Genomic DNA, 45,721 nt, shown 5'->3' with positions numbered 1-45,721 from the left:
CCAGATATAGTGGCGGTTGAGCCGGAAACGGCTGCTCCCGCCGCCGAGCCTGCGGCTGAATCCGCGGCTGCGTCGAAGCCCGCTGCCGGCAAGGTGACGGTGGCGAAGAAGGTCGAGGAAAAGGCCGTAGCGGCGCCGGAGCCGGTAGAGGCGCCGAAGAAAACATGGTTCCAGCGCATGAAGGAGGGGCTTTCCCGCTCTTCGCGCGAACTTTCGGGCAATATTTCCGGCGTCTTCACCAAGCGCAAGCTGGATGAGGAAACGCTTCAGGATCTGGAGGATGTGCTGATCCGCGCCGATCTCGGCGTCGAGACGGCGCTGCGCGTTACCGACGCGCTGGCGGCCAGCCGCTATGGCAAGGATGTGTCCGACGCCGATGTGCGCGCCGTCATGGCGACGGAGGTCGAAAAAGTGCTCGGTCCGGTGGCGAAGCCGCTGGAACTCGACCTTTCGCACAAGCCGCATGTCATTCTGGTCGTCGGCGTCAACGGCACCGGCAAGACCACCACCATCGGCAAGCTTGCCGCCAAGCTCACCGAGGGCGGGCTCTCGGTCATGCTGGCGGCGGGCGACACCTTCCGGGCGGCCGCCATCGAGCAGCTCAAAATATGGGGCGAGCGCACCTGCTCGCCGGTGATCGCGACGAAGCTCGGCGCCGACGCCGCCGGTCTCGCCTATGACGCCTTCGAACAGGCGAAGGCCGCCGGTTCCGACGTGCTGATCATCGATACGGCCGGTCGCCTGCAGAACAAGGCCGAGCTGATGGCCGAACTTGAGAAGATCGTGCGCGTGCTCGGCAAGCTCGACCCGGAAGCGCCGCATACGGTTTTGCAGACGGTCGACGCCACGACCGGCCAGAATGCGCTCAACCAGGTCGAGATTTTCCGCAATGTAGCCGGCGTCAACGGTCTGGTCATGACCAAGCTGGACGGCACGGCGCGCGGCGGTATTCTTGTCGCCATCGCGGCGAAGCACAAGCTGCCGGTCTATTTCATCGGCGTGGGCGAGGGGGTGGACGATCTCGAACCCTTCTCGGCCGGTGATTTCGCCAAAGCCATTGCCGGAACCGGTTAAGGCGCAACATCGCGCATGAAACGTGCAAGCGAACGAAGTGACAGGTAGCGAGCCTCCATGAACCAGCCCCTATTCGAGCGTGACCCTTCCGAAACCCGGAATTCGGGCAAGGACGGCGTCAATCCGCTGCTCAAGCTGGCGCTGGAACTGGGGCCGCTTCTGGTCTTCTTCTTCGCCAATGCCCGTGGCGAGTGGCTGGCCGGGAAATTCCCGGTTCTGGCCGAATTCGGCGGGCCGATCTTCATCGCCACAGGCCTGTTCATGGCGGCGACCGCGCTGGCCCTTGCCATCTCGTGGGTGCTCACCCGCACCCTGCCGGTCATGCCGCTGGTGTCGGGCGTCGTGGTTCTGGTGTTCGGGGCGCTGACGCTCTATTTGCAGGACGAGTTGTTCATCAAGATGAAGCCAACCATCGTCAACACGCTGTTCGGCGTTACCCTGCTTGGCGGTCTGGCCTTCGGCAAATCGCTGCTCGGCTATGTGTTCGATTCCGCCTTTCGCCTCGATGCCGAGGGCTGGCGCAAGCTGACCCTGCGCTGGGGCGTCTTTTTCCTGTTCCTTGCCGTGGTCAACGAGATCGTGTGGCGCATGTTCTCGACCGATTTCTGGGTGGCGTTCAAGGTCTGGGGCATCATGCCCATCACCATCGCCTTCACCATGAGCCAGATGCCGCTGATCATGCGCCATTCGCTGGAAGAGCCTTCCGACAAGAAGTAAGCGCCCGCCGCATCCGGGGGCGCCGGATACCGTCCGGCCATGCATTCAACGCATTGCTGCGTTGCAGCATATTCTTTTGCGCTGCAGCGCGATCGTGGCATGATGTAAAGGTAAGGGAGGAACAACCCGCCTCGGTTCATGAGGCGGAAAGGGATGTTCCATGAGCCTCTCCAGCCTGATCACCCGCGCCCGCGCCAGCTACGCCAGGCACCGGCGCTATCGCCAGATGGTCGATGAGATCAACGGTCTCGACGAGCGTGACCTCGCCGATCTGCGCACCAGCCGCGCCGACATGCTCTACCAGATCCGTCAGCAAATTTACGGCTGAGCGATCAGCGCCTTCTCGATCTCGGGCATCAGCCTTTGCGCCAGTGAAGCCGGCGTGATCGGCCCGACATGTTTGTAGGCGATGCGGCCGTCCTTGCCGACAAGGAAGGTTTCCGGCACGCCATAAACGCCCCAGTTGATGCCGGCGCGCCCGTTCTCGTCGATGCCGATGGCCGTGTAGGGATTGCCGAGTTCGGTGAGGAACTTCAGCGCGTTGGCTGGCTTGTCCTTGTAGTTCAGGCCGGTAACGGCGAAGCGCCCGTCGCGTTTCAGTTCCATCACCATCGGGTGCTCGTCGCGGCACGGCACGCACCACGAGGCGAAGACGTTGACCAACGTGACCTTGCCGGCAAAGGTTTCGGAATCAAGGCCGGGCAGGTCGGTTCCGGGCAAGGGCGGCAGCCCGGTGCGGGGGGCAGGCTCCCCGATCAGGGCCGAAGGGATTTCGGAAATGTCGCGGCCCGACATGAGCTGCGCCAGAAAGACGCCGCACAGCGCCAGGAAAAGTGCCAGCGGCAGCAGAACGAACAGCCGGCGTGACGTGGGCCTCGGCGTCTCTGAACTCATGGCTTTGCCGTCTTTTTACGGTCCGAGCGGCGGCGTATGCCGGCTGCCTCCAGTTCGGCCAGTTCCCGGCGGCGGGCATGCTGGTCGAGCAAAATCCAGCCGATCAGGGCACCCAGAACCAGAACGGCGATGCCATAGGCCGCCGCGACATAGAGGTCGTGCGTGGTCACTGCCGCACCTCTTGTGTCCGGTTTCCGATCAAGGATGGCTGGTCGTTTCGAATTGCCATTGCTTTCCTTGAAGCAAATCCTGTCTTCGGGGCCGCTTCATGGCGGCCCCTCCGTCCCGGACAAGCTTTAACGCTCAGCTTTGCGCCATGCAATCAGTCAGCACTGCGGCGTAACGCCAGAGCCGCGGCCAGCGGCCCGATGACGGCCAGAAAAAGCGTCAGCGCCACGAGAATGAGGAAGGGTTGCAGGAAAGGGGCAGGGTTTTGCGTGGCCCCATAGCTCGCCGACACGCCGAAGATCAGTGCCGGAATGGTCAGCGGCAGCACGAGGATGGAGATCAGCAGGCCGCCGCGCGGCAGGGCGACGGTGACAGCAGCCCCGGCTGCGCCGATGAAGGTGATGGCCGGCGTGCCGGCAAGCAGGGTAAGCGCCGTGGCTGCGATCGCCAGCGGCTCCATGTTCATGAACAGGCCGAGCAGGGGGGCTGCGATCACCAGTGGCAGCACCGAGCCGGTCCAGTGGGCGAGGCATTTGACCAGCACGGTCAGCGCCAGCATGTGGCGGTCCGCCTCCAGTACCAGAAGATCGAGCGAACCGTCCTCGCGGTCGGCCTGGAACAGGCGGTCGAGGCCAAGCAGCGAGGCCAGCAGCGCGCCGATCCACAGGATCGCGGGGCCGATGCGGGAAAGCAGGTTCAGATCGGGACCGACGCCGAAGGGGATGGTGGCGATCACGGCGAGGAAGAAGATGATGCCGGTCAGCGCGCCGCCGCCGACGCGCATGGAAAGGCGCAGGTCGCGCAGGAACAGAGCTAGCATGCGCTATCGTTTCCTGCCGCGCCCCTGCGCAGCGCGGCGGCAGTCATCTCCGCTGCAGTGTCACTGCGTTCACCCATGAGATTTAGTTCCCATGTCCAGAGATTTTACCCCCTCGATGCCGAGCGGCAGGTGGGTGGCGGCAACGATGATGCCGCCTTCGTCCAGATGCCATTCCATCATTTCGGCCAGCCGTTTCTCGGATGCCTTGTCGAGGCCGGCGGTCGGTTCGTCAAGCAGCCAGACCGGCCGGCGGCTCACCAGCAGGCGCGCAAGGGCGGCGCGCCGCTTTTGGCCTGTGGACAGATAGCCGAAGGGCAGGTGGCCGATATGGCCGAGGCCCACTTCCTCCAGCGCCTCGGTGATGCCGAGCGCCGGTTCGCCGGCAAAACGTTGCCAGAAATCGAGGTTCTCGTTGACGGTCAGCGCCGTCTTCATGGCGTTGAGGTGGCCGAGATAGTGGCAGGCTGCCGAGGGGGTGGGCCATTTCTTGCCGCCGCCCTCGAAGCGCACGCTGCCTTCGAGGGCGGGCAGAAGGTCTGCGACCACCCGCAACAGCGTGGACTTGCCCGAGCCGTTGGGGCCGGTGACGATCAGCGCTTCGCCATCTTCAAGAGCGAACTCCACATTGGCGAAGATGGTCTCTCCGCCGCGTTCGCCCGCAAGGTTCTCGGCGATCAGCCGCATCGGACCTCCTTTTGTCATTTCCATGCCGCGCAACCCTGAGCTGCGTCAAAATTGCCCAAACACCGTCTAGAACTATTCCAGGATATTCACTATATCCAGCTTACCAACCCCAGCGGTCGGGGAAGGCAAACCATATTGCGCCGAACTGGTGCGCGAGCCGCCTTGAACGGCCCGAGCGCTGGGAGCGGACAGCGGAAATGGCCGTACCCGCACCTTTGCGCGTGATGAGCATGCCATCGGAGTCCGTTCCCAATCAGGCTGAACGACTTTAGGATGGGATCGCACGTGTCCAAATCTCTCGATAGCTTCAATTGTCGCCGCACGCTGACCGCTGCCGGCACCGAATATGTCTACTACGATTTGCTCGAGGCCGAGAAGAACGGCCTTGATGGTGTTTCCCGGCTTCCTTATTCGATGAAGGTGCTTCTGGAAAACCTTCTGCGCAACGAGGACGGCCGCTCCGTTACAAAGGAATCGATCCAGGCCGTGGCCAGCTGGCTCGATGACAAAGGCGCTGCCGGCGTCGAGATCGCCTATCGTCCCGCCCGCGTGCTGATGCAGGACTTCACCGGCGTGCCCGGCGTGGTCGACCTTGCCGCCATGCGCGACGGTATCGTCTCGCTCGGTGGCGATCCGCAGAAGATCAATCCTCTGGTGCCGGTGGACCTGGTCATCGACCACTCCGTCATCGTCGACGAGTTCGGCACGCCGCTGGCCTTCGCCCGCAACGTGGAACTCGAATATGAGCGCAACGAAGAGCGCTACAAGTTCCTGAAATGGGGCCAGCAGGCGTTCGACAATTTCCGCGTGGTTCCGCCCGGCACCGGCATCTGCCATCAGGTGAACCTCGAATATCTCGGTCAGGTCGTGTGGACGAAGGATGGGGATGGCGCGACCACCGCCTATCCGGACACCTGCGTCGGCACCGACTCGCACACCACCATGATCAACGGACTTGGCGTGCTTGGCTGGGGCGTGGGCGGCATCGAGGCCGAGGCGGCCATGCTCGGCCAGCCGGTTTCCATGCTCCTGCCGGAAGTCATCGGCTTCCGCCTCACCGGCAGGCTGAGGGAAGGCGTCACCGCCACCGACCTCGTGCTCACCGTCACCCAGATGCTGCGCAAGAAGGGCGTCGTCGGCAAGTTCGTCGAGTTCTTCGGCCCCGGCCTCTCCAACATGACGCTGGCCGATCGCGCCACCATCGCCAATATGGGTCCTGAATATGGCGCGACCTGCGGCTTCTTCCCCGTGGACAGCGAAACGGTGCGTTACCTGACCACGTCCGGCCGCAAGGATGATCGCATTGCGCTGGTCGAGGCCTATTCGAAGGCGCAGGGCATGTGGCGCGACGACAGCTCGCAGGACCCCGTCTTCACCGACACGCTTGAACTCGACATGGGCGACGTCGTGCCTTCTATGGCCGGCCCCAAGCGTCCTGAAGGCCGCGTGCCGCTGGAAGGCATTGCTGATGGCTTCGCACAGGCGATGGAGACCGAGTACAAGAAGGCCGCCGACATGCACAGGCGCTATGCGGTTGAAGGCACGGACTATGATCTCGGTCATGGCGACGTGGTGATCGCGGCGATCACCTCCTGCACCAACACCTCCAACCCCTCGGTGCTGATCGGCGCCGGCCTGCTCGCCCGCAACGCCAATCGCCTCGGCCTCAAGCAGAAGCCATGGGTGAAGACGTCGCTGGCGCCGGGCTCGCAGGTCGTGGCCGAGTATCTGGAAAAGGCGGGCCTGCAGAAGGAGCTCGACCAGATCGGCTTCAATCTGGTCGGCTTCGGCTGCACCACCTGCATCGGCAACTCCGGCCCGCTGCCGGGGCCGATTTCCAAGACCATCAACGACAAGGGCCTGATCGCGGCCGCCGTTCTGTCCGGCAACCGCAACTTCGAAGGCCGTGTCTCGCCGGACGTGCAGGCAAACTACCTCGCCTCGCCGCCGCTGGTGGTGGCGCATGCGCTGGCCGGAACCGTCACGAAGGACCTGACAAAAGAGCCGCTCGGCGAAGACCGCGACGGCAATCCGGTCTATCTGCGCGACATCTGGCCGACATCGGCGGAGATCAACGAGTTCATCGAGAAGAACGTCACGCGCGAGCTGTTCGCCCGCAAATATGCCGACGTCTTCAAGGGCGACGAGAACTGGCAGAAGGTGAAGGCGCCGGAAGGCCAGACCTATTCGTGGGACGACAAGTCGACCTATGTTCAGAACCCGCCCTATTTCGTGGGCATTGGCAAGGGCGCTGGCAAGGTTTCCGACATTAAGGGCGCCCGCATTCTCGGCCTGTTCGGCGACAAGATCACCACCGACCACATCTCGCCGGCAGGCTCGATCAAGGCGGCTTCGCCGGCGGGCAAATATCTGCTCGACCATGGCGTGAACGTTGCCGACTTCAACCAGTACGGCACGCGCCGCGGCAACCATGAAGTCATGATGCGCGGCACTTTCGCCAACATCCGCATCCGCAACCACATGCTGGGCGAGAACGGCAAGGAAGGCGGCTACACGATCCACTATCCGTCCAAGGAAGAGATGTCGATCTACGACGCCGCCATGGAGTACAAGAAGGAAGGCGTGCCGCTGGTCATCTTCGCCGGCGTCGAGTACGGCAACGGCTCGTCGCGCGACTGGGCGGCCAAGGGCACCAACCTGCTCGGCGTGCGCGCCGTGATCGCCCAGTCCTTCGAGCGCATCCACCGCTCCAACCTCGTCGGCATGGGCATCATCCCCTTCGTGTTCGAGGAAGGCACCTCGTGGGCCTCGCTCAACCTCAAGGGCGACGAGCTGGTTGAGATCGACGGCGTGGAGACCATCAAGCCACGCCAGAAGATGGTGGCGAAGATCACCTATGCCGATGGTTCGGTGAAGGAAGTTCCCATCCTGTGCCGCATCGATACGCTGGATGAGCTGGACTACTACAAGAACGGCGGCATCCTGCAGTACGTGCTGCGCGATCTCGCTGCCTGACCGGTCAGCAGTGCAGAAATAAAGGGTCGCCGGGATAACCGGCGACCCTTTGCTTTTACGCAGAATTGGCTCACCGCAACGTGACTTTGCGGTGAACGCCACATCTGCCAAACAGGTCGGTGCATAAAACAAAGCCGGATAAGCCGGCAGGTTCGGAAATTGCCATGCCAGTCAGAACATTTGTGCGGCTTTGTCTGTTTGCAGTCGCCTTGTCGGCAGTTTCCGGACAGGTGACGGCGCAGGAGAGCGAAACATCCGGTTTCGCAAAGCCCGTCGGGGTGGTGGAGCTGTTCACGAGCCAGGGGTGCAATTCATGCCCGCCGGCCGACAAGTTCTTTGCCGAGCTGGCCGGCAGGGACGATGTCATCGCGCTCGCCTATCATGTCGACTACTGGGACTATCTCGGCTGGCATGACACGCTGAGCTCGAAGGACAATACCGAGCGCCAGTATGCCTATATGCGCGCCTTCGGGGCGCGCTCCATTTATACGCCACAGGCGGTGATCAATGGCCGAACCCATGTCAATGGGGCGAACCGCAACGCGGTTCAGGGAGCCATGGGCATGCTGAAGTCTTCCGGCAACGGCATGGTGGTGCCGATCCGCGTGACGCGCGAGGGCGATGGCGTGGTCATCGAAACCGGGGAGGCGGAGGCCGGCTCCGACCTGCCGGATACGGCGCATCTGGTGCTTGCCTATTTCGAGCCGCCGCAGACGGTGGAGATCGGCCGGGGACGCAACCGCGGCCGCGAGATGACATATTGGAACGCGGTTTCTTCCATGCAGACCGCTGGCATGTGGCATGGCAAGGCGCTTCGCTACGAGTTGCCGGCCAGTGAAGTGATGAAGAAAGGCGGATGCGCCGTGCTGCTGCAATCGGTGGCGAAGGATGGGCTGCCGGGACCCATCATCGGGGCGGCGGTCATCAACAGCCCAAAGCGCTGAACCGCAGGGATTTCGGAGAAACAGGATTTCAGGGGGGAGTAGCCGGCTCGGCGGGCATGCCGAGGTTGGTTCGATCCGACTCAGGCCCGTGGGCGGGGGGCTTGGGGGTTACAGGCAAGTGCCGGACCGAACCGTCTCAGGCAACGAGCACAGAGTCGTTTCACAATGGGGCGGAAGCGCGGATAAAAAGTGGCGAGAATGTGGCGAAAGATCACCAATTTCTACAGGCTTTCACAAATGTAAGTGCCGGTTTACGCTGAACGAACAGTCCGCAGGCATCGTTTCGATTGCCAAATCAGCTTCCCATTTTTCATAAGGCGTCGCGACAATCCAGAAGCACCCGCCTGTTTCTGGTCCGGAGCCACGATAGCCGGCGTACTTGCAATTGGGGCCGGAAAGGGCGAACCTGTCCGGATTGCAGTTGCATTTGCAAGGAATCTGGCATGAGCGAAGGCAGTGCGGGCGCGGGAGAAGGAGACGCTTCCGCAATACTCATCCCGCTTCAGGAGGCGCGCCGCGAGCGCCTCGGCATGCCGGTCTCCTTCGATCGTCGCGAACTCGACCTGATCCTGCGGCTCTATGGGCGCATGGTCGCGGCCAATGAGTGGAAGGACTACGCCATCGATCATCTGGAGGACCGGGCGATCTTTTCGGTCTACCGGCGCGCCAGCGAAGTGCCCCTTTTCCAGATCGTCAAGGACCCGAAGCTGGCGAAGCGTCAGGGCGCTTTTTCGGTGATCGCCGCGGGCGGGCGCATCCTCAAGCGGGGTCACGAGCTGGCGCGGGTGCTGGGGGTCTTCGACAACAGGCTGAAGCTGGTGAAGGCGTAAGGCTCAGCCGTCCTTCAGAGCCTTTTCCGGCCATGAGCCGGGATCCGGCGGCTGGTTTGCGCCGCCGTTCATCTCAAGCTGCATGAAGGTGGTATCCAGCCAGCGGCCGTGCTTGTAACCCGATCCTTCGAGCTTGCCGGTGTGGCGAAAGCCGAGCTTCTTGTGCAGGCGCACCGACGGGCTGTCCGGTGTGCCATCGCCGATCACGGCGACGAACTGGCGAAAGCCCAGCTCACGCACCTCTTCGATGAGTGCACGCATGAGTGCCGTGCCGAGGCCGCGCCCCTTGGCCTCAGGGGAGATGTAGATCGAATCCTCGACGATGAAGCGATAGGCGGGGCGTGCCCGGAAGGGACCGGCATAGGCGTAGCCGAGCACGGTTCCATCGTCGTACGTTGCGACCAGAAACGGATAGCCCCTGGCGCGCAGCGCCTCGAAACGGCCCTGCATTTCTTCCAGCGAGGGCGGTTCAAGCTCGTAGGTGGCGGTGCCGTTGAGAACGGCGTCACGATAGATTTCCGTGATCGGGGCAAGATCGTCCGGGGTCGCCGTGCGTATCATCTGATGTGTCCGGGATGGTGGAGCCGAAAAACCTATGCGCCGTCATGAGACAAAAGAAAAGGGCGGCTGGTGGGCCGCCCCTTCATTTCGTTCGTTGCCTCCGCTCAGCGGCGGTCGCCCATGAACTGGAGCAGGAACATGAACAGGTTGATGAAGTCGAGGTAGAGCGTCAGGGCGCCCATGATCGACTTGCGGCCGGCCACGTCGGCGTCGTCGGACTCGTAGTACATCTCCTTGATCTTCTGCGTGTCATAGGCAGTAAGGCCGGCGAAGATCAGCACGCCGATGGCCGAAACCGCGAAGGACAGGGCCGAAGACTGCAGGAAGATGTTGATGACCATGGCGATGATCAGGCCGAACAGGCCCATGATCAGGAACGAGCCCATGGCCGTCAGGTCACGCTTGGTGGTGTAGCCGTAGAGCGACAGCGCGCCGAAGGCGGCCGCGGTGGCGAAGAAGGTCTGCGTGATCGAGGCGCTGGTGTAGATCAGGAACACCGACGACAGCGACAGGCCAACCAGTCCCGCATAGACCCAGAAGGTGAGCTGAGCCGCGCCCACGCTCATCGACTGGACGCGGAACGACAGGAAGAACACGGCGGCCAGCGGAGCGAGAATCACAACCCACTTCAGCGGCGATGCGAAGATGGCATAGCCGAAAGAGGTCAGCATCTGGCCGCTCGGCAGCGTGGCGACCGCTGCGGCCGGGTTGTTGGTCGTGGCCAGCATGATCGTGGCGACGGCCGCGAGACCGGTGATCAGCAGGCCCATGCCCATCAGGTTGTAGACGCGCAGCATGTAAGCGCGCAGGCCCTCGTCGATAGCCATGTCGGCGCGGCCGTAGGGGGCCGTACGCGTCTGGTAATTGTGAAGGGGGTCAGCCATTGTAGTCCTCTGTTGCTTCTTGCCCCGTCCGGTGTCGGGCGCATGCCCAGGCGCCGCTGGCGGGGCCTCCAGCATGCCTGCCCGGAATATGAGGGTTCTTTTTGTCCGGAACAAGACCCGTAACCGGAGGAAATCGTTCGTGAGGCCCCAAATCGCGAATTTTTGATCTGCGCCGGCTGATATGGTTAATCACGGGCCGGCCGGCAGCTCTGCTGTGCTCTTTCCGCGCCGGAGCGGCTCTTTTTCGCGCGGCCGGTGATTCACAGGTCACGCAAAACGGGTGCCGCCTTGTGTCCCAGCACCCTCCATGTGCCGACAAGGCCGATGCCGACGGTCAGCACCAGCGCCAGAACGATGGTGCCGAGCGCGACCTCAACCGAGAACTGCGAGGGCAGCGTCATGATCTGCGTGACGACATACCATGCCGCCACGCCGCCGGCCGCGAGGGCGAAAACGGCGGTGGCGAGGCCGAGCAGCATATATTCCAGCGCAAAGGCGGAAATCAGCGTGCGCCGCGTGGCGCCCAGCGTCTTCAGCACCACCGCGTCGTGGATGCGGGCGCGGTTGCCGGCGGCGAGCGCGCCGGCCAGCACCAGCACCGACGAGATCAGCGCCACGCCGGCGGCGGCGCGGATCGCTGTGCCCAACTCGCCGACGAGCTGGTTGACGATGTCGAGCGCATCCTTGACGCGCACCGTCGTCACCGCTGGAAAGGCGCGGGTCACAGCGTTGAGGATGCGTGCATCGTCCGCCACCGTTGCGGTGTCGTCGGAAAGTGTGGCCAGCCAGCTATGCGGAGCACCTGCAAATGTATTCGGCGAAAACACCATGACGAAGTTGATGCCGAGCGTTTCCCACTGCACCTGCCGGAAATTGGCGATGCGCGCCGTGACGTTGCGGCCGAGCACGTTGACTGTCACCGTGTCGCCGACCGCGAGGCCGAGTTCCTCGCCTTCCTTGGCGGAGAATGAAACCAATGGCTCGCCCGTGTAATCGGCCTGCCACCAGCTTCCCGACGTCAGGGAGGCGTTGCGCGGCTGCTCGGCCTCATAGGTGAGGCCGCGATCGCCGCGCAGCACCCATGCGCCGGCCGGCGGAATGTCCAGCTCGCGCACATCGGTGCCGTTTAGCGCGGTGACGCGACCGCGCAGCATCGGCACTTTCACCAGTGTGCCCTGAGGCGCTTCCCTTGCAATGAGCGTGGAGAAGGTATCGACATCGGCGGCCTGTATGTCGACGAAGAAGAAGTTGGGCGCCTTTTCCGGCAGGCTGTCGGAAATCTGGCGGCGCAGATTGCCGTCGATGAGCGCCAGCGTGACGAGCAGCGTCAGCCCGAGCCCCAGCGCCAGCACCACCGAGGGGGTGAGCGCGCCCGGGCGGTGGATGTTGCCGACCGCCAGCCGCAACGAAGTGGAGCGCACGCGCGGCGCCCTTCTGGCCAGCCATTGCACCAGCCACGCCACGAGACGCAGGACGAGGAAGGACAGCACCGCCGCGCCGACGAAGGTGACGGCGATGCGCCGGTCGTGGGCCGTGAAGATGGCAAGTGCTGCCAGAGACAGGGCGATGACTGCGGTGGCCGCGAGATAGACGAATCGCGGCCGCCCCCGCGCCTCGAAGCCGAGTTCGCGGAACAGGGCGGTGGCAGGCACATCGCGGGCACGGCCGAGCGGCATGAGCGCAAAGGCCAGCGTGACGAGCAGCCCGAAGGCGGTGGCGAGCCCGAGTGCGGCCGGATAGATTCCCGCTTCCGCCGGCACGGGAATGACTGCCTGCAGCGCGCCGGAGGCGGCAAAGGGCATCAATACGGCCAGCACGAGGCCGGCGGCGATGCCGATCGCCGCGATCAGAAGCGTCTGCACGAGATAGACGGTGAAGACGAAGCGGCCGGAGGCTCCAAGGCTCTTGAAGGAGGCGATGACGCCGCGCTTGCCGTCGAGATAGGCGCGCACCGCATTGGCGACGCCGACACCGCCGACCACAAGCGAGGTGAGGCCGACCAGCGTGAGAAACTGCGAAAAGCGCTCGATATTTGCGGAAAGCGCCGGGGCGGCGTTGGAGCGGTTGCGGATCGACCAGCCGGCTTCGGGGAAGGCTGTGCGCGCCTGCGCCTCCACCTGCGCCAGCCGGGCATCGCTGGCGCCGGGCTCCAGTTTCAGCTTGTAGGAATGCTCGACAAGGCTGCCCGTCACGACAAGACCGGAAGCGTGCAGTCCCTCCAGCGAGACGAGCAGGCGCGGGGCGAAGCCGAAACCTTCCGAAACGGCATCCGGCTCGCTCACCAGAACGGCGCGCAGCTCGAAGGTCGCGTTGCCGAGCATGATGCGGTCGCCGACCTTCAGGCCGAGGCGCTCGAACAGAAGGTCGGGCGCGGCAGCACCGAATGCGCCGGCGCTCTCGCTGAAAAGCTCTTCATGCGCCAAAGCCGGCTGTGTCTCCAGCGTGCCGTAAAGCGGATAGGCGTCGTCAACGGCCTTGACCTCGACCAGCGCCTGATCGGAACTGTCGGTCAGGCGGGCCATGGAACGCATGCTGGCGCTGCGGGAAACGTCGCCGGCCGCCTGCAGGAAGCCGAGTTCGGTGTCGTTTGCCTCGCGCTGGTTGAGGCGGAAGCGCAGGTCGCCCCCGAGCAGCGGCTGGCCCTGCGCTGCCACGCCGTCGCTGATCGAGCGGGCGACGGAGTTGACGCCGCCGATGGCCGCCACACCGAGCGCGATACAGGCAAGGAAAATGGCGAAGCCGGAAAGGCCGCCGCGCATTTCGCGCAGGGCAAAGCGGAAGGCAAGCGCAAGCTGGCGGGACATCGTCATCATGCGATCGCCGTCGCAGCCAGCGCGGGCCCGCTATCCTCCGTCTCCCCGGTCTCGATGCGGCCGGAGCGCATGGCGATGCGGCGCGAGCAGCGCGCGGCAAGTGCCGGATCGTGAGTGACGAGCACCAGCGTCATGCCGCGCTCGGCTGCCTTGGAAAACAGCAGATCGGCGATCTGCCGGCCCGTCGCCTGATCGAGATTGCCGGTGGGCTCGTCGGCAATGAGAATTGGCGGGGAAGGGGCGAGCGCGCGGGCGATGGCCACGCGCTGCTGCTCGCCGCCGGAAAGCTCGCCCGGATAGTGGGTCAGGCGTTCGCCAAGGCCCACCGCCACCAGCTCCTGCTCTGCCACCCTGAAGGGTTCCGGATGACCGGCCAGCTCCAGCGGCACGGCGACGTTTTCCAGCGCCGTCATGTTGGGGATGAGGTGGAAGGACTGGAACACGATGCCGATGTTGCGGCCGCGGAAGGCGGCGATCTCGTCCTCGCTCTTGCCGTTCAGCGTCATGCCGGCCATCGTCACGCGGCCGTCGTCGACCCGTTCAAGCCCGGCCAGGACCATCAGCAGCGTCGACTTGCCGGAACCGGAAGGGCCGACGATGCCGGCGATCTCGCCCTGCCGGACGGTCAGATCGATGCCCTTCAGCACATGCACCGAGGATGCGCCTTCGCCCAGCGTCAGCGATACGTTTTCCAGTTCGATGACGGCTTTTGTCAAAACGGATTGATCCTATATGGAGGGAAGGGCAAACGCCCTTAAGCGAGAATGCATCGGACATATGGGGGCAAAAGCATGGCTTTCAAATACACGTTTTTGTTTCCTGCCTCGGTGTGGTGCGCGCTGGTTGTCGGGGCGATGTTTTCATTTGCCGTCCCGGCGCGGGCGGATGCGGTGCAGATCGTCGGTTTCGGCGACAGCCTGATGGCCGGTTTCGGGCTGGGACCGGGCGAGGGTTTCACCGAGCAGCTGCAGGATGCTCTCAGGGCCAGTGGCCATGACGTGATTGTCGCCAATGCCGGCGTTTCCGGCGACACCTCCAGCGGCGGCCTCGCCCGTCTCGACTGGTCGGTGCCGGACGGGACCGATCTGGTCATTCTCGAACTCGGTGCCAACGACATGCTGCGCGGCATCGATCCGGCGATCGTGGAAAAGAACCTCGACGAGATGATCGCGCGGCTGAAGGCGCGCGGCATCGATGTGCTGCTGGCGGGCATGGTTGCCGCCCCCAATCTCGGCCATGCCTATGGCGAGGCCTTCGGCTCGCTCTATCCGCGCCTGGCGCAGAAGCACGGCGTCATCCTCTATCCGTTCTTCCTCGACGGCGTCGCCGCCGAGCAGGATCTGCTGAGCGAAGACGGCATGCACCCGAGCGCGGCGGGCATCCGCACCATCGTCGGGCGGATCCTGTCCACCGTCGAGAAGGCGATCGCGGCGCTGCCGAAAGACTGATCGCGGCTTCGTCTTTCCCCAGCGGAAACGGCGGGGGCCGAATAATTAGCTTGCCGAACCGTTCTATCGGTGGTCCGCTGACATTCAGGGTTTCGATTCGAGGACAGGAGGCTATGCCATGCCGCGTCTTTTCACCGCTCTCGAAATTCCGCGCGATGCCGCGCTATCGCTCTCCCTGCTTCGGGGCGGCCTTCCCGGCGCCCGCTGGATCGACGTCGAAAACTATCACATCACGCTGCGCTTCATCGGCGATGTCGAAGGCCATGTGGCCGACGACATAGCCGACGCGCTCGACCGGGTGCGCCGGCCTTCCTTCACGCTGGCGCTCACCGGGGTTGGAGCCTTCGGGCAGAAGAAGCCGCACTCGATCTGGGCGGGGGTTACGGCCTCGCCGGATCTTTCCGCCCTGCAGGCGGAGATCGACCGCATCTGCCAGCGCCTCGGCATAGGTGCCGATCCGCGCAAGTTCACCCCGCATGTGACGCTGGCGAGGCTGCGAAACTCGAATCCCGCAGAGGTGGCGCGCTACCTGTCGGCACGCGGCAATTTCTCCGCCACGCCCTTCAAGGTCGGCCGTTTCGTGCTGATGTCGTCGCGCGATTCGGTGGGGGGAGGCCCCTATATCGTCGAGGAAGCCTGGCCGCTGACCGGCAGTGTCCCGGTAAGCCGCGTCGACAGCGCTTCCGACGCCTCGCGGATCATGCGGTAGACTTTCTCGAAGCCGTCCGCCCCGCCATAATAGGGGTCTGGAACGTCGCGCACGGTTCCCAGCGTGTAGTCGAGATAGAGATGGATGCGCGCCTGTGCGTCCTGTGGTGCCACGCGGCGCAGGTCCTGCACGTTGGAGCGGTCCATGCCAAGGATGAGGTCGAAGCGGGAAAAATCCCCGGCGTCGACCTTCCGCGCGGACTGGCCCGAAATGTCGACGCCATAGCGCGCGGCCACGGCGATGGAGCGCGGATCGGGTGGCGACCCGGCATGCCAGCCCCCGGTTCCGGCCGAATCCGGCACAAACAGGTTCGCAAGCCCCCGTTCTGCGGCCACGGTGCGAAAAACGCCCTCCGCCAGCGGCGAGCGGCAGATGTTGCCGAGGCACACGAACAGGATCGAGCTTTTCGGTTTGGCGTCCATAACGGCAGGCCCTATGTTCAGTTGTTCCACGCGGATAACACGGAAACAGGCCATGGCACGAGAGAAACTGGCACCGGACGCCATCACCGCGTCGCTTGAGGAACGTCCCGGCTGGGCGCTGAGCGGGGACCGGCTGGCCATCGAAAGGCGTTTCAGCTTCGGCAATTTTTCCGAAGCCTTCGCCTTCATGACGCGGGTGGCTTTGGCGGCGGAGAAGATGGACCATCACCCGGAATGGTCGAACGTCTACAAGACCGTCGATATCCGGCTCAGCACCCATGATGCGGGCGGGCTCACTGAACTCGACTTCGGCCTCGCGCGCCGCATCGACCGGATTTTCGGCAACTGAGGCCTGTTTGAAACGCGAAAATCTTGCACCGCGCCCTTCGCCCCACCACATTACCGGCAAGGGCCGGCAGAAGGCGGGCCGTTTGAAGGAGATGCTGGCACATGGCTGAAAGGACCGTTTTCGATCTCTTCGGCTTCGCGGACAAGGTTGGCGGCGAACAGGAGGTGCGCGAAAAATTCTGGCGCACCGCCAAGAAAGCCGCGCGCCATGTTCCGTTCATGGAAGATGTCGTCGCTGCCTACTATTGCGTTCTGGACGCCAATACGCCGCTGAGAGCCAAGGGCATTCTTGTTGCTGCGCTCGGCTACTTCGTGCTGCCGGTGGATGCCATCCCCGATGTGATCTTCGGCCTTGGCTTCACCGATGACATTGCGGTGCTGAGCGCTGCAATCGCTGCTGTCAGGACGCACATCACCCCCGCCCACAAGGCGGCTGCGAAAGACGCACTGGCCGAAGACGCCTGATTTCAATCTCTTAAGCATGTCGTTTTCCTGAAACCGCGACACATTTTCGGGCGAGATGCTTTATTGCGATGGTTTGGCAGGCCCCCGAACTCCGGTTCCGGGGCCGCTTCGCGTTCAATTTGGGCGAAAGTCAAATTCTTGCCTTTTTCCTCCAGTCCAAGTCGCCGGCAGGGACGTCGCGCCGGACCCCGCAAAACGACAAATTGCGGGGAAAGCGCGGAGATGGCGGCGGTTTCTATGGCGGAAGTCCATTTTCTTTTGCGGTCTTCACGCTTTGGTAACCCAGATTAAATCAAATTGAAGAGATCGGGCAGGGCGAGACGCCGGCCTGCTCCCCACTGTTTGGAATATGGGAATCACAATGCGCCGATTGATTGCTACAGTTTCTGGTCTGATCATGCTCGCCACGGCTTCGCCCGTTCTGGCCCAGCAAGCGACCAAGATTGGCCAGCACAATGCGTGGGGCACCTACAGTTATCAGGCTTCCGGCGGCAAGGTTTGCTACGTGCTGACCGTTCCAACCGACAAGCAGCCTCCGACGCTCAATCATGGCGACATGTTCTTCTTCGTGTCGCAGCGTCCGGGACAGCAGGTCAGCTACGAGCCGCAATTCATTGCGGGCTATGATTTCCAGGCCAACTCGAAGGTTACCGTCACCGTGGGCGACAGGTCCTTCACAATGTTCACGCGCGGCAAGTCCGCATGGGTCGAGAATGCCGCCGACGAGCCGCAGCTCATCGCCGCCATGCGCGCCGGCGCGGACATGAAGGTGCAGGCGAAGTCGGGACGCGGCAACACCACCAGCTACGTGTTCTCGCTCAAGGGCATTTCCGCGGCCCTCGGCTCCATCGCCAGCTGCAAGTAAGCCTGTTCCGGCAATCGGAATGCAAGCCGGGTCCTTCGGGCCCGGCTTTTTTTGTTTGCGGCACATGTGCCGACAATGTGCCATGCGTGCGGGCCATGAATGCGGGCCCTGACCTGGGAGCTGACTTTGGGGGGGCCATGACTCCGGGTCAAACTTGTGCTATCGGGCGCGCTTCATTCCGGATCTGCTGCTGCAATCGGCCGCAAAGCACCTATATTGGGCATCATGAGCCTTTCATTCGATCTCATTCCAGCCGGCGCCCGCGATGCGCTGCGCATTCGTCCAGCGCCGGAGAAGCCGTCGCTGATCGGCCTGTCGCGCGAGGAAATGGCTGATGCGCTGGTCGAGGCTGGCATCGTGCCGCAAAAGCAGGCGAAGATGCGCGTGCAGCAGCTCTGGCACTGGCTTTATGTGCGCGGCGTTTCCGATTTTTCCCAGATGTTCAACATCTCCAAGGATCTGCGTGCGGCGCTGGATCGCGCTTTCACCGTTGCGCGGCCGGAAGTCGTCGAGGAGCAGATCTCCAACGACGGCACGCGCAAGTGGCTGTTCCGCTTTCCGCCGCGCGGCGCGGGTCGTCCGGTCGAGATCGAGACCGTCTACATACCGGAAGAGGGACGCGGCACGCTGTGCATTTCCAGTCAGGTCGGCTGTACGCTGACCTGCTCCTTCTGCCATACCGGCACCCAGAAGCTGGTGCGCAATCTGACGGCGGAAGAAATTCTGGCGCAACTGCTCACCGCGCGAGACCGGCTGGGCGACTTTCCCGACACCGATACCCCGGCAGGCGCCATCGTGCCGGCGGAAGGACGCAAGGTGTCCAACATCGTCATGATGGGCATGGGCGAGCCGCTCTACAATTTCGAGGCGGTGAAGAAGGCCCTGCTGATCGCCTCCGACGGCGACGGGCTGTCGCTGTCGAAGCGGCGCATCACGCTCTCCACTTCCGGCGTCGTGCCGGAGATTTACCGCACCGGCGAGGAGATCGGCGTCATGCTGGCGATCTCGCTGCATGCGGTAAACGACGATCTGCGCGATCTTCTGGTGCCGATCAACAGGAAGTATCCGCTCGAACAGCTGATGAAGGCCTGCCGCGAATATCCGGGCCTGTCCAATGCGCGCCGCATCACCTTCGAATATGTGATGCTCAAGGACGTCAATGACAGCCTCGAAGACGCAAAGCAGATGGTGAAGCTGCTGAGGGGCATTCCGGCCAAGATCAACCTGATCCCGTTCAACCCGTGGCCGGGCACCAACTACCAGTGCTCGGACTGGGAGACGATCGAGCGCTTCGCCGACTACATCAACGCCGCCGGCTACGCCTCGCCGATCCGCACGCCGCGCGGGCGCGACATTCTCGCCGCCTGCGGCCAGCTCAAGTCGGAATCGGAACGCATGCGCAAGGTGGACAGGCTGGCGCTGGAGGCGATGATGATCGCCGGGCACGGCGAGGCTTGAGCGATCTGCTGAGGGTCCTGCTTCGCTTTGCGACGGTGGTCGCCGGTTATGCCGCTGCCTGCCTCGCCGCCAGTTTATTCCTCTACGTCCTGTTTCTCGGCTGGTCCGGGCTGGCACAGGAACAGGAGCTTTCCACCTTCAATGCCGGCATGGTCGTGGCCGTGCCGATCTTTGCCCTGTTCATAGCTCATCTGAACTTCTGGCCGGCGGCTGTCGCCATCGTCGTGGGCGAGTTTCTCGGCCGGCGCGACTGGCTGTTCTATGCGATTGCCGGCGGGGTCGTTGCGGCGGCATTCGCCGGGCTGTTTTACGGCGGCGCGGGGCAGGCGGATGGTTCCGAAGACACCGCCATTCTTCTGGCGATGATCGGCAGCGGACTTGTCGGCGGGCTGGCCTACTGGCTGGTGGCCGGCATGTGGACGCCGGACTGGCGTGGCCGCAACCGCGACCGGCTTCCGCCTACTTCGCCTGAGTCGTCAGGATCTTGATCGCGAAGGCCGAGAACACGCCGGCGAACAGATAATCGGTGAGCCGCGTGATGCGCGGGCTCTTCTTCAGCAGGTTTGCCAGACGGTCCGCCGCGATCACCATGGTCGCAGTGAACGGCAGCGCAATGAGGATGAACATCAGGCCAAGGAAGAACAGCTTGCCGGGCGCATGGGGATCGTGCGCCGATACGAATTGCGGCAGGAAGGTCATGAAGAACAGGATGATCTTGGGGTTCAGCAGGTTGATGCCCAGCCCCGTCGCCCAGTTGCGGGCGAGCGAGCGCGGCGCCTTGCCGGTCACCTCCGGCGAGAAGGCTGATCCATGGCGTATCGCCTGAAAGGCGAGCCAGATCAGGTAGAGCGCGCCGACGATCTTGAGCACGAAGAAGGCCTGCGGCGAGGCCACGATCAGGGCCGACAGGCCGAGCGCTACCAGCGCGGTGTGGAAGACGATGCCCGTCATGGCTCCGAAGGCGCAGGCAAAGCCGGCGGCTTTTCCCTGCGACAGGGCCCGTCCGACGAACAGGGTCATGTCCGGACCCGGGGTGATCGTCAGGACAACTGTGGCGATGGCGAACTGCACCATCACGGTTGCGTCGGGAATGAAATTCATGGACGGCCTGCCTGAGAGAAGCGCAAAAGAAAAGGGCGCCGCATTGCGTGACGCCCTCTTATATCCGATCTGCGAATGCAGTTCGAGATGGGGTCAGCTGTCGAAATAGCTCTGCGTGCCGTGGGCCTCGATCGCTTCAGCCAGCCGGTTCAGCGCGTGGACATAGGCGGCCGTGCGCGGCGTGGTGCCGCGGTCGACCGACAGTTGCCAGATGGCCCGGCCTTCGCGCTCCATGATGGTACGCAGCTTGGTGTGGATTTCCTCCAGCTCCCAGTAATAGCCCTGCTTGTTCTGCACCCACTCGAAATAGGAGACGGTGACGCCGCCAGCATTGGCCAGAATATCGGGCAGCACCACGACGTTGCGTTCGGCGAGGATCTCGTCGGCTTCGGGCGTTACCGGACCGTTGGCGAGTTCCAGCACGAGACGCGCCTTCACGGTGTGGGCATTGTGCTTGTGGATCATGTTTTCCAGCGCCGCTGGCACAAGGATATCGCAGTCGACGCCGACCAGATCGTCGGCGGCAATGGCCTCATGGCCATCCTTTCCGGCAGTATAGACGACCGAACGGTTGTCGTTCTTGGCCGCCATCAGGGTGTCGAGGCTCAGCCCTTCGGCCGAGTGCACGGCGCCTCCGGAATCCGAGACGGCCACGATGGTGTGGCCGTCGCCGGCGAGCAGCGAGGCGATATACTGGCCGGCATTGCCGAAGCCCTGAATGGCGATGCGAAGCTTACCGTTCAGGCCCAGTTCCTGCGCCAGATGCCGCACCAGATAGTAGCCGCCGCGCGCGGTGGCGTCGCCGCGGCCGACGGAGCCGCCGAGCGCCAGCGGCTTGCCGGTGATGACGGCAGGCGAGCTCTTGCCGACGATCTGGCTGTACTCGTCAGCCATCCAGCCCATGATCATGGAGTTGGTGTAGACATCGGGTGCGGGAATATCGCGGTCCGGCCCGATAATGCCGGCGAAAGCCTGAATATAAGCGCGCGACAGACGCTCCAGCTCGGCCTTGGAGAGCTGGCGCGGGTCGACCTGAACGGCGCCTTTGCCGCCGCCATAGGGCAGGTTCATCACGGCGCATTTGAACGTCATCCAGAAGGCCAGCATCTCGACTTCTTCGGCCGTAGCGTCGGGATGGAAGCGGATGCCGCCCTTGGTCGGGCCGCGGGTGTCGTCATAGCGGCATCGCCATGCCAGGAAGGATTTTCGCGAACCGTCGTCCATGCGGATCATGAGGCGGGCTTTGGTCGTCTCTCGCGGATATTTCAGCTTCTCGATGACATCGGCGTCGACGTTGAGGTGCCTTGCGGCATCGTCCAGACGTACCAGTGCGCTATCAAGAAGACTTTCTTCCGCCATCATATGATCCTGTCAGTTCGGGTGGTAATGATGCGCCCTGGCGGGCGCGGGCCATGAAATGCACGAAAAAGTGCAGATTCACAAGAAAAGGTTTTATATTGAGCACATTTCGTCATTTTGTTGCGCACTCTGCCGAAGCAGCAGGCACCTGCTGAGATTGCGTCCGGACGCTTTGCCGGCGCGGCTTTGCTGCCTCCCGTTCCTGCTTCCTGGGCGCTTGTCCGGCGCGGCTTTCCTGCTATGACTGCCCACGCAGTTTTTGCGCCTCGCCGCAGTCCCGGAACGAACATCGGAAACGCCCATGACCAAGCTGAAAGACGTCAAGAAGGTCGTGCTCGCCTATTCGGGCGGCCTCGACACCTCCATCATCCTGAAATGGCTGCAGACCGAACTGGGCGCGGAGGTCGTCACCTTCACCGCCGATCTCGGACAGGGCGAGGAACTGGAGCCGGCGCGCCGCAAGGCCGAGATGATGGGCATCAAGGACATCCGCATCGTCGACCTGCGCGAGGAGTTCGTGAAGGATTTCGTGTTCCCGATGTTCCGCGCCAACGCGCTCTACGAGGGCACCTATCTGCTCGGCACATCCATCGCCCGGCCGCTGATCTCCAAGCATCTGGTCCAGATCGCCGAGGAAACCGGGGCTGACGCCGTCGCCCATGGCGCGACCGGCAAGGGCAACGATCAGGTGCGGTTCGAGCTTTCGGCCTATGCGCTCAATCCCGACATCAAGGTCATCGCGCCGTGGCGCGACTGGTCGTTCAAGTCGCGCACCGATCTGATCGAGTTCGCCGAAAAGCACCAGATCCCGGTGCCGAAGGACAAGCAGGGCGAAGCGCCGTTCTCGGTCGACGCCAATCTTCTGCACTCCTCCTCGGAGGGCAAGGTGCTGGAAGATCCGTGGGTGGAGCCGCCGGAATATGTGCACCAGCGCTCCGTCTCGCCGCTCGATGCGCCGGATGCCGCAACCGAGATCGAGATCGAATTCCTGAAGGGCGACGCGGTTGCGCTGAACGGCAAGAAGCTGTCGCCGGCCACGCTGCTCGCCGCGCTCAACGACCTCGGCCGTGACAACGGCATCGGCCGCATCGATCTGGTCGAGAACCGTTTCGTCGGCATGAAGAGCCGCGGCGTCTACGAGACCCCCGGCGGCACCATCCTGATCGCAGCGCACCGCGCCATCGAGTCGATTACGCTGGATCGCGGCGCCGGCCATCTCAAGGACGAGCTGATGCCGCGCTATGCGGAACTCATCTACAACGGCTTCTGGTACTCGCCGGAGCGCGAGATGCTGCAGGCGCTGATCGACAAGAGCCAGGAAGACGTCGAGGGTACGGTGCGGCTGAAGCTCTACAAGGGCAATGTCATCGTCACCGGTCGCAAGTCGGCCAAGTCGCTCTACCGCGACGACCTCGTCACCTTCGAAGACGATCGTGGCGCCTATGACCAGAAGGACGCCGAGGGCTTTATCCGCCTCAACGCGCTGCGCCTGCGCACGCTGGCGGCCCGCCGCCGCAACACGCGGTAAAAAGCTTCAGGCAGCGCGCATCAGTCTGGAGCATTTTCGTTTTTGGACGAAAATGCTCCATCCTTTCTCAGACGTAATTCCAGACGCAAAAACCGCTGCGCACTTTTTGCTGGAATTACTCCAGCAGATGCGCGCTGCCGCTGACGGTAAGCCGGATGCGCGTTCCGGCCTGCGGCGCGCCGGCTGAAGGCTGACGCAGGACGAGAGCGCCTGCTTCGCCCGCGCCGTTGGCCACCTCTACCGTGAGCGTGCAGGTCGGCCCGCTGAATTCCGAATCCGTTACCATGGCGCTCGTGCCGCCGGCCTGATCCGGCCCGAGCCCGACCTGCTCCGGCCGCAGCAGGATTTCGGCCGTCTGGCGACTTTCGTCGCGGTCGATGGGGATCGCGCCCAGAATGCAATGCGCATGGCCGTCCGCGATGCTGGCCGGCAGGATGATCGCCTCGCCCAGAAACTCCGCCACCATGCGGTCGCGGGGCCTGAGATAAAGATCGCGCGGAGAACCGGCCTGCATGATCTTTCCCGCGCGCATCACCGCCACCTGATCGGCGAAGGACAGCGCCTCTTCCTGATCGTGGGTGACGAGGATGGTGGTGACGCCGGCCGCCTCCAGAACGCCGGCGACCGTCTTGCGCATGGCCGCGCGCAGGCCAGTATCCAGCGCCGAGAACGGCTCGTCGAGCAGCATCAGGCGCGGCTTGCGGGCCAGCGCCCGTGCCAGCGCCACGCGCTGCTGCTGCCCGCCGGAAAGCTGGTGCGGACGCCGTTGCAGGAAGCTTTCGTCGAGGCCGACCAGCCGGATGAGGTGCCCGACCTGGCCATCGCGGTCCGGTTCGCCGCGGGGCATGCCGAAGCCGATATTGGCGGCGACGGAGAGGTGCGGGAACAGCGCGCCGTCCTGCGCGACGAGGCCGATGGAGCGCCGGTAGGCGGGAACGAACATGCGCGGTCCGGCAAGCGGCTCGCCATCGAGTTCGATGCTGCCCGCATCGGGCGGCTCGAAGCCGGCGATGAGACGCAGAAGCGTGGTCTTGCCGCAGCCCGAAGGGCCGACGATGGCGGTGCGGCCGCCGGCGGCGACGGAAAGGTCGATGCCGTTTACTGCTGCCACGGGGCCATAGTTTCGGCAGAGGCCGGAAAGCTGAAGAAAACTCATTGTCCGGCCATCTTCTTCGATTGCACGTAAAGCAGCCATGTCAGCGGCAGCGAGGCCGCAACCATGATCAGCGCGTAGGGTGCGGCGGCCGCATAGTCGATCTCGCCGCTGTAGGCCCAGAAGGCGAGCGCCAGCGTGCGGGTGCCGCTGGGGGCCAGCATCTGGGTGGCGGTCAGCTCGTTGAGAATGCCGAGCGCCACCAGCGCCATGCCAGCCGCGGCACCGGGTGCCGAAAGGCGGATTGTGGTGGACCACAGCGCGTTGAACGGGCGTCGCCCAAGATTCATCGCTGCCTGCTCCAGCTCCGGTGGCGCCTGCGCGATCGAGGCGCGCAGGCTGATGATGGCGCGCGGCAGGAACATCAGCATATAGGCGACGAGGATGGTGGCGAGCGTCTGGTAGAGCGGCAGCAGATAGCGCACGGTCAGCGTGACCAGCGCCAGCGCCACCACCACGCCGGGCAGCGACCCCACCATGTAGTTGCAGCCTTCCAGCATGCGTTGCAGGCGCCCCGGCGCGCGGATCGACAGCCACGCCATGGGAATGGCGGCAAGGGTGGCGAGCAACGCGCCGCCGAGCGCCAGCACCGTCGTGTGGCCGAGTGCGGCGCCGATCTCGTCCATGCGCCATACCTGAAGTCCGCCGGCCCACAGCCAGCGGGCGATGGTATAAAAGGGCACGCCGAGCGACAGCGCCGTCACCACGGCAAGCATCAGCAGGCTAGGCAGGGCGGCGCGGCCGAGCTTTGCCTTCGCAGGGTGGCGGGCGGCGCCGGAGCCGACGCGGGCATAGCGCTCGTCGCCGCGCGCCAGCATTTCCAGCGCCAGAAGGGCGAAGCAGCAGGTGATCAGGACGCCGGCCAGCATGTTTGCGGCGGGACCGTTGAACGTGGACTGGAACTGGTCGACGATGGCCGTGGTGAAAGTGTCGAAGCGCACGAAGACGAACAGCCCGTATTCGGCAAGCAGATGCAGGCCGACCAGCAGCGCGCCGCCGCACAGCGCCAGCCGAAGCTGAGGCAGCACGACGCGGAAGAACACGCTCCACGGACCATGGCCAAGCGCTGCCGCCGCGTCTTCCAGCGCGGGGTCGAGGCGGCGCAAGGCGGCCGAAACCGGCAGGTAGAGGAACGGAAAATAGGCCAGCACCGACACCAATACGCCGGCTCCAAGACCGTTGAGGCCGGGCACGATGGTGACCCACGCATAGGAATGAATGAAGGCAGGCACGGCGAGCGGTGCCACGCACAGCCATGACCACAGACGTGCGCCCGCAAGATCGCTGCGTTCCGTCAGCCAGCCAAGCGCCACTGAAAGCACCGCGCAGGCTGGCACGGCAAGCAGTTCGAGCAGCAGCGTGTTGACCAGAAGCTCGCCAACCCTTGGGCGGAAGATGAGCGATATGGCCGTTTGCCAGCCGGTCTGCACCGTCACCCACAGGATGAAGGCGAGCGGAACCAGCGTCAGCAGCGTGACCAGCAGCGCCGCGAACCCGATCCACGAGAAGCGCAACGATGCCGCCGCCGGCCGGGCGGCGGCAGGTCCGGCAATCAGGGTGCCGTCGGTCAAGGTCCGCATGAGCGTTTACATCAGGCCTGCGTCGGTCATCAGGTCCGTCACCTTGCGGGAATTCAGCGTCTGCGGATCGATCTTCGGGGCCTGCAGGTCTTCAAGCGATACGAGGGCGGCGTTGGAAGGCTCGCCCCTGCCGACCGTGTATTCGTAGGACGTGCCCTCGCGCAGCACCTTTTGACCACCCTTGCCGACGATCCATTTCAGGAAAGCCTGCGATTCCTGCGGGTGCTTGCTGGACGCCAGCACGCCGCCGCCGGAGATGGACACAAAGGCGCCCGGATCGCCGTTGCGGAAATAGTGCAGCTCGACGTCGCTGCTGTTCTCGCCGGTGCGGGCGCGGTCGCCGAACCAGTAATAGTGATAGATGATGCCGCCATCGATCTCGCCGCTGTTCACCGCCTTCAGAACGGTGTTGTTGCCGCGATAGGCCTTGAAATTGGTCTTCATCGCCTTCAGCCAGTCACTGGTGACGGCTTCGCCCTTCAGCTGGAGAAGGGCGCTGACGATGGCCTGAAAATCCGGCCCGGAAGGCGAAGCGCCCCAGCGGCCTTTCCATTGCGGGCCGGCGAGGTCGAGCAGCGATTTCGGCAGTTGGTCTTCCGTCAGCTTCGTCTTGTTGTAGGCAAACACGGTGCTGCGCGCGGCAATGCCGATCCAGTGGCCGCCGGAAGGGCGATATTGGTCCTCGACCAGCGCCAGCGTGTCGGCATCGACCGGAGCGAACAGGCCGGCCTGCTCCACCTGCGTCATGGCGGGCGAATTCTCTGTCAGGAACACGTCGGCGGGCGAAGCCTTGCCCTCGGCCACGATCTGGTTGGAAAACTCGCTGTCCGCCCCGCTGCGCAGCGTCACCCCGATGCCGGTTTCGGCGGTAAAGGCCGTGGCCCATTCCTTCGCAAGACTTTCATGCTGGGCGTTGTAGACAATGATCCGCTTCTCCTGAGCCATTGCCTGCGAGGATAAGATGAGGCCGGCCAGGGCCAGCGTGCTGCCGAAAAGGGCGGAAAGGGCAGGGTGCATGAGTTGTCTCTCGAAGGTGCTTTTGCGGCGAAGTGCCTGAAAGTTCATACATGATCCTATCAGTCAACAATCGGGCGGCAAAGGATTCTCGAAACATCGCTTTTTCGCCAGAGTGGGCTGGTTTTGCCCCGCTTGTCGCATATATTGCAGCGCAGCATTTTTATCCCTGCCATCGCGGAAAGGACCGTCATGAGCGCCACCAGAACCGCAGTTGTAACCGGCTCCACCTCCGGAATCGGCCTCGCCATTGCCCGCGCGCTTGCCGCGCAGGGCTGCAACGTGGTCGTGAATTCGTTTTCCGACAGGCCCGAGGACCATGAAGTTGCGGCAGAAATAGCCCGCGACCACAAAGTGGAAGCGGCCTATATCGGGGCCGACATGTCGAAGCCCGCCGAATGCCGCGCCCTGGTGGCGAAGGCGGCCGAGCGTTTCGGGTCGGTCGATATCCTCGTCAACAATGCCGGTATCCAGCATGTGGCGCCGGTCGAGGAATTTCCTGTCGAGAAATGGGATGCCATCATCGCCATCAACCTGTCCTCGGCCTTCCACACCATTGCGGCGGCGATCCCGCTGATGAAGCGGGAAGGCGGCGGACGCATCGTCAACATCGCCTCGGCCCACGGGCTCGTCGCCTCGCCGTTCAAGTCGGCCTATGTCGCGGCCAAGCACGGCATCATGGGCCTGACCAAGACCGTGGCGCTGGAAGTGGCGCGCGACCACATCACCTGCAATGCGGTGTGCCCCGGCTATGTGCTCACCCCGCTGGTCGAGGCGCAGATCCCCGATCAGATGAAGGCCAACAACATGGACCGCGACACGGTCGTTCGCGAGGTGATGCTGGACAGGCAGCCGACCAAGGAATTCGTCACCGTGGAGCAGGTTGCAGCCGCTGTCACCTTCCTGTGCTCGGAGGCCGCGGCGCAGGTCAACGGCACCCATATCTCCGTCGATGGCGGCTGGGTGGCGCAGTAAGCGCCGCCCTCCCCACTCACTCCTCAGCCTTCGGAAGGATCGCATATGCGGGCCAACGGTAACACTGTGCAGCGCAAGAAGATCAACATCGCCCTGCAGGGCGGTGGGTCGCATGGCGCCTTCACATGGGGCGTTCTGGATCGCCTGCTGGAAGACGACAGGCTCGATATTGTCGCCGTCTCCGGCACAAGCGCGGGCGCCATGAACGCGGTTGCGCTGGCCGACGGCTTCGTGCGCGGCGGTGCCGACGGCGCGCGCACCAAGCTGGAGGATTTCTGGCGAGCCGTGGCGCGGAAGGGCCGTTTCAGCCCGGTGCAGCGCACGCCATGGGATGTGCTTTGGGGCAACTGGTCGATCGAGAATTCACCCGGCTATATCTGGTTCGACACCATGTCACGCGTGGTTTCGCCCTATCTGGCCAATCCGCTCGGTCTCAATCCGCTGCGCGATGTGATCGAAAGCGAGATCGATTTCGACAATGTGCGCTCCTGCAAGGCCATGCAGGTGTTCATCTCGGCCACCAATGTCGAGACCGGCCAGATCCGTGTCTTTTCCGATGGCGAGATCGATCGCGATACGGTGATGGCTTCCGCCTGCCTGCCGCAACTGTTCCGCGCGGTCGAGATCGACGGCGTGCCTTACTGGGACGGCGGCTATGGCGGCAATCCGGCGCTGTTTCCTTTTTTCAGGGCAACCGAGACCGAGGACGTGCTGCTGGTTCAGATCAACCCGGTGCAGCGCGAGGGTGTGCCGACCAGCTCCAGCGAGATCCAGAACCGCATGGACGAGATCGCCTTCAACGCAGCGCTGCTGCGCGAATTCCGCGCCATCGCCTTCGTCAAGGAACTGATCGCGGCGGGGCGCCTGCCGCATGGCGAGTACCGCGATATCCGCATGCATCGCATCGATGCAGATGCGGCGTTCAAAGGCCTGTCAGCCTCTTCCAAGATCAACGCCGAATGGGCGTTTCTGGAATATCTGCGCGATCTTGGGCGCGATGCGGCCAGCGACTGGCTGGAGGAGAACTTTGATGCGGTGGGCGAACGCGCCACGCTCGATCTCTCCGGCGAGTTGGACGACGGCATGAAGCCGCTGAAAGTAGCGGCGCCCCCTCCGGGTGCACGCGTCAGTCGCTTCCTTGCCACCCGCAAGCGTCCGCCCGGGGCCGGCAGGGTGCAGGGCTGATCAGGGCAGCACATCTGCCAGATCGAGCGGCTGGATGACCGGCGCGCCGCCGGCTTCGCCGAAAAAGGCTTCCACGCCATAGATGTCGCGCAGGGTGTGCGGCGTCAGTACCTGTGTCGGGGCACCGTCTGCCACGATGCGCCCCTCATGAAGTAGCAGCAGGCGCGAACACCAGCGCGCCGCCAGCCCAAGATCGTGCAGAGAGGCGACCACGCTTTTTCCGTCCGCGGCAAGCGAGGCAAACAGGCGCATCAGCGAAATCTGATGGGCCGGATCGAGACCGGCCGTCGGCTCGTCAGCCAGCAGCAGCGGCGCATCCTGCGCCAGTGCGCGGGCCGTCAGGACACGCGCCTTTTCGCCGCCGGAAAGCTCGGTGGCGATACGGTCGCGGAAGGCCTCGATGTCCATGCGCTGCATGGCATCATCGATGGTGGTTTTGTCCTGTGCGGTCAGAGCGGCAAAGCCTGCGCGGTGGGGTTCGCGGCCTAGCGCCACGATCGTCTCGACCGGCACGGCCCAAGCGATTTCGCGCTCCTGCGCCAGATAGGCAACGCGGGCCGCGCGCCGGCGCGCGTTCATGGCTCCGGCGACCTCACCGGACAGGCGTATGTGGCCCTGTGTCGGCACCAGATCGAGCACCGAGCGCAGAAGGGTCGATTTGCCCGCTCCGTTCGGACCGATCAGCCCGACGAATTCGCCGGCTTCGACCTCGAAGCCCAGCCCGTTCAGCACCTGTCGGTGCCCGAGCCTGACGGAAAGGTTTTCAACAGAGAGCAGCGTCACATGAGGCTCCTGCGGGTGCGGAAGACGAGCCAGAGGAAGAACGGGGCACCGACGATTGCGGTAAGCACGCCAAGCTTGAGATCGCGCTCGGGCGCGATGATGCGCACCAGTGTGTCGGCGCCGAGCACCATGGATGCACCGCCGAGCGCGCTGGCCGGCAGCAGGCGTGATGGCCGCGCACCCACCAGCACCCGCAGGATATGCGGCACGACCAGCCCGACGAAGCCTATGGCACCGGCTACGGCTGTCGCGGCGCCGACGCTGGCGGCCGTGCCGAACACGGCCAGAAATTGCACGCGGCGCAATTCGATGCCCATCGAGGCAGCCGTTTCCGAGCCGAGGGTGAGCGCATCGAGCGCGCGCCCCAGCGAGCCCAGCATGATCCAGCCGATCAGCATGAAGGGCGCGGAGAGCCACACATGCGTCATTGAGCGGTCGGTGAGTGAGCCCAGCATCCAGAACATGATCTCAAGGGCTGCGAACGGATTGGGCGACAGGTTGAGCGCCAGCGAGGTCATGGCCCCGGCGAAGCTGGTGACGGCAATACCGGCGAGAATGACGATGAGGGCCGACCCCCGCGCACCGGCAAGGGCCTGCACGACCAGAACGGCTGCTACCGCGCCGGCAAGGGCGGCAAGCGGCAGAGCGAGCAGGAAGGCGGCGGACAGGCCGGTATAGATGGCAAGAACGGCACCCAGCGAGGCGGAGGCGCTGATACCGAGCAGGCCGGGTTCGGCCAGAGGGTTTCGCAGATAGCCTTGCAGGACAGCGCCGGAGAGGCCGAGCGTCGCGCCGATCATCAGCCCGAGAATGGCGCGCGGCAGCCTGATCTCGCGCATGATGAGGGCAACGCCATCGGCTTTGCCGGAGAACAGCGCCGCCATGCTGTCGGCAAAGCCGACCGCCGCCGGGCCGACCGTCAGCGACAGCAGGAACAGCACCAGGGTGAGCGCGGCAAGCAGCGCGATCAGAAGATGATAACGATGATCGGCGTTCATGGCTGGTTCTGTTCCCCCGCCGCATCCTGCAGCATGAAGGCGGCATCGAGGGTGAAGGGCGCGCCGCAGATCATTTTCGCGACCGGCAGATCGACGACCTTCTGCCCTGCGAGGGCGCGGAAAGCCGGGTGGACGAGGTTTTCCTGCGCCAGCGCCGGTGCGCCGTAGTCGCTGCTGGAACGGCCGATCAGATCGGGTTTTGCCATGATGAGCTGCTCCAGCGGCAGGCGCGCCGAGCCGGCGATCCCCAGCCTTTCGGCGATGTTGACCAGCCCCGCCGCGGTGAAGATCTCGTTGGCCAGCGTACCGCTGCCCGCCGTATAGCTGTTTGGCTCGTAGAGCGCGATGGTGCGGCCGGATTGCGGGCCGGAGGCGAGACGCGCAAGACCGGCGTCCACCTCGGCGATCAGCTCAGCGGCGCGCTGCTGGCGGTGGAGGAGTTCACCGATGCGGGCGATATGGTCACGGACATCGTCAAAGGAGGTTGCCGGGGCGAATTCCTCCACCCTGAATCCCAGACGGCGCAGCAACCCGACCGTGGCGCGCGAGGAGAATGTGCCGGCGAGAACGAGGTCGGGTTCCATGAGGAAGATTTCCTCGGCAAGCGCGTGATTGGTCACGAAGGCTTCGGCCTGCCGCGCCATCGCCGAGCTGCGCGGATCGCTGGCCAGCACCGAGACGGAATGAAGCTGCCCTTCGCCGGCGATCAGCATGGCGAGCTGGTCGGTGCACAGGTTCATGGAAACGACGCGGGGTGGCGGGGTGTCCTGCGCAAGGGTCGGCATCACGGAAAGACCCAAGGCAAATGCCATCAGCAGATTTGCGCGCCATCCAGCAAAAATGGCGCGCAAAGGGGAATGCTTTCGGCGGTTGCCTTCGGACACTAGAGCATTTCCGGTGAAAAAGGGATCACTTCCAATGCTCTATCTCCTTGTTTCCACGCAGTTCCGGACGCAAAACTGCTTCGCACTTTTGCTGGAACTGCTTTAGAACTTCGCCTTGATTCCGGCGAAGGCAGCGATGCCGGGTGTGCCGTAGCCTTTCACGGTCTGGTAGTTCTCGTTGAGCAGATTTTCACCCCGAAGGTAGATCTGCGTGGACTCCGTGAGCTGGTACGCGACTTTGGCGTTGAGCAGCACATAATCATCCAGCTTTGCGCCGCCGTCCACGACATCCGCGACGAATTTCACGTCTGCGCCAATGGTCCACTTTTCGGCAGGCCGGGCTTCGGCCGAAAGGACAACGGCATGTCGCGGAATGCGGACGTTGCGGGTGCCGTCCGCCTTGCGCGAATCCGTATAGGTGTAGGAGCCGCCGAGGTCGAGCCAGCCGGTGGCGGCGTAGGTGAAGGAAGCTTCGACGCCTTTCGAGCGCGTGGTTCCGGGTGTCTGGTCGTAGTAGCCGCCCCACGGATAGCTGAAATCGTTTATCCAGTCGATCTTGTCGTCCACCCTGATGTGGAAGTAGGTGACATCGGCCGTCAGCGCCCCGCCCAGCAAATGCTGCTCCACACCTATATCGAAGCTGCGGCTCGTCTCCGGCTGAAGGTTGGGGTTGCCCACGCTGGAGGGGGCGTAAAGCTGGTAGAGGCTTGGAGCCAGAAAACCTGTTCCATAAGATGAATGAAGGCGGGTTCCTGTGGTGGCAAACAGGTAGGACGCCGTGCCGCGATAGGTGGTGTGGCCGCCGAATTCGGAATGCTCGTCATGGCGAAGCCCAGCGGTGAGCACCAGATCATTCACCGGTTCGAGGACCGCCTGAGCCCACACGCCGGTAAGATCGAACTTGCCCAGCGGGCTGCCGCCGCCGGCATCGTCGGCTTCCTGTTTCTCATGGTCGAGGCCATATTGCAGGAGAACTCTTTCCGTCGCCTCGAACGATCCCTGATAATCGATCTTCTGCCTTGTGCCGATGAAGGAGCTGGGGAAACCGCCCCACACGCTCTCCCGGTCGGATTTGAAACCTTGAGCGGAGACGGTGTTCTTCAGCCTGCCGTCCATGAGATCGAAATTGAGTCCGAACCGGCCTCCGGTCATCCTCGCCCGCTCATAGCTGTCGGGATCGTCGGGGCCGTTGCCATCGAATTCGGCCTTTGAATTGAGGTGCAAGACCGAGCCGAAGACCGAAAAGGCTTCGTTGATCCTGTGTTCGGCGGTGAGGTCGATATTCAGACTGTCGAGGCCATCCCGCTCCCGGCCGTCTGCCAGAGCCGAGATGCCGTCGGTGTGCAACCCCGAGACGTTGCCTGCGAATCCCGATCCTTCGTTCGCAGCGGTAAATCCGTAGCGGCCCCGCACGGTGCCGAAAGAACCGCCCTCGGCCTCAACCGTATGGTGAACTCCGCTGTCCGGTTGGCCGAGCGTCGAGATGTTCACCAGACCGGCTATGGCACTGGAACCGTAGAGGGTGCTCTGGGAGCCCTTCAGAACGTCCACATTGCTGATGCCGCCGGTGAGAAGATACTGGTAATGCGTCAGCACCTGTGTGCCGGTCGGGTCGGAAATGTCGATGCCATTGTAGAGCGTCTTGACGTAGCCGGAGCCAAGACCGCGCACGAAAAGGCCGGTCGTGCCGCCGAGGCCGCCATTTCTGGCAACCGAAACGCCGGGCAGCAGGTTCAGATAGTCGCTGAGGACCGGACGGGATTTCCCCCCGATTTCCGCCTGCGTGATCTGCTCCACCTTAGAGCCGACCTTGTTCTTCCGGGTCGGGGTGCGGTTGGCGGTTACCGAGATTGTCTTCAGCTCGATGACATCGCCGGCCTGCTGGCCTTCATCCTGCGCCCGGACGGCACCGGTAAGCGTCAGCGAGCAGATGCCGGCAGCCAGAATCGTTGTTCTCATCGTCATTTCCCCCTGCCGGGCACGGGAGCGCCCGGAAAAACAGCCTTTCACCGGGAGCTGGCAGGCAGGGGAGGTGCAGTCTGCACCCTTCGGCCGTACCGGCACGCGGCAACACGTTTCGTGTCACCGCTGCGGACGGCCGCGCCCGATCTCACCCCGAGATCAGACATGGGTGACCGGAACCGGCAGGTCTCCTGACTTCCGCGTCATTGCCTCCCGCCGCCTTCCCGGACCGTCAAGATCCAGTGGCATATCGGGGGAGGCTCGGCGGCTACAGTTGCGGGGGCAGTCGCGGCTTTGCCGGCAATGCGGCAGACCGTGTTCCCTTTTTATCCGTAATCGGAACCAGTTCCGGTTGCGACGCTAAGCATCGCTGGCACGGCGTGTCAATTCGGACAGTACGGGATCAGCAGTGCCCGCAGCGCTTCTCGTCCTTGCGGGGGGGCGAAAATTCCGCTACGTCGCCGCTTTAGCTGACGGGAGCAGGCCATTGACCGACCGACAAGCCGATGTCGCCATCATCATGGGCAGCCAGTCCGACTGGGCGACCATGCGTCACGCCGCCGAAACGCTCGCCGAACTTGGTGTTTCCCACAAAAGCCTCATCGTTTCCGCGCATCGCACGCCGCAACGTCTCTATGACTTTGCCCACGGCGCGAAGGCTGCCGGTTACAAGGTGGTGGTGGCTGGCGCCGGCGGGGCCGCCCATCTGCCGGGCATGACGGCGGCGATGACCTCGCTGCCCGTGTTCGGCGTGCCGGTGGAATCGAAGGCGCTGTCCGGACAGGATTCGCTGTTGTCGATCGTGCAGATGCCGGCCGGCATTCCGGTCGGCACGCTGGCTATCGGCAAGGCCGGCGCGGTCAATGCGGCACTTCTCGCCGCCGCTGTTCTGGCGCTCACCGACGATGCGCTGGCCGGGCGGCTGGAAGGCTGGCGCGCCGCGCAGACCGACAAGGTTGCCTTCGAGCCGAAGGACGACGCGTGATGCTGGCGCCCGGATCGACAATCGGCATCGTCGGCGGCGGCCAGCTTGGCCGCATGCTGGCCATGGCCGCCGCGCGCCTCGGCTACCGCATCGCCGTGCTGGAGCCGCAGGCCGGTTGCCCGGCCGCGCAGGTGGCGAACCGGCAGATCGTGGCTGCCTATGACGATCCGGCCGGGCTGGCCGAACTGGCCGCGATCAGCGATGTCATCACCTATGAATTCGAGAACGTGCCGGTGGAGGCCGCCGAGACGCTCGCAGGGCGCGTGCCCGTTCTGCCGCCGCCCCGGGCGCTGGAGGTGTCCCAGGACCGGCTGAGCGAAAAGCAGTTCCTCAACGGCATCGGTATCGACACGGCCCCCTTCCTTGCCGTCGACAGCGACGCGGACCTTGCGTCCGCCCTGCACAGTTTTGGCGGCAACGGCGTGCTGAAGACACGCCGCATGGGTTATGACGGCAAGGGCCAGCGCGTGTTCCGCCATATGGAAAGCGGCAATTATTCCGGCGTCTTCGAGGCGATGGGGTCGGTGCCGCTGATCCTTGAAGGACTCATTTCCTTCGAGTGCGAGATTTCGGTGATCGGTGCGCGGGGCGCCGATGGCAGGGTGGCGACCTATGCGCCGGCACGCAACGTCCATCGCGACGGCATCCTGCACACCTCCACCGTGCCTGCCGCCGTTCCCGACATTACCGCCGACGTCGCGCGGGCCGCTGCCGCCTCGATACTCGAAGCGCTCGGCTATGTGGGCGTCATCGGCGTGGAGTTCTTCGTACTGGACGATGGCTCGGTGCTGGTCAACGAGATCGCGCCGCGGGTGCACAATTCCGGCCACTGGACCGAAGCCGCCTGCGTCATCTCGCAGTTCGAGCAGCACGTCAGGGCCATTGCCGGGCTGCCGCTGGGCGACACGCGCCATCACAGCGCCTGCGTGATGGAGAACCTGATCGGCGACGATGTCGCGCGCGTACCTGAACTCGTGGCCGAGCCGGACGTCCTTGTCCATCTCTATGGAAAGGCAGAGGCTCGCCCCGGCCGCAAGATGGGCCATTTCACCCGCCTGACCGGCCGCAACTGAGCCTGCGGCAATGGCCGTGCGGCGTATTCTTGTTCCTGTCGCAATTCGCTGTCAGGAATCGCCGGGATCAAAGGCGGGGAAGTCTGCATTGCGACGTATATGGGTATTCGCGGCCGTATTGCTCGGCGCCCCGCTGTTGATGGGCGCTCATATGGGCGTGCAGCAATTGCTCGGCAACTTCCATGAGGTAATACCGGGCGAATTCTACCGCTCCGGACAACCGGACGGGGACGACGTCGCGGCCTATGCGGACCGCTACCGGATCCGCACCATCATCAACCTGCGCAACGAGACCCCCGATGCCGAAGCGCTGGCAGCGCGCGCGGCGGCGGAGCGCCACGGCATCAGGATCATCGATTTCCCAATGTCTTCGTCGAAGGGCCTGCCCGTCGAAAAGTCTGCGGAACTTGCCGCCCTGATGCGCGACGCGGAAAAGCCGCTTCTGGTGCATTGCGACCATGGTGCGAACCGCACCGGCCTGGCATCGGCCATCTATACGGGTGCGATCGCCGGCAAGGGCGAGATCGCGGCCGAGCTGCAGCTTTCGCCCTATTACGGCCATGTGCCGATCCGCGGTGTTGGGCGATACGAAATGTATCGTTCCTGGGACCGGTTCGAGGAAACGATCGGCTTCTGAAGCTGGTCGAAGCCAGCTTTCCCTGACGTTCGCACAGATTTTCTTTCGTACGTGTACGGGTGCGACATGGTGCCCAAGTGACTTCCGGCGTGGCGGGACGTACTGAATTTTCAGAAATTTCTGAAAATTGGTCCGTCATGAACCTTCCGCCACTCATACAGTCTTTCGTGCTGCACTTCGGCGAGATGGGCAGCCGCTGGGGCATCAACCGCACGGTCGGCCAGATCTACGCGCTGCTCTATGTGTCGCCGGAACCTCTCTGCGCAGATCAGATCGTGGACGGGCTCGGCATTTCGCGCTCCAACGTTTCCATGGGGCTGCGCGAGCTTCAGGCGTGGAATCTGGTGATGCTGCGCCATATTCCCGGCGACCGCCGCGATTTCTTCGCCGCACCCGACGACATCTGGCAGATCCTGCGCACGCTGGCGGAGGAGCGCAAGAAGCGCGAGGTCGATCCCACCCTTTCGGTGCTGCGCGAGCTTCTCATGCAGCAGCCGGGCAGCGAGGAGGAACGTTACGCCCAGTCCCGCCTTATGGAGATGAACGGACTCATCGAACAGCTTACGAACTGGTATGATGACGTCAAACGACTCGATACGGAACGGCTGGCGACACTGCTCAGCCTCGGCTCAAAGGTGACGAGGCTGCTCGATGCGAAGGATCGCATCGTTTCGCTTGGCCGCAAACGCAGGGGGGACGGACAACCGTGAGTGCGCTCGACACGGCGATTGCCCGGCAACTGGCTGAGGAACCGGTCCTGCGCAGGCCGGCTGAAGCCGAAATTTCCCAAATTCCGGAGCAGGAGGCCGTCAGGACGAAGCGCCGCCGCCGCGCGTCGAAGCCCTCCGCGTCTCCGGGCAGGCTTCCGATAGCTCTTCAGTCTGCCGCATCGCTGATCTGGATCGGGCAGGCCGCTCTGCTGGCGCTGGCCATCGGCGAAATCGCTGGCGGTGCCGGAATGAACGCGGTGATCTGGCCGGCCGTCGGGGTCTTCCTGCTTGGCGTGGTGCGGGCGGGCATGGACCGGGCAGGTTCGCGCCTTGCCTTCCTCGCCGCGCGGCGGGAACTCTCACGTCTGCGGGACCATGCCGTTTCGGTGCTCGCCACCCGCTCGCCGCTCGATGCGTCGCGCCCGTCATCCGGCTTCGTCGCCAGCACGATGGCCGAGCAGGCCGAGGCGGTGGTGCCCTATGTCGCGCGCTTCCAGCCGCTGCGCTGGCGCGCCGTGATCGTTCCGCTGGCCATCTTCGTTTGCGTCCTGCCGCTTTCGTGGGTGGCCGCCCTGATCATGCTGATCGCCCTGCCGCTGATCCCGATCTTCATGGCGCTGGTCGGCTGGCGGGCGAAGGAGGCCAGCGAGCGCCAGCTTGCCAAGATGGGCGATATGAACGCCTTCCTGCTCGACCGGCTGCGCGGCCTTGCCACGATCCGCAGTTTCGGCGCGGTCGACCGCACGGCGTTGCGCCTGCGCGAGGAAGCCGATCTCCTGCGCAGCCGCACCATGGCGGTGCTGCGCATCGCTTTCCTGTCCTCGGCGGTGCTGGAGCTGTTTTCGGCGCTGGGCGTCGCCATGGTGGCCGTCTATGTCGGGTTCCATTTCCTCAGCCAGCTCTCGTTCGGGGCATGGGGCGGGCAACTGTCACTGACTGAGGGCGTGTTCATCCTCATGCTCGCGCCGGCCTTCTTCGAGCCCATGCGCGACCTGTCGGCCGTCTGGCACGACCGCGCCGCCGGCGTGGCGGCTCTGGAAGCCCTGCAAAAAGTGGCGGCAGCCGGCGAACCCATCGTTGCCGCCGAGCGCATCGACACGGCGAAAGCCGATGGCGCCGCTGTGGGCATCGCCATCGACGATCTCCATTTCAGCCACGCCGGACAGGATCACCCGGAGCATGGTCGTCCGGTCTTCGATGGCCTGTCGCTGGATATTGCGCCGGGCGAGCGCGTGGCCGTGATGGCGCCGAGCGGTGGCGGTAAGTCCACCCTGCTGGCGCTGATCGCCGGGCTTGCGGTCCCGGAAGCCGGCACCATCCGCATCGGCGGGGAGACGTTGAGGCCGCAGACGGCGGCGCGGCTGCGGGCGGGCATGGCGTGGGTCGGCCAGTCGCCGCATATCTTTGCGGGAACGCTTGCGGGCAATGTCACGCTTGGCCGTCCGGGTCTGGACGACGCGGTCGACGCCGCGCTCGATGCCGCACGTCTCGGTGACGTGGCGCGGGACCGCAGGTCCGTGCTTCTGGGCGAGGGCGGAGCCGGGCTTTCCGGCGGCGAGGCGCTGCGCCTTGCCATCGCGCGTGCGGCCGCAACGCCCGGCGCCGGGCTCGTGCTGGCCGATGAGCCGACCGCCCATCTCGACCGTCGCACCGCCGGCGAGATCACCGATATGCTGCTGGACATCGCCGAGGGGCGCACGCTGATTGTCGCCACCCATGATCCGGTTCTGGCGGCCCGCATGGATCGCATCGTCACGCTTGATGACGCAGCCGTGAAAGGAGACAGGGTATGAGCGCTTTGCGGCATCTGCGCGCTGTCGCCGCGCTGTTCTGGTCCGGCAACCGGCCGATGCTGGCAGCCGGTGCGCTGCTGGCGCTGTGCACCGCGCTGGCGGGCATTGCGCTGCTCGGCCTGTCCGGCTGGTTCATCACGGCCACCGCGATTGCCGGGGCCTCCGTGGCGACCGCGCTTGCCTTCGACGTGTTCGCGCCCGCCGCCGGCATTCGCTTCCTGGCGCTTGCCCGTACCTTTTCCCGCTACGGCGAACGACTGGTCACGCATGATGCGACATTGAAGGTGCTGGCGCGCCTGCGCGAGCGGGTGTTCCGCGGCTTCGCTACCGACACGCAGGCGCGCAGCCTCGCGGCCCGTCCGTCGCGGCTGCTGTTCAGGCTCACCGTCGACATCGATGCGCTGGATTCGCTTTACCTGCGGGTCGCGGTGCCGCTGGTGGCGGCGCTTGGCTCGGCGCTGGTGACGGCTGCCGTGCTCGGCGCCATCGCGCCGGTTCTGGGCATTGGCATCGGTCTCCTGCTGTTTTCGTGCGGGCTTGCAATTCCGGCGGTTGCCGCCGCGCGTGCGAAAAAGCCGGCGCGGCGGCGCGCCCATGCGCTGGAAGTGCTGCGCTCGCGCACCATCGACCTGATGCGCGGCCAGACCGATCTGGTGATGACGAACAGGCTGGTGGCACAGGCGGCAGGGGTTTCCCACGCCGATGCGCGGCTTGCCTCCGCCGACGATGCGCTGAACCGCATCGAAACCAATACGGGCTTTGCCTTCGCTATCGCCGGCGCGGCTCTGCTGGCGATCACGCTGGTCGCCGCCGCCATGCTGGCGGAGAGCGGCGCCATCGGCGCGCCGGTCGCGGCGCTGGCCGTGTTCGTGGCGCTTGCCTGTCTCGAACCCTTCGCCGGCCTGCGCCGTGGCGCGCTGGAGCTTGGGCGCGTCCTGCTGTCCGCCCGCAGGCTGGGGCCGAAGCTTGGCGCTGCAGCAGATGAGGTGCGCGGCGCCGCCCGCCCCGCCAACCCCACCGATGCGATCGAGATCACGGATGCGACGCTTTCCTACCGCTGCGGCGAACGCCCGGTTCTGCAAGGCCAGTCGCTTTCTATCGTCCAGGGCGAGCGCGTTGCCCTGATCGGCACCAGCGGAGCCGGCAAGTCCACCATGCTGTCGCTGATCGCGGGCGAACTGGTTCCGCAGGCGGGAACTGTGGCCATGCTGCCCGCCACCCTGCTCACCCAGCGCACAGAGCTGTTTCGCGACACGTTGCGCGGCAATCTTCAGCTTGCCCGTGCCGATGCCGGCGACGGTGAAATGATGCAGGCGCTGCATGCCGCCGGACTTGGCACCTTCGTGGCCGAACTGCCCGAAGGCCTGGACATGATGCTGGGCGAGGGCGGCACCGGCCTTTCCACCGGTCAGGCGCGCCGGCTGGCGCTGGCCCGCCTGTTGCTGCGGGACACACCCGTGTGGTTGCTCGACGAGCCCACCGACGGCGTGGACGGCGCGACGGCGCGCGATGTCGTCGACTGCATCGGCGCCTGTGCGGAAGGTCGCACGCTCGTCATCGTTACGCATATACGCCGTGAAGCGGAACTGGCCGACCGCATCGTGGTCATGGAGGAGGGCCGGGTGGAGACGGATTTCACGCGCGGCAGCGAAGGCTATCGCAGATTGCTCGACCGGCTGCGGCCGGACTGAGCACAGAGTTCTCGACGCCGGGAAAAGGCGCCACATCAGCCAAGGAGGCCGGAAAGCCGGAGTAGCCATGGAACTCGATATTGTCGATCTGTCGCGACTTCAGTTCGCGATCACCGCTCTCTACCACTTCCTGTTCGTGCCGCTGACGCTCGGCTTGTCCGTGGTCATCGCGATCATGGAAACCGTCTATGTCATGACCGGTCGCGACATCTGGCGCCAGATGACCAAGTTCTGGGGCACGCTGTTCGGCATCAACTTCGTCATGGGTGTGGCCACCGGCATCGTCATGGAATTCCAGTTCGGCATGAACTGGAGCTATTACAGCCATTATGTCGGCGACATCTTCGGCGCGCCGCTGGCGATCGAAGGGCTGATGGCCTTCTTCCTGGAGGCGACCTTCGTCGGCCTGTTCTTCTTCGGATGGGACAAGCTCTCGCGCCTCGGCCATCTGGCCGCGACATGGGCGGTGGCCATCGGCTCCAACTTCTCGGCGCTGTGGATTCTCATCGCCAATGGCTGGATGCAGAACCCCGTAGGGTCGTCCTTCAATCCGCAGACCATGCGCATGGAGGTCAACGATTTCGCCGCCGTGCTGTTCAATCCTGTGGCGCAGGCGAAGTTCGTGCACACCGTCTCGGCCGGCTACGTCACGGCATCGATCTTCGTGCTCGGCGTTTCGGCCTGGTATCTGCTGAAGGGACGCCATCTCGAACTCGCCAAGCGCTCGCTCACGGTCGCCGCCTCGTTCGGCCTTGCCGCGTCGCTGTCGGTGGTGGTGCTGGGCGACGAGAGCGGCTACCTCTCCACCGAGCATCAGAAGATGAAGCTCGCGGCCATCGAGGCGATGTGGAAGACCGAGCCGGCGCCGGCGGCCTTCACCGCCATCGGCTTTCCCGATCAGGAAGCGCGCAAGACCCATTATGCCGTCCATATCCCGTGGGTGATGGGCCTGATCGGCACGCGCTCGCTGACCACCGAAATCCCCGGAATCGAGGACCTTGTGGCCCATGCCGAGACGCGCATCCGCAACGGCATGGCGGCCTATGGGGCGCTGCAGGAAATCCGGGCGGCCGGCAGCGATGCGGCCATACCGGAAGCCGCGCGCACGACCTTCGAGGAGAATGGCGCGGACCTCGGCTATGCGCTTTTGCTCAAGCCCTATCTCGACGACCCGACGCAGGCCAGCGACGAGCAGATCGCACAGGCGGCATGGGATACGGTTCCTAATGTTCCGACGCTGTTCTGGACCTTCCGCATCATGGTGGGGCTGGGCTTCTTCTTCATCGCGCTGACGGCTGTGTTCTTCTACCTCTCGGCCCGCCACCAGCTCGACCGCTATCCGTGGCTGCTGCGCGTCGGTGTGTTCGCCATCCCGCTGCCGTGGATCGCGGCCGAATGCGGCTGGATCGTTGCCGAATTCGGACGCCAGCCATGGATCATCGAGGGCGTTCTGCCGACAGCGGCTGCCGTCTCCAATCTTGGTGCCGCCACGGTGCTGACCACCATTGTCGGCTTCTCGCTGATCTATTCGGTGCTGTTCGTCGTCGAAATGGCGCTGATGCTGGCCGCGATCCGCAAGGGTCCGGAGGCCGATCACGCCCCGCGCACCCGGCTTGCACCTCCTTCCCTCGCTCCGGCGGAGTAGATGACATGATCCTGCATGAACTTCTCGACTATCAGACCCTGAGGGTCATCTGGTGGCTGTTGCTCGGCGTGCTGCTGATCGGCTTCGCTGTCATGGACGGTTTCGATCTCGGCACCGGCATGCTCCTGCCCTTCGTCGGCAGGAACGATGTCGAGCGCCGCGTCGTCATCAACACGGTCGGACCCGTCTGGGAAGGCAATCAGGTGTGGCTGATCCTCGGCGGCGGAGCGATCTTCGCCGCCTGGCCGCCGCTTTACGCCGTGTCCTTCTCCGGCTTCTATCTCGCCATGTTCGCCATCCTGTTCGCGCTGATCCTGCGCCCGGTCGGTTTCAAGTACCGTTCCAAACGCGAAAGTGCCGCGTGGCGCAGCGGCTGGGACTGGGCCCTGTTCATCGGCGGCCTCGTGCCGGCGCTGGTGATGGGCGTGGCGGTCGGCAATGTGCTGCAGGGCGTGCCGTTCCGCTTCGGCACGGATCTGCGCATCTTCTATGACGGGACGACGCTGTTCGAGCTGCTCAATCCGTTCGGCCTGCTGTGCGGGCTGCTTTCGGTGGCCATGCTGATCATGCACGGCGCCTCGTGGCTGGTGCTCAAGACCGAAGGCACGGTTGCGGCGCGCGCCCGCCGTTATGGCGTGGGGGCGGCGATCGCCACGATCGTCCTGTTCGCGCTCGGCGGCATCTGGCTGTGGCTGGGGATCGATGGCTACCACATCACCAGCACGGTGGTGACGGACGGACCCTCCAACCCGCTCGCCAAGACCGTGGAGCGGGCATCGGGCGTGTGGTTCGAGAACTATGGCAACCATCCGTGGACGATCATCGCGCCGGTGCTGGGCTTTGTCGGGGCGCTTGCCAATCTGGCGCTGCAGCGGGGCAGGCGCGAGATCGTGCCGGTGCTCGCCAGTGCCGTCTCGATCCTCGGCATCATATCGACGGTCGGCCTGTCGATGTTCCCGATGATCCTGCCGTCGTCGCTCGATCCCAACTCCAGCCTGACGGTCTGGGACGCCTCTTCCAGCCACCTCACCCTGTTCATCATGCTGGTGGTGACGGCGATCTTCATCCCGCTCATCGTCGCCTATACGAGCTGGGTCTACCATGTGCTGTGGGGCAAGGTGGACGAGAAGGAAATCCGCGACGGCAGCGGCCACGCTTACTGACGCAAAGGAGACGTGAAATGTGGTATTTCGCCTGGCTGCTCGGCCTGCCGCTCGCCGCCGCTTTCGCGGTGCTGAACGCCATGTGGTACGAGCTCATGGATGACGCCGCCAAGGCGGCCGCGCCGGCTGCGGCTGCGGCCCCGAAAAAGAGCAGGTAAGGCACAATCATATCCGGCAGCGGCCACACGGAAGTTGCCGGATATGGACTGCGCCAGAGCTATCGTGACGCTGCCTGCCGCAGGCGCAGCAGATCCACCGGGCGGTTGTCGATGATCGCTTCCATCGAAAAATAACCGGTGACGGTCGCCAGATCGAAGTCGGTGATCAGCCTTTGATAGAAGGCGTCATAGCCGGCCATGCCGCGCGTGATCACCTTCACCATGTAGTCCCAGTCGCCGCCGATGCGGTAGAAGTCGATGACCTCCGGCAGCTTCTCGACATGCTTGCGGAAGCGTTCCGCCCATTCCTTCGAATGATGGCGCGTGCGGATCATGACGAGCACGGTCAGGTCAAGCCCAAGCGCGGAGAGGTCGATGTTGGCATGCGAGCCGCGCAGGATGCCTTCGCTCGTCAGCCGCTGCAAACGCCGCCAGCAGGCATTCTGCGAAATGCCGGCCTGCTCGGCCAGATCGCGCTGCGACAGACCGGCCTGCTGTTGGAGGCAGTTCAGAATTCTGAGGTCGATGCTGTCGATTTTTGCCATTCTTAGATCATGTGACCCAATTTTGGTCATTCTGTGCATTAAACAGGTGAAGTTTCAACCGATAATCCGCGTAGAATCTTCCATCTCGTATCTTCGAATGGGTCAGAGGTGGGCAAATGATGGTTTCGGCGCAGTTTGGCGGTAGTCCGCTGGACCGGTTTCGGCAGGAACTGGCGCGGGACGACATCGTGGCGGAGCTGCGCGCCGGCCTGATCGGGGCGGACGCCGTCATCGACGGCCCGTTCGGCGCGAAGCCCATGGTCTATGCCGATTATGTCGCTTCGGGGCGGGCCTTGCGGCAGGTGGAGCGCTTCGTACTGGAAGAGGTGCTGCCCTATTACGCCAACAGCCATACCGAGGCGTCCTGGTGCGGTGGCTTCATGACCCGTCTGCGGCGCGATGCGCGTGCCGTGATTGCCAGCCATTGCGGCGCTGACGAGAGCCACGCGGTCATCTTCACCGGGTCGGGCGCGACCGCCGGCATCAATCGGCTGGTCAGCCTGTTCGGCGTTGCCGAGGCGGTGCGGTCCGGCCAGCGCGTGCGTGTCATCATCGGCCCTTACGAGCATCATTCCAACATCCTTCCATGGCGCGAAAGCGGTGCCGGCATCGTGGAAATCGCGGAAGCTGCGCAGGGCGGTCCCGATGCGGGGATGCTTGCCGATGCTCTGGGCGAGACAGGTTTTGATCTGACGGTTTGCGCCTTTTCCGCTGCATCGAACGTGACCGGCATCGTGGCCGATGTTGCGGGCCTGACGCGGATGGCGAAGGCTGCCGGCGCGCTGATGGTATGGGATTACGCCGGCGGCGGCCCCTATCTGCCGATCGCCATGACACCGGAAGATGACGCGGTGATCGACGCCATCGTGTTGTCGCCGCACAAGTTCATCGGCGGCCCCGGAGCTTCCGGCGTGCTGGTGGTTCGGCGTGCTGCGGCGGCGATCAGCAAACCCTCATGGCCGGGTGGCGGAACGGTGCGTTTCGTAACCTCGCAGGCGCATGACTACAGCGGCAATCTCGAAGCACGCGAAGAAGCCGGCACCCCGAATGTGGTGGGTGATATCCGCGCTGCGCTTTCCGTCCTCGTCAAGGAAGCGATCGGCGCGGACTTCATGCAGCGCCGCAACAGCGAACTGGCTGGCCGTGCCGCGCGCGCGTGGAAGGGCGTCGAAAATCTCGAACTGCTTGGCCTGCCCGTGCCGGGCCGGTTGCCGGTGTTCTCGTTTCGCATTCGGGACGGCCGGGGTGGCTATGTACATCAGCAACTGGTGACGCGCATGCTGAGCGACCGTTTCGGCATTCAGGCTCGGGGCGGCTGCGCCTGCGCCGGACCTTACGTGCTGAGATTGCTGTCGATCGATGACGGACGCGCGCAGGAATTGCGGCAGGCGATCCTGTCCGGAGACGAGATGGCGAAGCCGGGTTTCACGCGGCTGAACTTCAGCGTGCTGCTCGACGATGACAAGGCGGACTACATCATTGATGCGGTGAGGCAGATGGCTGGCGATGCCGCCATCCATGCGCCGCGCTATGACTTCGATCCCGGCCGGGCGATCTTCTTCCCCGCAAAATCGGCCTGAGCGGGCGCTTCCCGCAGCAAGCCGGTTTCAGGCCACGCCAGCGCGTTGCAGGGCCAGTGCCTTCTCGATCGGCAGCGCAGGCGAGAACAGGTACCCCTGTGCGCATGCGCAGCCCATCGATTGCAGGATGTGCGCCTGA

Annotated in this window: 46 protein-coding genes and 1 riboswitch (1 of these 47 only partly in view); of the genes, 26 read left to right on the top strand and 20 right to left on the bottom strand. The window is 64.3% G+C overall.

The window, feature by feature from the left end; translation table 11 throughout:
- The 3 genes from ftsY to HNR59_RS01390 all read left to right on the top strand — a co-directional run.
- The coding region (gene ftsY, locus HNR59_RS01400) for a signal recognition particle-docking protein FtsY (protein WP_246374447.1) at nucleotides 1–1,074 on the top strand (1,074 nt) is incomplete at its 5' end.
- 57 nt (nucleotides 1,075–1,131) lie between these two features.
- Nucleotides 1,132–1,791, top strand: coding sequence for a septation protein A (locus HNR59_RS01395; RefSeq protein WP_183824891.1), 660 nt, complete (start codon nucleotides 1,132–1,134; stop codon nucleotides 1,789–1,791).
- Between the two features lie 160 nt (nucleotides 1,792–1,951).
- A complete protein-coding gene (locus HNR59_RS01390; RefSeq protein ID WP_183824889.1) occupies nucleotides 1,952–2,119 on the top strand; it encodes a YjiS-like domain-containing protein in 168 nt (55 codons plus the stop codon).
- Here HNR59_RS01390 and HNR59_RS01385 read toward each other — a convergent pair.
- The 4 genes from HNR59_RS01385 to ccmA form a co-directional block, all read right to left on the bottom strand.
- Nucleotides 2,110–2,685 (bottom strand): DsbE family thiol:disulfide interchange protein, encoded by a 576-nt coding sequence (locus tag HNR59_RS01385; RefSeq protein WP_183824886.1) that lies wholly within the window; start codon nucleotides 2,683–2,685, stop codon nucleotides 2,110–2,112. The two genes, HNR59_RS01390 and HNR59_RS01385, sit on opposite strands and share 10 nt — an antisense overlap.
- Nucleotides 2,682–2,855, bottom strand: a complete 174-nt coding sequence (gene ccmD, locus HNR59_RS01380; protein WP_183824883.1) for a heme exporter protein CcmD — start codon at nucleotides 2,853–2,855, stop codon at nucleotides 2,682–2,684. The genes HNR59_RS01385 and ccmD overlap by 4 nt, the downstream gene beginning before the upstream one ends.
- A 152-nt stretch (nucleotides 2,856–3,007) precedes the next feature.
- A complete protein-coding gene (gene ccmB, locus HNR59_RS01375) occupies nucleotides 3,008–3,673 on the bottom strand; it encodes a heme exporter protein CcmB (protein ID WP_183824880.1) in 666 nt (221 codons plus the stop codon).
- Nucleotides 3,674–3,742: 69 nt separating this feature from the next.
- A complete protein-coding gene (gene ccmA, locus HNR59_RS01370; RefSeq protein ID WP_183824878.1) occupies nucleotides 3,743–4,357 on the bottom strand; it encodes a heme ABC exporter ATP-binding protein CcmA in 615 nt (204 codons plus the stop codon).
- A 285-nt stretch (nucleotides 4,358–4,642) separates the two neighbouring features.
- On the opposite strand from ccmA, the gene acnA reads away from it, so the two are divergent.
- The 3 genes from acnA (at nucleotide 4,643) to HNR59_RS01355 (ending at nucleotide 9,107) form a co-directional block, all read left to right on the top strand.
- On the top strand, nucleotides 4,643–7,333 hold the full coding sequence (gene acnA / locus HNR59_RS01365; protein ID WP_343060574.1) for an aconitate hydratase AcnA: 2,691 nt from the start codon (nucleotides 4,643–4,645) through the stop codon (nucleotides 7,331–7,333).
- 164 nt (nucleotides 7,334–7,497) lie between these two features.
- On the top strand, nucleotides 7,498–8,277 hold the full coding sequence (locus HNR59_RS01360; protein WP_183824873.1) for a DUF1223 domain-containing protein: 780 nt from the start codon (nucleotides 7,498–7,500) through the stop codon (nucleotides 8,275–8,277).
- Between the two features lie 443 nt (nucleotides 8,278–8,720).
- The gene (locus HNR59_RS01355; RefSeq protein ID WP_183824871.1) at nucleotides 8,721–9,107 is read left to right on the top strand and encodes a DUF2794 domain-containing protein; all 387 of its coding nucleotides are present in this window, start codon (nucleotides 8,721–8,723) and stop codon (nucleotides 9,105–9,107) included.
- A gap of 3 nt (nucleotides 9,108–9,110) precedes the next feature.
- Here HNR59_RS01355 and HNR59_RS01350 read toward each other — a convergent pair whose 3' ends face one another.
- The 4 genes from HNR59_RS01350 to HNR59_RS01335 form a co-directional block, all read right to left on the bottom strand.
- Nucleotides 9,111–9,668 carry a GNAT family N-acetyltransferase gene (locus tag HNR59_RS01350; RefSeq protein WP_183824868.1) on the bottom strand — a complete coding sequence of 186 codons (558 nt, stop codon included), beginning with the start codon at nucleotides 9,666–9,668 and terminating at the stop codon, nucleotides 9,111–9,113.
- 104 nt (nucleotides 9,669–9,772) lie between these two features.
- Nucleotides 9,773–10,552 (bottom strand): Bax inhibitor-1/YccA family protein, encoded by a 780-nt coding sequence (locus tag HNR59_RS01345; protein WP_183824865.1) that lies wholly within the window; start codon nucleotides 10,550–10,552, stop codon nucleotides 9,773–9,775.
- A 260-nt stretch (nucleotides 10,553–10,812) separates the two neighbouring features.
- Complete coding sequence (locus HNR59_RS01340) at nucleotides 10,813–13,362, bottom strand: ABC transporter permease (protein WP_183831232.1); 2,550 nt, start codon at nucleotides 13,360–13,362, stop codon at nucleotides 10,813–10,815.
- The gene (locus tag HNR59_RS01335) at nucleotides 13,362–14,081 is read right to left on the bottom strand and encodes an ABC transporter ATP-binding protein (RefSeq protein ID WP_183824863.1); all 720 of its coding nucleotides are present in this window, start codon (nucleotides 14,079–14,081) and stop codon (nucleotides 13,362–13,364) included. Before HNR59_RS01335 ends, HNR59_RS01340 begins: the two co-directional genes overlap by 1 nt.
- A 75-nt stretch (nucleotides 14,082–14,156) precedes the next feature.
- Between HNR59_RS01335 and HNR59_RS01330 the strand changes: the two genes are divergently transcribed.
- Nucleotides 14,157–14,813, top strand: coding sequence for an arylesterase (locus HNR59_RS01330; protein ID WP_183824860.1), 657 nt, complete (start codon nucleotides 14,157–14,159; stop codon nucleotides 14,811–14,813).
- 118 nt (nucleotides 14,814–14,931) lie between these two features.
- Nucleotides 14,932–15,522, top strand: coding sequence for an RNA 2',3'-cyclic phosphodiesterase (gene thpR, locus HNR59_RS01325; RefSeq protein WP_183824857.1), 591 nt, complete (start codon nucleotides 14,932–14,934; stop codon nucleotides 15,520–15,522).
- Here thpR and HNR59_RS01320 read toward each other — a convergent pair.
- Nucleotides 15,432–15,944, bottom strand: coding sequence for a low molecular weight protein-tyrosine-phosphatase (locus tag HNR59_RS01320; RefSeq protein WP_183824854.1), 513 nt, complete (start codon nucleotides 15,942–15,944; stop codon nucleotides 15,432–15,434). The two genes, thpR and HNR59_RS01320, sit on opposite strands and share 91 nt — an antisense overlap.
- Before the next feature lie 52 nt (nucleotides 15,945–15,996).
- Here HNR59_RS01320 and HNR59_RS01315 point away from each other — a divergent pair, with 52 nt between their 5' ends.
- From HNR59_RS01315 to HNR59_RS01295, 5 genes are all read left to right on the top strand, one after another.
- On the top strand, nucleotides 15,997–16,293 hold the full coding sequence (locus HNR59_RS01315) for a 4a-hydroxytetrahydrobiopterin dehydratase (RefSeq protein WP_183824851.1): 297 nt from the start codon (nucleotides 15,997–15,999) through the stop codon (nucleotides 16,291–16,293).
- Nucleotides 16,294–16,394: 101 nt separating this feature from the next.
- A complete protein-coding gene (locus tag HNR59_RS01310; RefSeq protein ID WP_183824848.1) occupies nucleotides 16,395–16,757 on the top strand; it encodes a YkvA family protein in 363 nt (120 codons plus the stop codon).
- Nucleotides 16,758–17,118: 361 nt separating this feature from the next.
- A complete protein-coding gene (locus HNR59_RS01305; protein WP_183824845.1) occupies nucleotides 17,119–17,622 on the top strand; it encodes an invasion associated locus B family protein in 504 nt (167 codons plus the stop codon).
- Nucleotides 17,623–17,847: 225 nt separating this feature from the next.
- Nucleotides 17,848–19,080 (top strand): dual-specificity RNA methyltransferase RlmN, encoded by a 1,233-nt coding sequence (gene rlmN, locus HNR59_RS01300; protein ID WP_183824842.1) that lies wholly within the window; start codon nucleotides 17,848–17,850, stop codon nucleotides 19,078–19,080.
- Nucleotides 19,077–19,568, top strand: a complete 492-nt coding sequence (locus tag HNR59_RS01295; RefSeq protein WP_183824839.1) for a hypothetical protein — start codon at nucleotides 19,077–19,079, stop codon at nucleotides 19,566–19,568. Before rlmN ends, HNR59_RS01295 begins: the two co-directional genes overlap by 4 nt.
- Here the strand turns inward: HNR59_RS01295 and HNR59_RS01290 are convergent.
- Together HNR59_RS01290 and HNR59_RS01285 are read right to left on the bottom strand one after the other, a co-directional pair.
- Complete coding sequence (locus HNR59_RS01290; RefSeq protein ID WP_183824836.1) at nucleotides 19,540–20,181, bottom strand: LysE family translocator; 642 nt, start codon at nucleotides 20,179–20,181, stop codon at nucleotides 19,540–19,542. The genes HNR59_RS01295 and HNR59_RS01290 overlap by 29 nt on opposite strands.
- A 93-nt stretch (nucleotides 20,182–20,274) precedes the next feature.
- Nucleotides 20,275–21,540, bottom strand: coding sequence for a Glu/Leu/Phe/Val family dehydrogenase (locus HNR59_RS01285; RefSeq protein WP_183824833.1), 1,266 nt, complete (start codon nucleotides 21,538–21,540; stop codon nucleotides 20,275–20,277).
- Nucleotides 21,541–21,841: 301 nt separating this feature from the next.
- Here HNR59_RS01285 and HNR59_RS01280 point away from each other — a divergent pair, with 301 nt between their 5' ends.
- Nucleotides 21,842–23,068, top strand: a complete 1,227-nt coding sequence (locus HNR59_RS01280; RefSeq protein ID WP_183824830.1) for an argininosuccinate synthase — start codon at nucleotides 21,842–21,844, stop codon at nucleotides 23,066–23,068.
- Nucleotides 23,069–23,183: 115 nt separating this feature from the next.
- On the opposite strand, the gene HNR59_RS01275 is transcribed toward HNR59_RS01280, so the two are convergent.
- Genes HNR59_RS01275 through HNR59_RS01265 form a run of 3 tightly spaced genes read right to left on the bottom strand, consistent with a single transcriptional unit; the run spans nucleotide 23,184 to nucleotide 26,818 of the window.
- Nucleotides 23,184–24,224, bottom strand: coding sequence for an ABC transporter ATP-binding protein (locus HNR59_RS01275; RefSeq protein WP_183824827.1), 1,041 nt, complete (start codon nucleotides 24,222–24,224; stop codon nucleotides 23,184–23,186).
- Nucleotides 24,221–25,801: an ABC transporter permease gene (locus HNR59_RS01270; protein ID WP_183824824.1), complete on the bottom strand. Its 1,581-nt coding sequence runs from the start codon at nucleotides 25,799–25,801 to the stop codon at nucleotides 24,221–24,223. The genes HNR59_RS01275 and HNR59_RS01270 overlap by 4 nt, the downstream gene beginning before the upstream one ends.
- A 6-nt stretch (nucleotides 25,802–25,807) precedes the next feature.
- Entirely contained in the window at nucleotides 25,808–26,818 is a 1,011-nt protein-coding gene (locus tag HNR59_RS01265; RefSeq protein WP_183831229.1) for an iron ABC transporter substrate-binding protein, read from the bottom strand.
- A 189-nt stretch (nucleotides 26,819–27,007) separates the two neighbouring features.
- On the opposite strand from HNR59_RS01265, the gene HNR59_RS01260 reads away from it, so the two are divergent.
- Together HNR59_RS01260 and HNR59_RS01255 are read left to right on the top strand one after the other, a co-directional pair.
- Nucleotides 27,008–27,790, top strand: coding sequence for a 3-hydroxybutyrate dehydrogenase (locus HNR59_RS01260; RefSeq protein ID WP_183824821.1), 783 nt, complete (start codon nucleotides 27,008–27,010; stop codon nucleotides 27,788–27,790).
- A 45-nt stretch (nucleotides 27,791–27,835) separates the two neighbouring features.
- Nucleotides 27,836–28,975 (top strand): patatin-like phospholipase family protein, encoded by a 1,140-nt coding sequence (locus HNR59_RS01255; protein ID WP_183824818.1) that lies wholly within the window; start codon nucleotides 27,836–27,838, stop codon nucleotides 28,973–28,975.
- Here the strand turns inward: HNR59_RS01255 and HNR59_RS01250 are convergent, their stop codons facing one another.
- The 4 genes from HNR59_RS01250 to HNR59_RS01235 form a co-directional block, all read right to left on the bottom strand.
- On the bottom strand, nucleotides 28,976–29,758 hold the full coding sequence (locus tag HNR59_RS01250) for an ATP-binding cassette domain-containing protein (protein WP_183824815.1): 783 nt from the start codon (nucleotides 29,756–29,758) through the stop codon (nucleotides 28,976–28,978).
- Nucleotides 29,755–30,756, bottom strand: coding sequence for a FecCD family ABC transporter permease (locus HNR59_RS01245; protein WP_183824812.1), 1,002 nt, complete (start codon nucleotides 30,754–30,756; stop codon nucleotides 29,755–29,757). The genes HNR59_RS01250 and HNR59_RS01245 overlap by 4 nt, the downstream gene beginning before the upstream one ends.
- The gene (locus HNR59_RS01240) at nucleotides 30,753–31,607 is read right to left on the bottom strand and encodes an ABC transporter substrate-binding protein (RefSeq protein ID WP_425488608.1); all 855 of its coding nucleotides are present in this window, start codon (nucleotides 31,605–31,607) and stop codon (nucleotides 30,753–30,755) included. Before HNR59_RS01240 ends, HNR59_RS01245 begins: the two co-directional genes overlap by 4 nt.
- Before the next feature lie 135 nt (nucleotides 31,608–31,742).
- On the bottom strand, nucleotides 31,743–33,599 hold the full coding sequence (locus tag HNR59_RS01235) for a TonB-dependent receptor plug domain-containing protein (protein WP_183824806.1): 1,857 nt from the start codon (nucleotides 33,597–33,599) through the stop codon (nucleotides 31,743–31,745).
- Nucleotides 33,600–33,766: 167 nt separating this feature from the next.
- A riboswitch (cobalamin riboswitch) is annotated at nucleotides 33,767–33,964 on the bottom strand.
- Nucleotides 33,965–34,089: 125 nt separating this feature from the next.
- On the opposite strand from HNR59_RS01235, the gene purE reads away from it, so the two are divergent.
- From purE to cydX, 9 genes are all read left to right on the top strand, one after another.
- Entirely contained in the window at nucleotides 34,090–34,587 is a 498-nt protein-coding gene (gene purE / locus HNR59_RS01230) for a 5-(carboxyamino)imidazole ribonucleotide mutase (protein WP_183824803.1), read from the top strand.
- Nucleotides 34,584–35,660: a 5-(carboxyamino)imidazole ribonucleotide synthase gene (locus HNR59_RS01225; protein WP_183824800.1), complete on the top strand. Its 1,077-nt coding sequence runs from the start codon at nucleotides 34,584–34,586 to the stop codon at nucleotides 35,658–35,660. Before purE ends, HNR59_RS01225 begins: the two co-directional genes overlap by 4 nt.
- Before the next feature lie 139 nt (nucleotides 35,661–35,799).
- Nucleotides 35,800–36,297, top strand: coding sequence for a tyrosine-protein phosphatase (locus HNR59_RS01220; RefSeq protein WP_246374584.1), 498 nt, complete (start codon nucleotides 35,800–35,802; stop codon nucleotides 36,295–36,297).
- A gap of 137 nt (nucleotides 36,298–36,434) precedes the next feature.
- On the top strand, nucleotides 36,435–37,007 hold the full coding sequence (locus HNR59_RS01215) for a GbsR/MarR family transcriptional regulator (RefSeq protein WP_183824793.1): 573 nt from the start codon (nucleotides 36,435–36,437) through the stop codon (nucleotides 37,005–37,007).
- A 47-nt stretch (nucleotides 37,008–37,054) separates the two neighbouring features.
- Nucleotides 37,055–38,800, top strand: a complete 1,746-nt coding sequence (gene cydD, locus HNR59_RS01210; protein ID WP_210307261.1) for a thiol reductant ABC exporter subunit CydD — start codon at nucleotides 37,055–37,057, stop codon at nucleotides 38,798–38,800.
- Nucleotides 38,797–40,491: an amino acid ABC transporter ATP-binding/permease protein gene (locus HNR59_RS01205; RefSeq protein ID WP_183824790.1), complete on the top strand. Its 1,695-nt coding sequence runs from the start codon at nucleotides 38,797–38,799 to the stop codon at nucleotides 40,489–40,491. Before cydD ends, HNR59_RS01205 begins: the two co-directional genes overlap by 4 nt.
- Before the next feature lie 67 nt (nucleotides 40,492–40,558).
- Nucleotides 40,559–42,136 (top strand): cytochrome ubiquinol oxidase subunit I, encoded by a 1,578-nt coding sequence (locus HNR59_RS01200; RefSeq protein ID WP_183824787.1) that lies wholly within the window; start codon nucleotides 40,559–40,561, stop codon nucleotides 42,134–42,136.
- 5 nt (nucleotides 42,137–42,141) lie between these two features.
- Nucleotides 42,142–43,299: a cytochrome d ubiquinol oxidase subunit II gene (gene cydB, locus HNR59_RS01195; protein ID WP_183824784.1), complete on the top strand. Its 1,158-nt coding sequence runs from the start codon at nucleotides 42,142–42,144 to the stop codon at nucleotides 43,297–43,299.
- 17 nt (nucleotides 43,300–43,316) lie between these two features.
- A complete protein-coding gene (gene cydX / locus HNR59_RS01190) occupies nucleotides 43,317–43,457 on the top strand; it encodes a cytochrome bd-I oxidase subunit CydX (protein WP_183824781.1) in 141 nt (46 codons plus the stop codon).
- Between the two features lie 59 nt (nucleotides 43,458–43,516).
- On the opposite strand, the gene HNR59_RS01185 is transcribed toward cydX, so the two are convergent.
- Nucleotides 43,517–44,002, bottom strand: coding sequence for an Lrp/AsnC family transcriptional regulator (locus HNR59_RS01185; RefSeq protein WP_183824778.1), 486 nt, complete (start codon nucleotides 44,000–44,002; stop codon nucleotides 43,517–43,519).
- A gap of 116 nt (nucleotides 44,003–44,118) precedes the next feature.
- Between HNR59_RS01185 and HNR59_RS01180 the strand changes: the two genes are divergently transcribed.
- The gene (locus HNR59_RS01180; RefSeq protein ID WP_183824775.1) at nucleotides 44,119–45,582 is read left to right on the top strand and encodes an aminotransferase class V-fold PLP-dependent enzyme; all 1,464 of its coding nucleotides are present in this window, start codon (nucleotides 44,119–44,121) and stop codon (nucleotides 45,580–45,582) included.
- A gap of 27 nt (nucleotides 45,583–45,609) precedes the next feature.
- On the opposite strand, the gene HNR59_RS01175 is transcribed toward HNR59_RS01180, so the two are convergent.
- Nucleotides 45,610–45,721 carry the 3' portion of a putative bifunctional diguanylate cyclase/phosphodiesterase gene (locus HNR59_RS01175; RefSeq protein ID WP_343060568.1) on the bottom strand. Its footprint extends 1,811 nt past the window's final position, so the window shows 112 of its 1,923 coding nt (coding positions 1,812–1,923); the start codon falls outside the window, past its right edge — the gene reads right to left on this strand; it ends in the stop codon at nucleotides 45,610–45,612.

The organism is Aquamicrobium lusatiense (assembly GCF_014201615.1).
In the GTDB taxonomy this organism is placed as follows: domain Bacteria; phylum Pseudomonadota; class Alphaproteobacteria; order Rhizobiales; family Rhizobiaceae; genus Mesorhizobium; species Mesorhizobium lusatiense.
Note: the sequence above shows the minus strand (reverse complement) of the source record. Positions and strands in the feature narration are given on the sequence as shown.

What these genes read in the sequence shown, in the direction of transcription:
- HNR59_RS01395 (WP_183824891.1), top strand. Translation starts at nt 1,132, where the DNA reads ATGAACCAGCCCCTATTCGAGCGTGACCCTTCCGAAACCCGGAATTCG.
- HNR59_RS01390 (WP_183824889.1), top strand. Translation starts at nt 1,952, where the DNA reads ATGAGCCTCTCCAGCCTGATCACCCGCGCCCGCGCCAGCTACGCCAGG.
- HNR59_RS01385 (WP_183824886.1), bottom strand. Translation starts at nt 2,685, where the DNA reads ATGAGTTCAGAGACGCCGAGGCCCACGTCACGCCGGCTGTTCGTTCTG.
- ccmB (WP_183824880.1), bottom strand. Translation starts at nt 3,673, where the DNA reads ATGCTAGCTCTGTTCCTGCGCGACCTGCGCCTTTCCATGCGCGTCGGC.
- ccmA (WP_183824878.1), bottom strand. Translation starts at nt 4,357, where the DNA reads ATGCGGCTGATCGCCGAGAACCTTGCGGGCGAACGCGGCGGAGAGACC.
- HNR59_RS01360 (WP_183824873.1), top strand. Translation starts at nt 7,498, where the DNA reads ATGCCAGTCAGAACATTTGTGCGGCTTTGTCTGTTTGCAGTCGCCTTG.
- HNR59_RS01355 (WP_183824871.1), top strand. Translation starts at nt 8,721, where the DNA reads ATGAGCGAAGGCAGTGCGGGCGCGGGAGAAGGAGACGCTTCCGCAATA.
- HNR59_RS01350 (WP_183824868.1), bottom strand. Translation starts at nt 9,668, where the DNA reads ATGATACGCACGGCGACCCCGGACGATCTTGCCCCGATCACGGAAATC.
- HNR59_RS01345 (WP_183824865.1), bottom strand. Translation starts at nt 10,552, where the DNA reads ATGGCTGACCCCCTTCACAATTACCAGACGCGTACGGCCCCCTACGGC.
- HNR59_RS01340 (WP_183831232.1), bottom strand. Translation starts at nt 13,362, where the DNA reads ATGACGATGTCCCGCCAGCTTGCGCTTGCCTTCCGCTTTGCCCTGCGC.
- HNR59_RS01330 (WP_183824860.1), top strand. Translation starts at nt 14,157, where the DNA reads ATGGCTTTCAAATACACGTTTTTGTTTCCTGCCTCGGTGTGGTGCGCG.
- thpR (WP_183824857.1), top strand. Translation starts at nt 14,932, where the DNA reads ATGCCGCGTCTTTTCACCGCTCTCGAAATTCCGCGCGATGCCGCGCTA.
- HNR59_RS01320 (WP_183824854.1), bottom strand. Translation starts at nt 15,944, where the DNA reads ATGGACGCCAAACCGAAAAGCTCGATCCTGTTCGTGTGCCTCGGCAAC.
- HNR59_RS01315 (WP_183824851.1), top strand. Translation starts at nt 15,997, where the DNA reads ATGGCACGAGAGAAACTGGCACCGGACGCCATCACCGCGTCGCTTGAG.
- HNR59_RS01310 (WP_183824848.1), top strand. Translation starts at nt 16,395, where the DNA reads ATGGCTGAAAGGACCGTTTTCGATCTCTTCGGCTTCGCGGACAAGGTT.
- HNR59_RS01305 (WP_183824845.1), top strand. Translation starts at nt 17,119, where the DNA reads ATGCGCCGATTGATTGCTACAGTTTCTGGTCTGATCATGCTCGCCACG.
- rlmN (WP_183824842.1), top strand. Translation starts at nt 17,848, where the DNA reads ATGAGCCTTTCATTCGATCTCATTCCAGCCGGCGCCCGCGATGCGCTG.
- HNR59_RS01290 (WP_183824836.1), bottom strand. Translation starts at nt 20,181, where the DNA reads ATGAATTTCATTCCCGACGCAACCGTGATGGTGCAGTTCGCCATCGCC.
- HNR59_RS01285 (WP_183824833.1), bottom strand. Translation starts at nt 21,540, where the DNA reads ATGGCGGAAGAAAGTCTTCTTGATAGCGCACTGGTACGTCTGGACGAT.
- HNR59_RS01280 (WP_183824830.1), top strand. Translation starts at nt 21,842, where the DNA reads ATGACCAAGCTGAAAGACGTCAAGAAGGTCGTGCTCGCCTATTCGGGC.
- HNR59_RS01275 (WP_183824827.1), bottom strand. Translation starts at nt 24,224, where the DNA reads ATGAGTTTTCTTCAGCTTTCCGGCCTCTGCCGAAACTATGGCCCCGTG.
- HNR59_RS01270 (WP_183824824.1), bottom strand. Translation starts at nt 25,801, where the DNA reads ATGCGGACCTTGACCGACGGCACCCTGATTGCCGGACCTGCCGCCGCC.
- HNR59_RS01265 (WP_183831229.1), bottom strand. Translation starts at nt 26,818, where the DNA reads ATGCACCCTGCCCTTTCCGCCCTTTTCGGCAGCACGCTGGCCCTGGCC.
- HNR59_RS01260 (WP_183824821.1), top strand. Translation starts at nt 27,008, where the DNA reads ATGAGCGCCACCAGAACCGCAGTTGTAACCGGCTCCACCTCCGGAATC.
- HNR59_RS01255 (WP_183824818.1), top strand. Translation starts at nt 27,836, where the DNA reads ATGCGGGCCAACGGTAACACTGTGCAGCGCAAGAAGATCAACATCGCC.
- HNR59_RS01245 (WP_183824812.1), bottom strand. Translation starts at nt 30,756, where the DNA reads ATGAACGCCGATCATCGTTATCATCTTCTGATCGCGCTGCTTGCCGCG.
- HNR59_RS01235 (WP_183824806.1), bottom strand. Translation starts at nt 33,599, where the DNA reads ATGAGAACAACGATTCTGGCTGCCGGCATCTGCTCGCTGACGCTTACC.
- HNR59_RS01220 (WP_246374584.1), top strand. Translation starts at nt 35,800, where the DNA reads ATGGGCGCTCATATGGGCGTGCAGCAATTGCTCGGCAACTTCCATGAG.
- HNR59_RS01215 (WP_183824793.1), top strand. Translation starts at nt 36,435, where the DNA reads ATGAACCTTCCGCCACTCATACAGTCTTTCGTGCTGCACTTCGGCGAG.
- HNR59_RS01205 (WP_183824790.1), top strand. Translation starts at nt 38,797, where the DNA reads ATGAGCGCTTTGCGGCATCTGCGCGCTGTCGCCGCGCTGTTCTGGTCC.
- HNR59_RS01200 (WP_183824787.1), top strand. Translation starts at nt 40,559, where the DNA reads ATGGAACTCGATATTGTCGATCTGTCGCGACTTCAGTTCGCGATCACC.
- cydB (WP_183824784.1), top strand. Translation starts at nt 42,142, where the DNA reads ATGATCCTGCATGAACTTCTCGACTATCAGACCCTGAGGGTCATCTGG.
- cydX (WP_183824781.1), top strand. Translation starts at nt 43,317, where the DNA reads ATGTGGTATTTCGCCTGGCTGCTCGGCCTGCCGCTCGCCGCCGCTTTC.
- HNR59_RS01185 (WP_183824778.1), bottom strand. Translation starts at nt 44,002, where the DNA reads ATGGCAAAAATCGACAGCATCGACCTCAGAATTCTGAACTGCCTCCAA.
- HNR59_RS01180 (WP_183824775.1), top strand. Translation starts at nt 44,119, where the DNA reads ATGATGGTTTCGGCGCAGTTTGGCGGTAGTCCGCTGGACCGGTTTCGG.